Origin of the sequence: Oceanisphaera arctica (assembly GCF_002936955.1) — a bacterium.
GTDB classification, from domain to species: Bacteria; Pseudomonadota; Gammaproteobacteria; order Enterobacterales; family Aeromonadaceae; genus Oceanimonas; species Oceanimonas arctica.
Genome location: NZ_MPZM01000007.1, coordinates 1 through 57,671 on the forward strand (window position 1 = coordinate 1; position 57,671 = coordinate 57,671).

Annotated in this window: 54 protein-coding genes (1 of these 54 running past the window's edge); 7 read left to right on the plus strand and 47 right to left on the minus strand. The window is 57.8% G+C overall.

Annotated elements, in window-relative coordinates; genetic code table 11:
* Nucleotides 1–13: 13 nt before the first annotated feature.
* The 4 genes from UN63_RS04785 to UN63_RS04800 all read right to left on the minus strand — a co-directional run bounded on the left by UN63_RS04785 (nucleotide 14) and on the right by UN63_RS04800 (nucleotide 6,759).
* Nucleotides 14–757 (minus strand): ABC transporter substrate-binding protein, encoded by a 744-nt coding sequence (locus UN63_RS04785; RefSeq protein ID WP_104485646.1) that lies wholly within the window; start codon nucleotides 755–757, stop codon nucleotides 14–16.
* A 557-nt stretch (nucleotides 758–1,314) separates the two neighbouring features.
* Nucleotides 1,315–2,898, minus strand: a complete 1,584-nt coding sequence (gene gshA / locus UN63_RS04790) for a glutamate--cysteine ligase (protein ID WP_104485647.1) — start codon at nucleotides 2,896–2,898, stop codon at nucleotides 1,315–1,317.
* A gap of 73 nt (nucleotides 2,899–2,971) precedes the next feature.
* A complete protein-coding gene (locus UN63_RS04795) occupies nucleotides 2,972–5,779 on the minus strand; it encodes a M16 family metallopeptidase (RefSeq protein ID WP_104485648.1) in 2,808 nt (935 codons plus the stop codon).
* Between the two features lie 47 nt (nucleotides 5,780–5,826).
* The gene (locus tag UN63_RS04800) at nucleotides 5,827–6,759 is read right to left on the minus strand and encodes an NADP-dependent oxidoreductase (RefSeq protein WP_104485649.1); all 933 of its coding nucleotides are present in this window, start codon (nucleotides 6,757–6,759) and stop codon (nucleotides 5,827–5,829) included.
* Between the two features lie 163 nt (nucleotides 6,760–6,922).
* Between UN63_RS04800 and UN63_RS04805 the strand changes: the two genes are divergently transcribed.
* The gene (locus tag UN63_RS04805; RefSeq protein WP_104485760.1) at nucleotides 6,923–7,090 is read left to right on the plus strand and encodes a hypothetical protein; all 168 of its coding nucleotides are present in this window, start codon (nucleotides 6,923–6,925) and stop codon (nucleotides 7,088–7,090) included.
* 78 nt (nucleotides 7,091–7,168) lie between these two features.
* Here the strand turns inward: UN63_RS04805 and UN63_RS04810 are convergent, their stop codons facing one another.
* From UN63_RS04810 to UN63_RS04880, 14 genes are all read right to left on the minus strand, one after another.
* Nucleotides 7,169–7,906, minus strand: coding sequence for a ferredoxin--NADP reductase (locus UN63_RS04810; RefSeq protein WP_104485650.1), 738 nt, complete (start codon nucleotides 7,904–7,906; stop codon nucleotides 7,169–7,171).
* A 95-nt stretch (nucleotides 7,907–8,001) separates the two neighbouring features.
* Nucleotides 8,002–8,451: a 50S ribosomal protein L9 gene (gene rplI, locus UN63_RS04815; RefSeq protein ID WP_104485651.1), complete on the minus strand. Its 450-nt coding sequence runs from the start codon at nucleotides 8,449–8,451 to the stop codon at nucleotides 8,002–8,004.
* A 39-nt stretch (nucleotides 8,452–8,490) separates the two neighbouring features.
* On the minus strand, nucleotides 8,491–8,718 hold the full coding sequence (rpsR, locus tag UN63_RS04820) for a 30S ribosomal protein S18 (RefSeq protein WP_104485652.1): 228 nt from the start codon (nucleotides 8,716–8,718) through the stop codon (nucleotides 8,491–8,493).
* Between the two features lie 27 nt (nucleotides 8,719–8,745).
* Nucleotides 8,746–9,114 (minus strand): 30S ribosomal protein S6, encoded by a 369-nt coding sequence (rpsF, locus tag UN63_RS04825; RefSeq protein ID WP_104485653.1) that lies wholly within the window; start codon nucleotides 9,112–9,114, stop codon nucleotides 8,746–8,748.
* 316 nt (nucleotides 9,115–9,430) lie between these two features.
* A complete protein-coding gene (locus tag UN63_RS04835; protein WP_229793446.1) occupies nucleotides 9,431–10,282 on the minus strand; it encodes a DMT family transporter in 852 nt (283 codons plus the stop codon).
* 100 nt (nucleotides 10,283–10,382) lie between these two features.
* The gene (gene rlmB, locus UN63_RS04840; protein WP_104485656.1) at nucleotides 10,383–11,120 is read right to left on the minus strand and encodes a 23S rRNA (guanosine(2251)-2'-O)-methyltransferase RlmB; all 738 of its coding nucleotides are present in this window, start codon (nucleotides 11,118–11,120) and stop codon (nucleotides 10,383–10,385) included.
* Between the two features lie 116 nt (nucleotides 11,121–11,236).
* The gene (rnr, locus tag UN63_RS04845; protein ID WP_104485657.1) at nucleotides 11,237–13,585 is read right to left on the minus strand and encodes a ribonuclease R; all 2,349 of its coding nucleotides are present in this window, start codon (nucleotides 13,583–13,585) and stop codon (nucleotides 11,237–11,239) included.
* A 130-nt stretch (nucleotides 13,586–13,715) separates the two neighbouring features.
* Nucleotides 13,716–14,225, minus strand: coding sequence for an S-ribosylhomocysteine lyase (luxS, locus tag UN63_RS04850; RefSeq protein ID WP_104485658.1), 510 nt, complete (start codon nucleotides 14,223–14,225; stop codon nucleotides 13,716–13,718).
* A 137-nt stretch (nucleotides 14,226–14,362) separates the two neighbouring features.
* Nucleotides 14,363–14,701, minus strand: coding sequence for a nitrogen regulatory protein P-II (glnB, locus tag UN63_RS04855; protein ID WP_104485659.1), 339 nt, complete (start codon nucleotides 14,699–14,701; stop codon nucleotides 14,363–14,365).
* A gap of 10 nt (nucleotides 14,702–14,711) precedes the next feature.
* Nucleotides 14,712–16,331, minus strand: a complete 1,620-nt coding sequence (locus UN63_RS04860) for an NAD+ synthase (RefSeq protein WP_104485660.1) — start codon at nucleotides 16,329–16,331, stop codon at nucleotides 14,712–14,714.
* Between the two features lie 79 nt (nucleotides 16,332–16,410).
* Nucleotides 16,411–18,504, minus strand: a complete 2,094-nt coding sequence (locus UN63_RS04865; RefSeq protein ID WP_104485661.1) for a prepilin-type N-terminal cleavage/methylation domain-containing protein — start codon at nucleotides 18,502–18,504, stop codon at nucleotides 16,411–16,413.
* Between the two features lie 11 nt (nucleotides 18,505–18,515).
* The gene (locus UN63_RS04870) at nucleotides 18,516–19,670 is read right to left on the minus strand and encodes a PilX N-terminal domain-containing pilus assembly protein (protein ID WP_104485662.1); all 1,155 of its coding nucleotides are present in this window, start codon (nucleotides 19,668–19,670) and stop codon (nucleotides 18,516–18,518) included.
* 2 nt (nucleotides 19,671–19,672) lie between these two features.
* Nucleotides 19,673–20,338: a PilW family protein gene (locus UN63_RS04875; protein ID WP_104485663.1), complete on the minus strand. Its 666-nt coding sequence runs from the start codon at nucleotides 20,336–20,338 to the stop codon at nucleotides 19,673–19,675.
* Nucleotides 20,332–20,811: a GspH/FimT family pseudopilin gene (locus UN63_RS04880; RefSeq protein ID WP_104485664.1), complete on the minus strand. Its 480-nt coding sequence runs from the start codon at nucleotides 20,809–20,811 to the stop codon at nucleotides 20,332–20,334. Before UN63_RS04880 ends, UN63_RS04875 begins: the two co-directional genes overlap by 7 nt.
* Nucleotides 20,812–20,903: 92 nt before the next feature.
* Between UN63_RS04880 and UN63_RS04885 the strand changes: the two genes are divergently transcribed.
* Nucleotides 20,904–21,302, plus strand: a complete 399-nt coding sequence (locus tag UN63_RS04885) for a type IV pilin protein (protein WP_104485665.1) — start codon at nucleotides 20,904–20,906, stop codon at nucleotides 21,300–21,302.
* 154 nt (nucleotides 21,303–21,456) lie between these two features.
* Here UN63_RS04885 and UN63_RS17390 read toward each other — a convergent pair whose 3' ends face one another.
* The 7 genes from UN63_RS17390 to murJ form a co-directional block, all read right to left on the minus strand.
* The gene (locus UN63_RS17390) at nucleotides 21,457–21,582 is read right to left on the minus strand and encodes a hypothetical protein (protein WP_268244976.1); all 126 of its coding nucleotides are present in this window, start codon (nucleotides 21,580–21,582) and stop codon (nucleotides 21,457–21,459) included.
* A gap of 82 nt (nucleotides 21,583–21,664) precedes the next feature.
* On the minus strand, nucleotides 21,665–22,609 hold the full coding sequence (gene ispH, locus UN63_RS04890) for a 4-hydroxy-3-methylbut-2-enyl diphosphate reductase (protein ID WP_104485666.1): 945 nt from the start codon (nucleotides 22,607–22,609) through the stop codon (nucleotides 21,665–21,667).
* 10 nt (nucleotides 22,610–22,619) lie between these two features.
* A complete protein-coding gene (fkpB, locus tag UN63_RS04895; protein ID WP_104485667.1) occupies nucleotides 22,620–23,072 on the minus strand; it encodes an FKBP-type peptidyl-prolyl cis-trans isomerase in 453 nt (150 codons plus the stop codon).
* A complete protein-coding gene (gene lspA, locus UN63_RS04900; protein WP_373294532.1) occupies nucleotides 23,069–23,560 on the minus strand; it encodes a signal peptidase II in 492 nt (163 codons plus the stop codon). Before lspA ends, fkpB begins: the two co-directional genes overlap by 4 nt.
* A complete protein-coding gene (ileS, locus tag UN63_RS04905; RefSeq protein ID WP_104485669.1) occupies nucleotides 23,557–26,382 on the minus strand; it encodes an isoleucine--tRNA ligase in 2,826 nt (941 codons plus the stop codon). The genes lspA and ileS overlap by 4 nt, the downstream gene beginning before the upstream one ends.
* 5 nt (nucleotides 26,383–26,387) lie before the next feature.
* Entirely contained in the window at nucleotides 26,388–27,335 is a 948-nt protein-coding gene (gene ribF / locus UN63_RS04910; protein WP_104485670.1) for a bifunctional riboflavin kinase/FAD synthetase, read from the minus strand.
* Nucleotides 27,336–27,402: 67 nt separating this feature from the next.
* Nucleotides 27,403–28,959 (minus strand): murein biosynthesis integral membrane protein MurJ, encoded by a 1,557-nt coding sequence (gene murJ / locus UN63_RS04915; protein ID WP_104485671.1) that lies wholly within the window; start codon nucleotides 28,957–28,959, stop codon nucleotides 27,403–27,405.
* Between the two features lie 197 nt (nucleotides 28,960–29,156).
* Here murJ and rpsT point away from each other — a divergent pair, with 197 nt between their 5' ends.
* A complete protein-coding gene (gene rpsT, locus UN63_RS04920) occupies nucleotides 29,157–29,417 on the plus strand; it encodes a 30S ribosomal protein S20 (RefSeq protein ID WP_104485672.1) in 261 nt (86 codons plus the stop codon).
* An 81-nt stretch (nucleotides 29,418–29,498) separates the two neighbouring features.
* On the opposite strand, the gene UN63_RS04925 is transcribed toward rpsT, so the two are convergent.
* From UN63_RS04925 to rppH, 7 genes are all read right to left on the minus strand, one after another.
* Nucleotides 29,499–29,798: an ArsR/SmtB family transcription factor gene (locus tag UN63_RS04925; RefSeq protein WP_181068184.1), complete on the minus strand. Its 300-nt coding sequence runs from the start codon at nucleotides 29,796–29,798 to the stop codon at nucleotides 29,499–29,501.
* 44 nt (nucleotides 29,799–29,842) lie between these two features.
* Complete coding sequence (gene nhaR, locus UN63_RS04930; RefSeq protein WP_104485674.1) at nucleotides 29,843–30,787, minus strand: transcriptional activator NhaR; 945 nt, start codon at nucleotides 30,785–30,787, stop codon at nucleotides 29,843–29,845.
* Nucleotides 30,788–30,911: 124 nt separating this feature from the next.
* A complete protein-coding gene (gene nhaA / locus UN63_RS04935) occupies nucleotides 30,912–32,093 on the minus strand; it encodes a Na+/H+ antiporter NhaA (RefSeq protein ID WP_104485675.1) in 1,182 nt (393 codons plus the stop codon).
* Nucleotides 32,094–32,280: 187 nt separating this feature from the next.
* A complete protein-coding gene (thyA, locus tag UN63_RS04940; protein ID WP_104485676.1) occupies nucleotides 32,281–33,075 on the minus strand; it encodes a thymidylate synthase in 795 nt (264 codons plus the stop codon).
* Nucleotides 33,072–33,890, minus strand: coding sequence for a prolipoprotein diacylglyceryl transferase (lgt, locus tag UN63_RS04945; protein WP_104485677.1), 819 nt, complete (start codon nucleotides 33,888–33,890; stop codon nucleotides 33,072–33,074). The genes thyA and lgt overlap by 4 nt, the downstream gene beginning before the upstream one ends.
* 250 nt (nucleotides 33,891–34,140) lie before the next feature.
* Nucleotides 34,141–36,399 carry a phosphoenolpyruvate--protein phosphotransferase gene (gene ptsP, locus UN63_RS04950; protein ID WP_104485678.1) on the minus strand — a complete coding sequence of 753 codons (2,259 nt, stop codon included), beginning with the start codon at nucleotides 36,397–36,399 and terminating at the stop codon, nucleotides 34,141–34,143.
* 25 nt (nucleotides 36,400–36,424) lie between these two features.
* Nucleotides 36,425–36,937, minus strand: a complete 513-nt coding sequence (gene rppH, locus UN63_RS04955; RefSeq protein WP_104485679.1) for an RNA pyrophosphohydrolase — start codon at nucleotides 36,935–36,937, stop codon at nucleotides 36,425–36,427.
* A gap of 675 nt (nucleotides 36,938–37,612) precedes the next feature.
* Between rppH and mutH the strand changes: the two genes are divergently transcribed.
* A complete protein-coding gene (gene mutH, locus UN63_RS04960) occupies nucleotides 37,613–38,290 on the plus strand; it encodes a DNA mismatch repair endonuclease MutH (RefSeq protein WP_104485761.1) in 678 nt (225 codons plus the stop codon).
* 435 nt (nucleotides 38,291–38,725) lie between these two features.
* Here the strand turns inward: mutH and rplS are convergent, their stop codons facing one another.
* From rplS to ffh, 5 genes are all read right to left on the minus strand, one after another.
* Nucleotides 38,726–39,088: a 50S ribosomal protein L19 gene (rplS, locus tag UN63_RS04965; RefSeq protein ID WP_104485680.1), complete on the minus strand. Its 363-nt coding sequence runs from the start codon at nucleotides 39,086–39,088 to the stop codon at nucleotides 38,726–38,728.
* 32 nt (nucleotides 39,089–39,120) lie between these two features.
* A complete protein-coding gene (gene trmD / locus UN63_RS04970) occupies nucleotides 39,121–39,870 on the minus strand; it encodes a tRNA (guanosine(37)-N1)-methyltransferase TrmD (protein WP_104485681.1) in 750 nt (249 codons plus the stop codon).
* Nucleotides 39,871–39,897: 27 nt separating this feature from the next.
* Entirely contained in the window at nucleotides 39,898–40,419 is a 522-nt protein-coding gene (rimM, locus tag UN63_RS04975) for a ribosome maturation factor RimM (protein ID WP_104485682.1), read from the minus strand.
* Between the two features lie 23 nt (nucleotides 40,420–40,442).
* Nucleotides 40,443–40,694 (minus strand): 30S ribosomal protein S16, encoded by a 252-nt coding sequence (rpsP, locus tag UN63_RS04980; protein WP_104485683.1) that lies wholly within the window; start codon nucleotides 40,692–40,694, stop codon nucleotides 40,443–40,445.
* 219 nt (nucleotides 40,695–40,913) lie between these two features.
* A complete protein-coding gene (gene ffh, locus UN63_RS04985) occupies nucleotides 40,914–42,299 on the minus strand; it encodes a signal recognition particle protein (protein WP_104485684.1) in 1,386 nt (461 codons plus the stop codon).
* Nucleotides 42,300–42,443: 144 nt separating this feature from the next.
* Between ffh and UN63_RS04990 the strand changes: the two genes are divergently transcribed.
* Both UN63_RS04990 and UN63_RS04995 read left to right on the plus strand, forming a co-directional pair.
* Complete coding sequence (locus UN63_RS04990; RefSeq protein ID WP_181068179.1) at nucleotides 42,444–43,232, plus strand: cytochrome C assembly family protein; 789 nt, start codon at nucleotides 42,444–42,446, stop codon at nucleotides 43,230–43,232.
* Between the two features lie 65 nt (nucleotides 43,233–43,297).
* Nucleotides 43,298–44,566, plus strand: a complete 1,269-nt coding sequence (locus tag UN63_RS04995) for an HlyC/CorC family transporter (RefSeq protein WP_104485686.1) — start codon at nucleotides 43,298–43,300, stop codon at nucleotides 44,564–44,566.
* Nucleotides 44,567–44,582: 16 nt separating this feature from the next.
* Here the strand turns inward: UN63_RS04995 and UN63_RS05000 are convergent, their stop codons facing one another.
* The 4 genes from UN63_RS05000 to rlmD all read right to left on the minus strand — a co-directional run bounded on the left by UN63_RS05000 (nucleotide 44,583) and on the right by rlmD (nucleotide 49,517).
* Nucleotides 44,583–45,038: an Rrf2 family transcriptional regulator gene (locus UN63_RS05000; RefSeq protein WP_104485687.1), complete on the minus strand. Its 456-nt coding sequence runs from the start codon at nucleotides 45,036–45,038 to the stop codon at nucleotides 44,583–44,585.
* Nucleotides 45,039–45,165: 127 nt separating this feature from the next.
* Nucleotides 45,166–45,966, minus strand: a complete 801-nt coding sequence (mazG, locus tag UN63_RS05005; protein WP_104485688.1) for a nucleoside triphosphate pyrophosphohydrolase — start codon at nucleotides 45,964–45,966, stop codon at nucleotides 45,166–45,168.
* An 11-nt stretch (nucleotides 45,967–45,977) separates the two neighbouring features.
* On the minus strand, nucleotides 45,978–48,191 hold the full coding sequence (gene relA / locus UN63_RS05010; RefSeq protein ID WP_104485689.1) for a GTP diphosphokinase: 2,214 nt from the start codon (nucleotides 48,189–48,191) through the stop codon (nucleotides 45,978–45,980).
* Nucleotides 48,192–48,200: 9 nt separating this feature from the next.
* Entirely contained in the window at nucleotides 48,201–49,517 is a 1,317-nt protein-coding gene (gene rlmD, locus UN63_RS05015; protein ID WP_104485690.1) for a 23S rRNA (uracil(1939)-C(5))-methyltransferase RlmD, read from the minus strand.
* 81 nt (nucleotides 49,518–49,598) lie between these two features.
* Between rlmD and barA the strand changes: the two genes are divergently transcribed.
* Nucleotides 49,599–52,295, plus strand: coding sequence for a two-component sensor histidine kinase BarA (barA, locus tag UN63_RS05020; RefSeq protein WP_104485691.1), 2,697 nt, complete (start codon nucleotides 49,599–49,601; stop codon nucleotides 52,293–52,295).
* 139 nt (nucleotides 52,296–52,434) lie between these two features.
* On the opposite strand, the gene pdxJ is transcribed toward barA, so the two are convergent.
* The 6 genes in view from pdxJ to lepA are tightly spaced (at most 8 nt apart) and all read right to left on the minus strand, a layout consistent with a single transcriptional unit that may run on beyond the window.
* Entirely contained in the window at nucleotides 52,435–53,172 is a 738-nt protein-coding gene (gene pdxJ, locus UN63_RS05025) for a pyridoxine 5'-phosphate synthase (protein WP_104485692.1), read from the minus strand.
* Nucleotides 53,165–53,872 carry a DNA repair protein RecO gene (gene recO / locus UN63_RS05030; protein ID WP_104485693.1) on the minus strand — a complete coding sequence of 236 codons (708 nt, stop codon included), beginning with the start codon at nucleotides 53,870–53,872 and terminating at the stop codon, nucleotides 53,165–53,167. The genes pdxJ and recO overlap by 8 nt, the downstream gene beginning before the upstream one ends.
* 8 nt (nucleotides 53,873–53,880) lie before the next feature.
* Entirely contained in the window at nucleotides 53,881–54,786 is a 906-nt protein-coding gene (gene era / locus UN63_RS05035) for a GTPase Era (protein WP_104485694.1), read from the minus strand.
* Nucleotides 54,783–55,451 (minus strand): ribonuclease III, encoded by a 669-nt coding sequence (gene rnc, locus UN63_RS05040; RefSeq protein WP_104485695.1) that lies wholly within the window; start codon nucleotides 55,449–55,451, stop codon nucleotides 54,783–54,785. Before rnc ends, era begins: the two co-directional genes overlap by 4 nt.
* Nucleotides 55,451–56,365, minus strand: a complete 915-nt coding sequence (lepB, locus tag UN63_RS05045) for a signal peptidase I (RefSeq protein ID WP_104485696.1) — start codon at nucleotides 56,363–56,365, stop codon at nucleotides 55,451–55,453. Before lepB ends, rnc begins: the two co-directional genes overlap by 1 nt.
* 2 nt (nucleotides 56,366–56,367) lie before the next feature.
* A protein-coding gene (gene lepA, locus UN63_RS05050) for a translation elongation factor 4 (protein WP_104485697.1) crosses the window boundary here: on the minus strand, nucleotides 56,368–57,671 show its 3' portion. 493 nt of this gene lie beyond the right edge of the window; the window shows 1,304 of its 1,797 coding nt (coding positions 494–1,797); its start codon lies off the right edge, out of view; it ends in the stop codon at nucleotides 56,368–56,370.

The following is a 57,671-nucleotide window of genomic DNA, read 5'->3' on the forward strand; positions in this document are numbered from 1 at the left end:
TTTTTGTTGGCTTTCATATCGATTCCAGGTAGTGCAGCGAGCGCACTCCGTACCAGCACATGGGCTCGCCGTCGATCAATACCGCATCCAGCTTCAGCTCTGCTCTGGTCTGTTCCAGCTTGCCGGCGAAGGGATAGGGTTCGCTGGAGCACAGCAGCACCGGGTTCTGCTCGCGAATCCATTCTTCATCTAATGAGGGGTAGCGATCGTCGAAGGTGAGCACCTTGTCGGCAAAACCCAGGTGTTCGAATACGGAATAAATAAAGGTATCGCGGCCCACACTCATGAACGGCTTGCGCCAGATCAGGTAAAGCCACGTTCGCTGGTCATTCAACACCGAGGTCGACGAAGCAAAGTCACCGGATAACAGCGGTAATACCTCGGGCGAGCATTGTTTTTTTTCGGCCAGCACCGCCTGATAGCGCACACTCAGGTCCAGCAAGGCGTCTGAACACAGCTGTTGCGACAACAGCCTGAGCGCCTGTGGCATGTCGTGCACCGATTTCACATCGGTGGCGAAATAGGGAAAGGGGCAGGTTTGCGCCATTTCCAGGGTGTTTTCTTCTTTATCGAAAATCACCATATCCGGCGCCAGCGCCGCAACCTTGCTCCACTGCACATCCTTGGTACCGCCGACGACAGCTAACGAGGCCACCTTGTCGGCCGGATGCACGCAATATCGGGTACGCCCCACTACATTAACGCCACACTCGATCAGGGTTTCGGTCCAAGACGGAACCAGACACACCACTCTCATCACGTTTCCTTATTTTCAACCCAATTCCATTAAGTATCTGATCAGATTTTGAGGAGGAGTTCCAGAGGCAACAGAGCCGCCTCCCTCGACACGCTACGAGTACATCCATGTAAGCTCGGAAATGCCATCTGACCGCCAGGGAGGGCGGGAATGCCGGAATGGCAGGAGCATTTTCCGACCATGGCATTTCACGGTCGTGGGAGGCGTTCTCTGTTGCCTCTTTTGAACACCGAGTTACCCGCAGACAGTGCCAACAGGCGACTCTGTAGCATCAAAGAGGGCAAAGGGATCTGCTCCGCCGACCATCACATGACAGGGCCAACAAAGGCTCCTGCAATGCTGGCACTCCCGCCTTCCATGGCGGTCGGACGTCATGTGCTGAGCGTCACAGGGAAGTGCTTGAGCGGGTCGTCGGAGCGGGCCCTTTGTCCGACATTGATACAGAAATTAAATAGAGCATTTGTTTCATGTGATCGGTTCTAAACCCTATGAGGGGGAAGCATAAAAACTCACCCCTCACCCCTCACCCCTCACCCCTCACCCCTCACCCAGGTTACTTATTGACCAAAGTAATTCTGCAGGAATTCGTCGAAGCCGATGGTATCGGACTGCTCTATCTTGCGCTGACGCATCTCGGAACGGGCGCCTTCTTCGTCGAAGTAGCTGTCTTCCCAGTAGCGCGGGCGGCTTTGCTGCAACTGCTGATGGTAGCGCTTCGACAGGGCCAGACCGAAGGGCAGTATGTCCTGACCACTCTGTTGCAGCTCGTTGAGCACCCGGGCCGACAGGGTCAGGCTCGGGTCCTGAATCGCCGCCAGCTGTTGTGCATGAGCCTTGCCGTAACAGCCCCGGCCACAGCAGGCATCCAGCAGCGCCGCTACGTCTTTCAGCTCGCCGAAATAACGTTCGCCCAACGCCTTGAGCGTGAGGGTCTCGCCGCCGAACACTTCCAGCTCCAGGCCGGGTTTGCGCCCTTCCAGCACCACCTTGTTGAAGTTGCGCCGGTTGAGGGCAATCTCGTCTTCCGTCAGCGGGGCCGACGGCGTCAGCAGGCACCAGAGCAGGAAGGTATCGAGGAAGCGGATCTGGCCCGCATCTATGCCCACCGCCGAGAAAGGGTTCACATCGACCGAACGTACTTCGATATACTCGATGCCCCGGGTGGCCAGGGCTTCCGACGGCTTTTCGCCGCTTTCGGCGGTGCGCTTGGGCCGGATCGGTGCATAGAGTTCGTTTTCTATCTGCAGCACATTGTCGTTGAGCTGACGGTATTCCCCGTCCACCTTGACGCCGATTTTGGCAAATTCCGCCGCATGGGTGCCGATGGCCCGACGCAGCGAAGCGACGTATTCATCCAGGCTGCTCAGCGAGATATTGAGCCCGGCCTGGGCGTTGTTGGTATAGCCCAGATCCGACAGCCGCAGCGAGGTGGCATAAGGCAGATAGAGGGTACCCTTGCCGAGGCGCTCGAACGGCAGCTGATGATCGCGCCCGGCGAGGAAAGACCCGCACAGCGCCGGCGAGGCGCCGAACAGATAGGGAATCAGCCAGCCGAAGCGATAGACGTTGCGGATCAGCCCCAGATACTTGTCGGAGACAAAGTCCTGCAGAAAATCGTTGTTGCCTTCCTGCAGATGCCATTCACTCCAGAAGCTGTCGGGCATGGAGAAGTTGAAGTGCACCCCGGAAATTACCTGCATCCGGCTGCCGTAGCGATGGTGCAGCCCCTGTCGATAAAGGGTTTTCATGCGGCCCACATTGGAGCTGCCGTACTGAGCCAGCGGAATATGATCATCCCCCTTGAGCAGACAGGGCATGCTCAGCGGCCACAACTGCTCTTCGCCCAGGTGGCGCATCGTATAGCCGTGAATGTCACCCAGCTGCGCCAGCAGTATCTCCACCGAATCCGACACCGGGGTGATGAACTCCATCAGGGATTCGGAAAAATCGGTGGTGATGTTGGCGTGGGTCAGGGCCGAGCCCAGTACCTCGGGGTGGCCGGTCTGGGCCAGGTGACCGGCCGGCGTGATGCGCAGGCTTTCGCGCTCTATGCCACGACGAATACCCTTGATGGCGGGCAGACGCATCGGCGTTTGCCAGGCCTGGAGTCGTTCGGCCAGTGTTAATGTTGTTTTGGTCATTATTGGTTACTCTTTGGCACGGGATAACCATTCCCCTGAGGAGAAAAGTTATCCCGCGAGAGGCCTGGCCTCGTTACTCAATGGTAAAGTCGTGTACCGGAAGATGGAGCTGCGACAGCGATTTTTCAAGCTTTTCCTTGTCGCCGACCACCACTACCACCATGTCATCGGGATCCAGCCACTGCTCGGCGAGCTCGGTCAGCGCCTTGCTGTCGATATCGGCCACAATCTGCTGTTGTTCGTCGAGGTAATCCGGCGACAACTGCATCATCGCCAGCTGCAGCAGAAAACCCGCCTTGTTGCCCAGGGTTTCGTAAGACAGAGCGTCCTGCTGGGAATAGCTGCTGCGCAGATAGCTCAGCTCCTCCTGGCTCGGGCCCTGCTCCCGGAAACGACTGAACTCCGACAGAATGTTCTCGATGGCCGGTACCGTAGCGTCGCCACGCACATCGGTGGCCACTACAAACACGCCCGCATCACGGTTGCCGGTGAAGTAGGAATTGGCACCATAGGTGAAACCCTTGTCTTCACGCAGGTTTTGGTTGATGCGGCTGTTGAAGTTGCCGCCCAGGTTGAAGTTCATCAGGTTGGCATGAAAGAAGGGGCCGGTGGCATCCAGCGACAGGGCACGCCGACCGATGCGCAGCACCGACTGCACGGCGCCGGGTACATCCACCACATAAATGCCCGCCTCCGCCGGTTGCGGCTGAACATTAACCTCGGGCACGGTCGGCGCCTCACCCTGCCAGCGAGTCAAAAAGCCAAACGCTTCCCTGGCCTGCCCGGGCTCCAAATCGCCGGCCACCAGCACATGACCATTGGCCGGGTTGTAATAACGGTGATAGTAATCACGCACCTGCTGCAGCGTAATGGCGCTGATTTGCTCGGCCCGCCCCTCGTCCGGCAAGCCCATGCGGGTATTACCGTACATCAGCTGACGAAACGCATGCTGGGCCAGCCAGGCGGGCTGGTGCCGGTTTTGTGCCATGGACTCCAGCAATCGGGATTTGACCTGCTCGAAGTCCTGCTCACGCAGGCCCGGATGAAACAGCAGCTCTTCTACCAAGGCCAGGGTTTGCGGCAGGGTCTCGGTCATGCTGGTGATTTCAATCAGGTTGGTATAGAAACCGCTGCGCACGCTGATGCTGGCGCCGAGTCGCTCCAGCGCTTCGCTGAAGGCGCCGGCCTTGAGCCGCTCCGAGCCCTGATTCATCATCGCCGCCGTCAGGGTAGCCAGCCCTATGTCATCCGGGCTTTCGGCCCGCTGGCCGCCGGGCAGCGCCAGGATCACCGATACCGCCGGTATCTCGTCGTTGACCGTGCCCAACAGCTGAATATTGTCACCCAGGGTGTCTTGCCACAGCGGCGGTACCTTGATTTGCACCGGCTGTGCCGCGGTCGGCATCTGGCTGCGATCGAAGTTGTCTTCTACCTTGCGATCCGGCAATGACGCGAGCTGCTCATCGGAGGCCGGCAAGGTCCGCTCGGCCACCTCAAAGTTGGGCTCGGCAGCCTGCCAGTCGTCTTTACCGGTCGGTACCACGCTCAGGGCCGCCACCGGGCTACTTTGCAGATAACGGCGATACACCGCCGTCACCTGTTCTGGCGTGGTCTCGGCCAGCTGACGCCAGGCGTTGATCGCATAGAGTGGATCGTTTTTCAGCACCTGACCCAACGCCAGTTGCCGGGACTTGCCCTTGGTGCTGTCGAGCCCGAGGATCAGCTCGGCACGCAGTTCGGTCACCGCCTTTTCAACGTCACCGCCGGCAATGCCGCGTTCGGCAAGTTCAGCCACAATACGGTCGATATCCTGCTTGAGTGGCGTCAGGGAGCCGTCTTTAGACGGATTGCTGTAGGCCCAGACGCTCAGGGTACAGGCCAGCTCGGCACAGTAATGGCTGGCCCCGGCGCTGACGGCCTTGCCGGTTTCAACCAGCTGCTGATACAGCAGTGAGCTTTTACCGCCGCCCAGCACATTGGCCAGCACATCCAGCGCCGCCTCATCCTGGTGGCCCAGGTAAACGGTGGGGTAAGACAAATACAGCATCGGCATGCGAATGCGCGAGTCCACCAGGGTCTGGTAGCGATTCTGTTCGAGTCGGGCCGGTTGCGGCTCGGCCGAGGTCACCTCGGGCCCGGCAGGAATGGGCCCGAAATACTTCTCCACCCAGGCCAGGGTCTGCTCGGTCTCGAAGTCACCGGAGATCACCAGGGTGGCATTATTAGGGCCATACCAGCGTTTGAAAAACGTCTTGAGATTATCCACATTGACCCGGTCCAGGTCTTCCACATAGCCGATGGGTTGCCAGCTATAGGGATGATCCCGCGGATAGAGCAGTTCGCCCATGCGCTCGCCCACCAAGCCATAAGGCTGGTTGTCGATACGCTGGGCGCGTTCGTTCTTGACTGTGTCACGCTGAATTTCAAACTTGCGCTGACTCACCGCTTCCAGCAGAAACCCCATGCGATCCGCTTCCAGCCACAGCATCTTTTCCAGATGATTGGCGGGTACCGTCTCGAAGTAATTGGTTCTGTCCTGATTGGTGGTGCCGTTCATGGTGCCACCGGCCTCGTTGACCAGGCGAAAGTGTTCCTGATCGCCCACATGCTTGGAGCCCTGAAACATCATGTGCTCGAAGAAGTGGGCAAAGCCGGTCTGACCCGGCTCTTCCCGGGCCGAACCAACGTGGTAGGTCATCTCCACATGCACCAGTGGATCGGACTTGTCGGCATTAAGCAGCACCGTCAGACCATTATCGAGCCGATACATCCGATAGGGGATCACCAGACCGTCTTCGGCCTGCTCCACTTCCTGAACCAACACCGGAGCAGCCGGCGCCATCAAGGGGCACAACAGCAATAACAGGGACCAATACTTCATGGGGTTTCCTTATATCAAGTCGTTAGGGCCTGTTGACCCTAGGCCGGTTATCCCTGCAGAAGTATCTTGCCGCGGGTATGACCGGTTTCAATCTGGCGATGGGCCGCCGCACCCTCGGCCAGCGGATAAACATGGCTCACTTCTACCCTCAGGCGCCGCTCGGCCACCGCCTTGACCAAGAGTGCCAGTTGCTGGTTATCCTGATGCTTGAGCATACCGGTCGCCGTCAGGCCCAGCGGCTGGGCCGCGGCAATCACCTCATCGGCGGTAATGGTCGGCACAGTGACCACCCGGCCACCGGATTTAACATGAGACAGGAGTGAACATCCGGAAGTTCCGCCCACCAGGTCGAAGAATAAATCCACCGGCGCCATGGCCGTCAAAGCGGCTTCATCGCGGTAGTCGATCACCTCATCGGCACCAAGGTCATGCAGAAAGTCATGGTTGCCGGGCGAGCCCAACGCCACCACGGTAGCACCCAGCCCCTTGGCCAGCTGTACCGCCAGGTGACCCACGCCCCCGGCGGCGGCGGAAATCAGCACCCGTTCACCGGCCTTGAGGCCGCCGTGCTCGGTCAGCCCCTGCCAGGCGGTCGTGCCGGCCAGCGACAGGCCGGCAGCCATCTTGTCGGTCACACCGGCAGGCACCGGCAGCAAGGCATCGGCCGATACCACCAGCTGCTCGCTGTAGCCACCACCGGGCAGCAAACCAAACACCCGGTCACTCGGGGCATAATCACCGACATCCGCACCCACTTCCAGCACGGTACCCATGACTTCAAAACCCGGAGACCAGGGCAGTTTGTCCTTGATGGCCTGAGCACCCCAGCCGAGACCGGCCCGGGTTTTGGCATCCACCGGGTTCACCCCGGCATAGTGCATCTGCACCCGGATTTGATCGGCGGCCAGCGCCGGGCTGCTCGCCTCGGCCAGCACCAGCTGACTCGCATCACCAAAGGCCTTGATGACCAATTGCTTCATGTCTCACTCCTTGTCCATTATTGATAAGCGATGACTCAGCTCGCAACATAGCACGGCTTCAGCTGACCCTGAATGATAATTGGCTCAATGATGCCCTCGTTGATACAGTGCAATGATGAATGCGCATTTTTCCAGCCCGTCATCGTTCTATAAGGCCTTTGCCATGACTCGATTGTTCTTGTTACCCCTGCTTCCGGCCCTGTTCTGGTACCTGTTTTTACTCTACAGCCGCATTCCCATCAAACAGGGCGCCCGGGTGTTTTACTGGATTATCGGCCTAGGCTGGGGACTAGCGGCTTTTCTGAGCCTGATGATGGTACTGACCCGTTAAAACAACCTCGGGATTGGGGATTCGGGATTGGGGAATTAGCAACCCCAGTCCCTATTCCCCAGTCCCGAATCCCTTCTTTTACCAGTAGTTTTCCATCAGGATCTGACCGGGTTTGCGCCGCAGGTGTTTCGTAAGCCCCTTGTGTTTGAGCTCGGTGATGGTATCGCGCACCATTTGCGGGTTACCGCACAGCAGCACCCGGCTGTGTTCGGGGGTTAACGTCAGGCCCACTCTTTGTTCCAGGCTGCCATCGGCAATGGCATGGGTGATGCGGCCCGACTCGGCGTCGGCCACGGTTTCTCGGGAGACGAAGGGCACATAATGAAAACGGGGCTGGTCTTGCGTCAGCTCGGCTATCTGCTCCCGGTAGCCCAGCTCTTCGCCCAGGCGCACCCCGTGCACCAGCACGATATGGTCAAACTGCTGCCAGCAGCTGCCTTCCGCCAGCATGGAGACAAAAGGCCCCACGCCGGTGCCGGTAGCCATCAGCCACAAGTCACGGCCCGACGGCACTTCATCCAGGGTCAGAAAGCCGGCCGCCGTGCGCTGTACCAACAGTTCGTCTCCCACATCGAGCCCGGCCAGATAAGGCGTGAGCTGGCCTTCGGGAATAGTAACCAGATAGAATTCGCAGTCTTGCCCCGGCGGATTGACGTAGGAATAGGCCCGGGCCACTTTTTTATCTTCGCCATGCCAGGCCAGCTTGGTGAACTGTCCGGCCTTGAAAAGCTCGACATCGGCGTCCACCACCAGAGAAAACAAGGTATCCGACCATTGTTTGCGGGCCTTGACCCGGCCTGTTATCCAGTCTGCCATCTAGCGCTCTCCCTTAGACTTTCTCCCACTGTAGCCTTATTGCAGGCAATAAAAAACCCGCGACAAGCGCGGGCTTTTTTAACGAGCGGCCTGATTTAGGCAGCAACGACCTGAATAGTAACGGTCGCTTTAACGTCGGCGTGCAGCTGCACACCCACTTCAAACTCGCCTACATTACGCAGAACGCCTTCGTACAGGCGAACTTCGCTCTTGGCAACAGCAACACCGGCAGCGGTGATGGCGTCGGCCACGTCGCGGGCACCGATGGAGCCGAACAGCTTACCTTCGTCACCGGACTTGGATGCGATAACCACGTTTTCCAGACCAGACAGCTGGTCGGCACGGGCTTGCGCAGCAGCCAGTTGCTCGGCCAGTTTGGCTTCCAGTTCAGCGCGGCGAGCTTCGAAAGTCGCTACGTTGTCTTTGGAGGCCAGAACGGCTTTGCCCTGGGGCAGCAGGTAGTTACGAGCATAACCGGATTTAACGGTTACCTGGTCGCCCAGGCCGCCCAGTTTGGCGATTTTATCAAGCAGAATAACTTGCATTACCTTTCCTCTATAAATATTGGCGAGTTAGGCCGCTGCTTACTTGTGCAGATCGGTGTAAGGCAGCAGAGCCAGGTAACGAGCGCGTTTGATCGCACGAGCCAGCTGACGCTGAAACTTAGCGCAGGTGCCGGTGATGCGGCTCGGTACAATTTTACCGGATTCGGTAACGTAGTTTTTCAGGGTTACGATGTCTTTGTAATCGATCTCGGTTACACCATCAGCGGTGAAACGGCAGAACTTACGACGACGGAAAAAACGTGCCATGATTCTATTCCTCAGCTAAAACGTGGATTACTCTGCAGCTTCTGCACGAGCGTCGTCACGACGGGGTTGACGCTCTTCTCTGACCTTGGCCATTTCAGAAGGCTCAGTGACCGCATGCTTGGTGCGCATAATCATGTTACGCAGCACGGCATCGTTGAAGCGGAAGTTAGTTTCCAGCTCATCGATAACAGCCTGGTCAGCTTCTACGTTCATCAGAACATAGTGGGCTTTGTGCAGCTTGTTGATCGGGTAAGCCAGTTGGCGACGGCCCCAGTCTTCCATGCGGTGAACTTGACCGCCTGAAGTGGTGATGGCGCCAGTGTAGCGCTCGATCATGCCGGGAACCTGTTCACTCTGGTCAGGGTGAACCATAAATACGATTTCGTAATGACGCACGGATTGCTCCTTACGGGTTAATAGCCTCTGCGTGGGCTCAGTCACACCATCGGAGGCAAGGAACTTGTAGCTAAAAACGACTGATTTTAAGGTCGCGTAGTGTAAGGGATAACCAATCGGGCGGCAAGAAATTAAATGCTGGGGAATGGGAATGGGGAATGGGAATGGGGAATGGGAATGGGGAATGGGGAATGGGGAATGGGGAATGGGGAATGGGGAATGGGGAATGGGGAATGGGGAATGGGGAATGGGGAATGGGGAATGGGGAATGGGGAATGGGGAATGGGGAGATTTTACCAATCCCTATTCCCGGCTTTTACCGCAAGCGCCGTTGCAGGCCGATGGCGATGATCACCACGGCGGCGCCGAGGTAGACGTTGAGGTCCGGAAACTCCGCAAACAGCACCATGCCCATCAGGGTGACGAAGATAAGTCCCGAATATTCGCTGGCGGCAATCTTGCTGGCATCGGCCATGGCATAGGCCAGAATGCAGATACCCTGATAGATGATGCCGACAAGGCTGGCTCCAATCAGCAAGAGCCACACCTCTCCTGCCACCGGCTGCCAACCGGGCAAGGCCAGGGCAAAGCTCACCGGTATTGCCAGCGCCTGGGTCAGAAACAGCGTCGCCAGCACAGAGCGCCCCTGCGGCAGCTTGCGCACCAGCACGTTGCTGGCTGCCATGGAAAAGGCGGTCAGCAGCGCCAGCCAGCCGGCCCAGTGCCATTCTGCCGGGTTCAGCACAATCAAGATGCCGCCGAAGCCGAGCAGACTGACCCCGTAGGCGGCCAGCCGCACCTGCTCCTTGATGATCAGCGCCGCCAGCGGCAGCGTCATCAGCGGGGCGGCATAAAATACCGCGTTGGCGGTGGCCAGCGGCAGGTAAATCAGGCTGATGAAGACACAGGCCGAACCCATCAGCAGCAGGTGACCACGCAGCAGGTGGATTTTCCACTGGCCCCAGCCCTTCTTCTCTCGCGGCAGGCGCCACCAGAATGGCAACAGCAAAGCCGAGGTCATCAGGAAGCGCAGCGCCACATACTGATAGGGTGTCGCCTCGGTCTGGCCCAGCAATTTGACCAGCACATCGCCGAAGGAAATCAGCAGGTTGCCCAACACCAGCAGCAGTATCGCCAGCATCTGTCGGTCGGCCGCCATCCGAGCCATTATGCCCTGCATATTCACGCCTTGCTCCTCACGCTCAACGCCTCACCTCATCCCACCCATGTTGGGATTCGCTTCGCTCATCACCAACCTACTTCACGTATCACTGGCCGCGCTGACGCACCATTTCGAACAGGCAGACGCCGGTGGCGACCGAGACGTTCAGGCTGGACACGGATCCGCCCATGGGAATGCTGACCAGCTCGTCACAATGTTCACGCGTCAGGCGGCGCATGCCCTTGTCTTCGGCGCCCATCACCAGCGCCAGGGCGCCGCTGAACTTGGCCTGATACAGGCTGTGATCCGCCTCACCGGCGGTGCCGACTACCCAGATGCCCTTGTCTTGTAGCTGACGCAGGGTGCGTGACAGATTAGTCACCTGAAACAGCGGTACCACTTCGGCGGCGCCACAGGCCACCTTGCGGACCACAGGGCCCAGGCTGGCTGACTTGTCTTTGGGTACGATAACGCCATGCACACCGGCCGCGTCGGCAGTACGCAGGCAGGCACCCAGGTTGTGCGGGTCGGTCACGCCGTCCAGCACCAGCAGCAAGGGGCAGTCTTCTGCCGCGAGCAGCGCGTCCAGATCCGTCTCGTTCAGTACCGGCTGGGCCTTGACCTTGGCCACCACACCCTGATGCTGACCACCCTTGGCCTTGTTGTCCAGGGCCGAGCGACTCGCCGGCTGGGCCTTGACACCCACGGCCAGCAGACGGGCCTGCAGTGCGTTCAGGCGCTCATCTTCGCGGCCCTTGAGCAGCCACACTTCCAATACCTGTTCCGGATGGGTTTCCAGCAGGGCATCGAGGGCGTGAATGCCAAAAATCAGTTCATTACTCATTTAAATTCTCGGGATTAGGGGATTAGGGAATTGGGGAGTTGGGGAATTGGGGAATGGGGAATGGAGCGGGGTGAGTTCACCAGTCCCTGCTCCCTATTCCCTATTCCCTGGTTTAATTAACGACGCTTTCTGCCGCCCTTGGGCTTGTTACCGGCCTTGCCTTCGGCCGGCTTGGCCTCGGGCTTGGCACCGCTTTTCGGCTTGGCGCCACTCTTCGGCTTCGCACGCTGGCGCGACTTCAGGTTCTTGGCTCCCTTGCCGGTTTTGGCACCGGCCGGCAGTGGCTCTTCCACGGTTTCGAAGTCGATCTTGCGATCGTCCAGGTTCACCGCCATCACCTTGACCTTGATCTTGTCACCCAGACGGTAGCGGCGACGGAAGTTCTCGCCGATCAGGGTCTGACGCGCCGGATCAAACTGGTAGTAATCGTTCTGCAGGCTGGAGATATGCACCAGACCGTCGATATGGATCTCGTCCAGCCGCACGAAGAAGCCGAAGCCGGTCACGTTGGCGATGGTGCCGCCAAATTCGCTACCCACATGATCCAGCATGTATTCGCACTTGAGCCAGTCGGCCACGTCGCGGGTCGCGTCATCGGCACGGCGCTCGGTCGTGGAGCAATGATCGCCCATGGGGGCGACTTCATCATACTGGTAAGGCACGCCGCCGCTCTTGCTGCCGCCGTCACCCTGTATCTTGCTCAGCTGGGCCTTGATGGCCCTGTGCAACACCAGATCCGGATAACGACGGATGGGCGAAGTAAAGTGGGCATAAGACTTCAGCGCCAGGCCGAAGTGGCCCATGTTGTCGGCCTGATAAATCGCCTGCTTCATGGAGCGCAGCAGCATGGTCTGGATCAGGCCCGCATCGGGTCTGTCCTTGATTTGCTCGGCCAGCAGGGCGTAATCCGCCGGCTCCGGCTCCAGGCCGCCTTTCAGCTCCAGACCCAGCTCGGCGAGAAAACTGCGGAAACCGGTCAGTTTCTCTTCACCCGGCTTGTCGTGCACCCGGAACAGGGTATGAGCCTCCTGCTTTTCGATAAAGCGGGCGGCCGCCACGTTGGCCATGATCATGCATTCTTCGATGATCTTGTGGGCGTCGTTACGCACCACGGGCACTATGCTCTCGATCTTGCGCTGAGGGTTGAATATAAAGCGGGTTTCTTCGCTTTCGAATTCCACCGCGCCACGCTGATGGCGCGCTTCTTTCATCGCCAGATAGAGCTGACCCAGGTTTTCCAGATGCGGCACCAGCGGAGCATAACGCTCGCGCAGGACCTCGTCTCCTTCCAGCATGGCCGCTACCTTGTTGTAGGTAAGACGGGCATGAGAGTTCATCACCGCTTCGTAGAACTTGAAGCCGGACAACTTGCCGGAGGCAGAAATGGTCATCTCCGCCACCATGCACAGTCGATCAACCTGCGGGTTGAGCGAGCACAGACCGTTAGACAACACCTCGGGCAGCATGGGGATCACCTGCTCGGGGAAGTAGACCGAGTTGCCACGCAGATAGCCTTCGTTATCCAGCGCCGTACCCGGGCGCACATAGTAGGACACGTCGGCGATGGCAACCCACAGCCGCCAGCCACCGGAGGTATTGGGCTGACAGTAAACCGCGTCATCAAAGTCGCGGGCGTCTTCACCATCGATGGTCACCAGCGGCAGATCACGCAGATCCTTTCGGCCCAGCTTGGCCTCTTCCGGCACCTGTTCGGTCAGCTTGGCAATCTCGTGCTTCACTTCTTCCGGCCACACATGGGGAATGCCGTGGGTACGCAGGGCGATGTCGATTTCCATGCCCGGATCCATGGTTTCACCCAGCACCTCGACCACTTTACCCACACCGGTCATGCGCTTGGTCGGACGCTGACTGATGGCAATCACCACCACCTGGCCCATGCGCGCACCCTTGGTCTCGCCCTGCGGGATCAGAATGTCCTGCGCGATGCGGCTATCGTCCGGCACCACGTAGCTGACGCCGTTTTCCACAAAATAGCGGCCAACCACTTCCAGGTCGCGGGATTCCAGCAAACGCACCACCCGCGCCTCTCGCCGGCCTTTGGAGTCGAAACGCAACGGCTGCACCAGCGCATGGTCGCCGTGCATCAGGGCGTCCATCTCACGCTGAGAGAGGAAAAGGTCGTCGCCGCCATCTTCCGGACGCAAGAAGCCGAAGCCTTCCCGGTGACCGATAACACGGCCCTTGATCAGGTTCAGCTTATCGGGCAGGGCGTAACACTTGTTACGGGTGAACACCAGCTGGCCGTCCCGCTCCATGGCGCGCAGGCGGCGACGCAGGGCTTCGGCCTGCTCTTCGCCGTCCAGTGCCAGCTCGGCAAAGACGTCATCCCGGGAAACCGGGCCCTGCTTGGCTTTAATGAGCTCGAGAATAAACTCCCGGCTGGGAATGGGGTTTTCGTATTTTTCGGCTTCCCGCTTCAGGAAGGGATCTTGTTGTTCTGACATAAAGTGGTCCATTTGAGCACTGTAATAAGGGAAGTATATCTAAAGGATAAGAATAACAAGTGACAAAGCGCCCGGTTAAGCCAGTGCTGCTTAAACGGGCGCTTTTGTCACGAGGGGAAGCCGCTTGTCATTACAGCGATTTCAGCATCTCTTCCGGCAACGCCAGCGTCTGATTGCTGTTCACACCGATACCGCGCTCGATAATATTGCGCGCTATGGCCTTGGCCTCGTCCAGCGAGTGCATCACGAAGGTGCCGCACTGATATTCGTTCAGCTCGGGGATCTGTGACTGGTTTTCCACCTTGAGCACATCTTCCATCGCCGCCTGCCACGCCGCCGCCACGCGCTGCTCGTCCGGCGCGCCTACCAGGCTCATGTAAAAACCGGTACGACAGCCCATGGGCGACAGATCGATAATTTCGACGCCGCCACCATTGAGATGATTACGCATAAAGCCGGCGAACAGGTGCTCCAGAGTATGGATGCCCTTCTCGGACAGGATTTCCTGGTTCGGCAGGCAGAAGCGCAAATCAAATACGGTAATGGTGTCGTTATGAGGCGTGGCCATGGTTTTGGCTACCCGCACCGCCGGTGCTTCCATTCGGGTATGGTCGACGGTAAAACTGTCCAGCAGTGGCATATGTTATTCCTTGATACGATGTTAATAGGCAATTGTGACAAAAAAGCCGGCCGGTTGAAACTGGGGATTGGTGATTGGGGACTAGGGATTGGGGAAGAGCACACCACTCCCCATTCCCTGCTCCCTATTCCCAGCCCTTAAACCGCTTCTTCGTTCTGTTCACCGGTGCGAATGCGGATCACCTGGCCCACATCGAGCACGAAGATTTTACCATCACCAATCTTGCCGGTGCGGGCGGTGTTTTCGATGGCTTCGATACAGGACTCAACCAGATCGTCCTGCACCACCAGTTCCAGCTTTACCTTGGGCAAAAAATCCACCATATACTCGGCACCGCGATACAGCTCGGTGTGGCCTTTCTGACGACCAAATCCTTTTACTTCCGATACCGTCATTCCGGTAATACCGCGTTCGGCCAGGGCTTCACGCACGTCATCCAGTTTAAAGGGTTTGATGATGGCTTCGATTTTTTTCATTGGTGGCTCCTTACCAATTTATTTTGCCAAAACCCGAGGTAATGGGGTAACGCCGGTCTTTGCCGAAGTTGCGCGGGGTGATCCGCGGCCCCACCGCACTCTGACGGCGTTTGTATTCGTTGATATCCACAAGCTTGATCACCCGGCGTACATCGGATTCATCGAAACCGGCCGCCAGTAGATCATCCAGCGATTGGTCCTGCTCCACATAGGCTTCGAGCATGGCATCCAGCACATCATACGGCGGCAGGCTGTCCTGGTCGAGCTGATCCGGCGCCAATTCAGCCGAGGGCGGCCGGTCTATGACCCGCTGCGGTATTACATAGCCCAGGGTGTTGCGATAACGGGACAGCTCGAACACCAGGGTCTTGGGCACATCCTTGATCGGCGCAAAGCCCCCGACCATGTCGCCGTAAAGGGTGCAGTAGCCCACCGCCACTTCGCTCTTGTTGCCGGTGGTCAGCACCAGGCGGCGACGCTTGTTGGACAGCGCCATCAGCAGCACGCCACGAGAGCGGGCCTGCAGGTTTTCTTCGGTGGTGTCTTTTTCGGTACCTTCGAACATGGGTGCCAGCTGGCCCATGAAGGCGTCGAACATCGGCTCTATGGACACGATGTCGAACTCAATCCCCAGCAGATCGGCCTCTTCCTGCGCGTCTTCCACGCTGATCGAGGCGGTATAGCGAAACGGCATCATCACCGCCTGCACCTTGTCCTTCCCTAAGGCATCCACGGCGATGGCCAGGGTCAGCGCCGAGTCGATACCGCCAGACAGCCCCAGCACGGCGCCGTTGAAGCCGTTCTTGTTGATGTAATCCCGGGTGGCCAGCACCAGCGCCTGATACACCTCGGCCAGTGGCTCGAGCGGTGCATTAACGCTAGCCTTCACCGGCGCCTTGTGCTCGATGCGCACCATTGCCAGTTCAGACTCGAAGGCCGCCAGATTCTGGGTCAGCTCGCCCTCGGCGTTGAATACCTTGGAGCGACCGTCGAACACCAGCTCGTCCTGTCCGCCTACCTGATTGAGGTAGACCAGCGGCAAGGCGTTTTCGCGGCTGCGCTGGGCCAGCAGGCTCTTGCGGATCCAGGCCTTGCCCCTGTGATAGGGCGAGGCGTTGAGGCTGAGCAGCAGCTCGGCCCCCGCCGTCTTGGCCGCCGCCGCCGGGCCGGCTTCCCAGACGTCTTCGCAGATCAGCAGGCCCAGCTTGTGGCCCTTGAACTCGACCACGCAACTCTCGTCGCCGGCGCTGAAATAGCGTTTTTCGTCGAACACGCCGTAGTTCGGCAGCAGCTGCTTGAAGTAGCGGCCCTGCAGCGTGCCCCGATAAAAGAAAGAGGCCGCGTTATAAAGCTTGCCGTCTTGCCGCCAGGGGTGGCCGACCACCAGGGCGGTGTTGGCGCTGGCCGCCGCAAGTTGTTCGAGGGCCGCATCGACTCGCAGATAAAGATCGTCACGAAATAACAGGTCTTCCGGCGGATAGCCGGTAATGGCCAGCTCGGGGAACAGCACCAGCTCGGCGCCCTCTTGCTCGGCGTCGGTGGCGGCGGCCAGCATGGCTTGAGTATTGGCTTCGATGGCGCCGACGGTCAGATTTAACTGGGCCAGCGCCAGGGTAAGATGTGAGGACATGGGTTTGTCTGTCGTTAAAATGGCAATAGCTGCATAGTAATGAAAGACAGGGGCCTTGTCAGGCCCCTGTGCGTTTGGGTTAGTTGCAGGGAGGCGGCAGGGTGGTGCCCTCCGGCTTGTTGATCACCGCCAGCACACAGCCACCGTCAATGGATTTCTTCCCGCCTTGGGTGGTGTTGGTTTGCTTATTCCAGGGGCTGGCGGGGAGCAGTTCATAACCGGTAGGAGCCGTAGCCGTCAGCGTGATTTGAGGTCCATTGTCCGCGTAACAGCTATAGAAAAGCGACAGGTTGCCTTTATTGGCGCCTTGCCCTGAAGTCTGGGTAGAACCACAACTGGTGGAAGGCCCGTTAGACTGAGTAAAGCTCACCTGTACCTGGCTTAACTGGGTGTCGCTGCATGTCTGCTCGGTCACCGTGGTGCCAACCGTCTCATAGGTGATACACCTTACCTGCCCGGTTATACTGACCTTGCCGGAAATCGATTGTACCGAGACATTCAGCGAAGAACTTTTGCGCTCTGTTGTTTCAGTTTCAAACGTAGACAGCGGCTTGAAAGAGGTGATGCCGCTGTTGCTGCGCCGTATGGTGGCGGTAATGGTGGCCAAAGACCCTTCCTGGAGGGCATTGATCAAGCCCCGGCTGTAAGTCCCATAGTATTGCTGGCTGCTGTCCACTATGGTCTGCACCGGCTCATCGGTCACGCTAATGTTGGCAGGGGTGTTACTCGTCCAGTTCGCCAACAGGGTCAGGTTGACGTCATAAAAAGGCACATATTTCAGTAAGTTGGCGGGCGTGGCATCGGGGTTGCCACCCATGACGTCATTCTTCAGATACTGGCGGTATTCCGGGGACACTATATCCACATAGATGCCCCTAGCCATCAGCTGATCCGGGCCGGGCGCAACCAACAGCATATTGGTCGTCAAGGGCGCTATGCTGTTAGTAGCAAGGTAAGTTGCAAAAGAGATGGGGGTAGAATAAGTCTGGTTATAATTACCCTCGGCCTTTACCTGACCGCGAATGTAATCGGTGACAATTTTTTTTACATAATCTTGATAGGCCGTCTGTACTCCGCTATTGGCAAAGATGCTGGCATCGAAGATATTAAACGCCACCAGATTCCAGTCGTTGGCCATTTCATAGAAGCCGTTAATCCGCACCATGCGGCAGGCTTCGACATAAGAGTTACCTAATGTAGTGGCCGATGTAAATTCATAAACCTTCGAACTATTTAGCGTAGCGTTGTAATGCCCGTGAGGAGTCAGCTTAATCGCATCATACCAGTGGCTGAACTTGTTATCCGGGCCATCGAAGTGATTGGCACAGCAGGTGGTACACAAGGGATCCTGACTCTGCTGCGGCACGCCGGTCACCTTGTTCGCCGTCCCCCCCTTGACCCAATATGAAAGCCCGGACACGACCGACCGCTTCGCTGGCAGCTCGGCGACCTTGCTGCTGCCGAGCGTACAGTTGCAGGAAACTGTCGTCATGTCCTGCACCTGAGATTTCTTGTTGCTGCTGTCATATGCATTGGTATTAAACGCCACCCTGAGACTGTCCGAGCTCCCCTGCTGGATCAGCTTGGGCAAGGGACGGCTGGTTTCCTGGGTAATGCCATCCCCCAGGGTGATGGGGATGACGTTAGGCACTGCGCCCGGTGTATGGGCTACCTCGGGGCCACCCAGTCCCAGGCCCCATGGACTATTGGGTCCACCATTACTACTGCCAAAAGGGCCACTCTCGACAGAAAGGCTGGGCGAAACCACCGAGCTGAGGGTAAAGCTTTGTGGCACTCCGGTATCGTTCCAGTCGACGGTGACCGCTACCTCTTTCTTGCCCGAGGGAATCCCGGTCGGTGGCGGCGTGGCCCACTGGGTATTGGCGGCATCCCAGCCATAATCGTCTACCGTCCAGTCGAGATCGTAGGTCACCCCATCCAGCTCCGTCGATTCGGTGCCTCCGGCGATATTCTGATATCCCTGCTTGTCCCGGAAATATCTGAGCTCGTCCAGCTTGGATTCGGCCAGCCGCAGGGCCACCTCCCGGCTGCGGCCATCCCGGCTGTATTCCAGATAATTCTTGTTCAGCTGCAGCAGCGAGCCCGCCGTGACCGCCACCACGATAAAGGCGATCAATACCTCGATCAGGCCAAATCCTTGTTGCCGTTTCATCCTGCCTCCTGCTACCAGTCTTTCCAGCTACCGGGAATGATATCAATAGAAATAAAGGGATTGCTGCTGCCGGTGCCCAGGCTGCTGTTAACGCAACCGCTGAGATCACAAATAATCCCTTCATCGTAGATAAACTTAAAGGTACCACCGGTCAGCTTGACTCCATTGTGGTTTGCCAACAAGCTGCCATAAACCGTGGCACCACCAGCGGCACTGAGGGTGTAATCGGGCTCGCTATCGGGATCGGAATCATAAGAAAACAGCAGACCATGGAAGACGCTGCCCCCATTCATCACCACGTTGGCGTCCTTGACCAGCAGGATAACAGGGCTGGTGGGGGAACCTACCGTGCCAAAAGTGCAGGTCCCCGACGAGCCTTCTACAATAAAAAAGCCGGCACCGCCGGTCAGCAGGGGATCCGTGCAACTGCTGACAATGGCGGTCGCCTTGGCATGAATATGCTCCCAGGCGGCGGCGGAGTCCGGCTCACCGAACACATAGTCGAACATATCGCTGGGAAAACCAGGGTCATTGGCGACGATATCGGTGCCGATAACAGGAGTGGACCCCTGATTGTAGCTATAGGCATTCTTGGTGGTACAGCCGTTCTCTTTATATTCCTCCATGCCACAGGTCTTCGCGTTACCGCCGATGTCTACCGTGTCTTTGCTCCATACGGAAACCGGCACCCCCTTGCCGCTGCCATTGGGATTGGCCACTATGGTAATGTTGCCGCTCAAGGGGGCGGTACCGTTAATCATCATGGGCGCCGCCGGACCCGAGTTATCAGGGTTGAGGATACCGCGCTCGGCCACCTGCATACTGATACGGGCCTGACCGCCGCCGGGCAGGGTGGCCACCGACAGAATATCGGTCACACCAGAGGTCGTCGCGTTAGGAGTCATGGTGACGCTGTAGCTCGCCTGGGCCGCCGAACTGTTCACGGTTCCCGAGGCGCCCGACGCCGTCGAGTCAACTTTGATCCAGGCAATGGCCTCGGCCACCCCCTTTTCGGCGGCGGCATACGCCACCCGGTACTCGATTTCGTTGAGCGCGATGCGCTTTTCCGACACCAGCGCCTTGCCGATAAACACCGATACCGACACCAGAATCGACACCAGCATCAGCGTGATGGTAAGGGTGGTAAATCCGTTTTCCCTGTTCATGGCTAGTACCCGTCGTTGCGTAGTTTTATCTGCCGCTGCAGGCTCATGGCCAGTGCCGGCCTGGTGGCATGAGAGGCGGAAATGGCCAGATCGATGGCGCGCATGCCGGTCGCGCTACTGCCGGAGGCCAGCGCAAAGCTCAGGTTGTCGATCAGCACTTCTTTTTCCGATATCAGTTTGCTGCCACCACTACAGTCGCTGCTGCCAAGCGCGCTGCTGGTCGGCTCCGTATAGCTGGTACTGACCTTCAGCGCCTTGTTGGCCGCATCATAGCCGTATATCCGTACCACAGACCCCGCCCCGGAAGGCGGATTAGGATCCCAGTATTTGATTCGGATACAGCCGGGAGCAGTAGCCCCCGAAGCGGTATAGAGATCCGCCGTGGTTGAAAATTGATACTTGGTCGACTTGGCCGAAGAGGAAGGCGTACCCGGTGCCATGTCTGCTGCCGCACTGGGGTGATAGCCTGCCCGCTGAATATCCCGCACCATGATATCGGTGATACTTTGCACATCCTGGTTGACGCGCGACAGCATCAGGGTGGTATTGCCGGACACCATGACGGTGGTAAACAAAGAGATGGCGCCCGCCACCACCACCAGACCCGCCACCAGCGAGACCAGCATTTCCATTACCGAAAAGCCGCTGTTTTTATACCGCTTCAGCATGCCGGCACTCCTATCAGTTGCTCATCAGTGCAGGTGCGGATACGGCCATAGCTGGAGGTAATAATCTTCATATTCTGCGCTCCGTTAGAAGCGAGAATAGTACCGCTGTCCAGCGTGTTCCGTCTGGGAGTGAAAGTGAGCTCAGTATAAGGAAACGTCAGGGTAATGGCCGGATAATCAATTGATTTGGCTTCATCAATGATACTACCGGTACAATCCGTAGAGTTTTTGATTTGATAGTTCCAGCTGGCAGTACCCGACCCACTGAAACAGACGGTAATGTCTTTATTACGCTTGATCGCCTCGCTGCGAGCCAGCTGCAAGTCCGCATAGATGGCCATGCCGGCGCTGCGCACCGTATTTTGATCGCGCAAGGTCTGAAAGCTGGGTACGGCAATGGCCAGCAAGACTGCCATTACCACCATGCCCATCAGCAATTCGATCAGAGTCAGCCCCGTCTGACGCTTGTTCATTGGCTTCCTCCCTGAAGACAAAATCCCGCGACAAAGCTGCCGACAGTGGTTAAGCTTGGTCGATATCTGGCGTTTAGACAAGGAATATCTGGATGCAAAAGAGTACCGGTTTTACCCTGATAGAACTGATGATAGTGGTGGGCATCGTTGCCATACTGTCCATGGTCGCCTATCCCTCCTTCACCGGCTATCTGTTGAAAAGCAAACGAATAGAAGCGATACAGAGCCTGTACAGCATGCAATTGAAGCAGGAAGACTGGCGTATCTCTCATGCCACCTATGCCACTACCAGTCAGGCGAGCGGCACCTTTCTCCCCACTCATGCCGATTACACCTTTAAAGTCAGTGGAGCCAGCGCCAGTAATTATGAGCTGATTGCCACTGCCAAGACCGGTTCCAGCCAGCTGAAAGACAAGGAAGGCAGTGTATCCTGCAGCCCGCTGACGCTGAGCAGGAATAACAGCAAGACACCGACGGCCTGCTGGCAATAATACCAAACAGCTTAAATAACTGATCTATTCGGTTGCTCTGTAAAGGTCGGACAAAGGGTCCGCTCCGCCGACTTGTAGTGGCGTGTCGAGGGAGGCGGCTGTGTTGCCTCTGATCTGAGGCCTTAATATGACCAGAACATTACTGGGATTGGTATCAGAAGTCACCGGCAACGCCGTACAGCACACCCTCCCCAGCACTCCCCTTGTCTTGCACCCCGCTGTCATTCCGACACACCGGGGTAAAGGGGAGGGAGCAGAGCGGCGCCAGTACTTCCCGCATACAAGAAGGCCTCCGATATCGGAGGCCTTTCGGTCAATCACATACTATGTCATGTCAGAGCTATATCAGATCAGGCGCCGTGTCAGGACACCTGCTTTACCTTTAGCTCGGCCGGTACTTCAAAGACGATGTTTTCTTCCCGCCCCGGGTGTTCGGTGACGGTATTTCCGCCCAGCGACTGCAGGTGGCCGATCACCTCCTGCACCAGTACTTCCGGTGCCGAGGCGCCGGCGGTAACGCCGATGCGCTCCGCCCCTTCCAGCCAGGTTGGCACTATCATCTCGACACAGTCGATCAGATAGGCTTTGGTGCCTATTTTCTCGGCCAGCTCGCGCAACCGGTTGGAGTTGGAAGAATTTTTCGAGCCCACCACCAGCATCACGTCCACCTTGGCCGCCAGCTCGCGCACCGCATCCTGCCGGTTTTGCGTCGCGTAACAGATGTCGTCCTTACGCGGCCCCTCTATGGTGGGGAAGCGGGCGCGCAGGGCGTCGATCACATCCGAGGTTTCATCCACGCTCAGGGTGGTCTGGGTCACGAAGGTCAGGTTGTCGGGGTTATTTACCACAAGCTGCGCCACGTCTTCCGGGTTCTCCACCAGGTACATGCCGCCCTCGGCACTTTCGTACTGGCCCATGGTGCCTTCCACTTCCGGATGACCCGCATGACCGATAAGAATGGTCTCTATGCCCTTCTTGCTGGCGCGGTGAACCTCCATGTGTACCTTGGTCACCAGCGGACAGGTGGCGTCAAACACCTTGAGGCCGCGGCGTTTGGCTTCTTCCCGTACCGCCTTCGACACGCCGTGGGCGGAGAAGATGACGATATTATCGTCCGGCACCTGATCCAGCTCTTCCACAAACACAGCGCCCGCCTGCTTGAGCTTGTTGACCACATAGCGGTTGTGCACCACTTCGTGACGCACGTAGATGGGCGCCTCGAATTTTTCCAGCGCGCTCTGCACTATGCTGATGGCCCGGTCGACACCGGCACAAAAGCCACGTGGGTTGGCGAGTAAAATATCCATGTCAGGCTCCTTATTCTTCAACTGTCATTTGCTCGACGGCCAGAATTTCCACCTCGAAGGTGACCTGACAGCCGGCCAGGGGATGGTTGAAGTCGACGGTGACCGAGTCGCCGGCCACACCGCGTACTATGCCGGGAATTTCGGCGCCGTTGGGCTGGGTAAAGGAGAGGATGGCCCCTTCTTCCAGACTCATGTCGGCGGCGAAGCGGCTGCGCTCCATATAATGAATATTGTCCGGATTGACCGGCCCGAAGGCATCGTCCGGCCCCAGCTCAAAGCTGTGGCTGGAGCCTTCGGTCAGGCCCAGCAGACAGGCCTCGAAACTCGGCGTCAGGCTGCCGTCTCCCATCTTCAGCTTGGCGGGTTTGCCGTGCAGCTGGGTGCTGTCGGCCACTGAGCCGTCTTCCAGCTTGATGGTAAAGTGAAACAGTACTTCGCTCTGCGGGCCTATCTGTTTGCTCATTGGGGGCTGTCCTTCTTGAAACTGTCGATAATAATCATGCCGGCACCGACGAAGATAAAGCTGTCGGCCAGGTTGAACGCCGGCCAGTGCCAGTTGCCGACGTAAAAGTCGAGAAAGTCCACCACATGGCCCAACATCAACCGGTCGATCACGTTGCCGATGGCCCCGCCGATGATAAGGGCATAGGCCACCGGCAACCAGCGCGCGGCCTTGGGCAGCTTGTGCATCCAGACGCTGAGCAGCACGGTTACCGCAAAGGCCAGGCCGGCAAAAAACCAGCGCTGCCAGCCGCCCTGGTCGGCCAGAAAACTGAAGGCCGCCCCCGGATTATAGACATGCACCAAGTTAAAGAAGGAGGTGATTTCCACCCCCGGATAACCATAAGCCAGGTTAGATACGGTGAGCCATTTACTCAGCTGATCCACCGCTATGGCCACTATTGCCAACCACCACCAGCGCAGGCCGGTTTCTCGCAACGTCGCCATCAGGCAAACCGGCGAACTTCGCCGTCTCCGGCCACGTTGGTCACGCAGCGGCCACAGATGCCCTCGTGGCCCTCATGGCTGTTTACATCAGCCACATGGTGCCAGCAACGAGCGCACTTTTCTGCGCCGCTCTTGGCGACCTTGACCTTGAGTCCGGCGACCTCGGTCTCGGCGGCATCACCGGCTTCAGACAGCGGCTTCACCGTTACGCTGGAGGTCAGCATCACGAAACGCAGCTCGTCACCCAGTTGCTTGAGTTTGGCTGCCAACCCATCTTCCACATAAAGGGTGATTTCGGCTTCCAATGCGGCGCCAATCACCTTGTCTTTACGAGCGGCTTCCAGCGCCTTGTTCACTGCCTGACGCATCTTGAGCAGCTCGGCCCAGTAGCCATCGTTCAACTGCTCATCGCCGGCCAGCCCGAACAGCCCTTCATAGAACTCTTCGGTAAACACAAATTGTGCTCGTTCGCCGGGCAGCAGATTCCAGATCTCGTCGGCGGTAAAGCTCATGATCGGCGCCATCCAGCGGACCAGTGCTTCCACGATATGGTAAAGCGCCGTCTGGCAGGAACGACGGGCCAGGCTGTCGGCCCTGGCGGTGTACTGGCGGTCCTTGATCACGTCCAGATAGAAGGATCCCATTTCCACCGAGCAGAACTGCATCAGCTTCTGGGTGACCAGATGGAAGTTGTACTCGTCGTATGCGGTGGTGATTTCCTGCTGAATGGCCTGAGCACGGCCCACGGCCCAGCGGTCAATCAGTACCATGTCGTCTGCGGCGACCATGTCGGTGGCCGGGTTGAAGCCGCTCAGGTTGGCCAGCAGGAAGCGGGCGGTGTTGCGAATGCGGCGATAGGCATCGGCGCTGCGCTTGAGGATCTCGTCGGACACCGTCATCTCACCGGAATAATCGGTGCTGGTGACCCAGAGGCGCAGAATGTCGGCACCCAGCTTGTTCATCACCTGCTGCGGGCTGACCACGTTGCCGATGGACTTGGACATCTTGCGGCCATTGCCGTCTACGGTAAAGCCGTGGGTCAGCACCTGCCGGTACGGGGCGTGGCCCTTCATGGCGGTGGAGATCATCAGGGATGACATGAACCAGCCGCGATGCTGATCCGAGCCTTCCAGATACATGTCGGCCGGGTGGCCCTCAAACTCGGAACGCACGTCGACCACGGAAGAATGGGTCGAGCCGGAGTCGAACCACACATCCAGGGTATCCAGCACTTTTTCGTACTGGTCGGCTTCGTCACCCAACAGCTCGGCGGGGTCCAGATCCCACCAGGCCTGAATGCCGGCTTCTTCTACCCGCTTGGCCACGGCTTCCATCAGCTCGGTGGCGCGGGGGTGCAGGGCCTGGGTTTCCTTGTGCACGAACAGGGCGATGGGCACGCCCCAGGTGCGCTGGCGTGAGATACACCAGTCGGGGCGGTTTTCGACCATGGCTTCGATGCGGTTCTGGCCCCACTCGGGCACCCACTGCACCTTCTTGATTTCTGCCAGCGCCTTGGCGCGCAGACCGGCCTGATCCATGCTGACAAACCACTGGGGGGTAGCACGGAAGATAATCGGCGTCTTGTGGCGCCAGCAATGCGGGTAGGAGTGCATGATGGCCTGATGGTGCAACAGGGCGCCACGCTCTTTCAGCACTTCCACCACCGCATCGTTGGCCTTGAATACATGCTGGCCGGCAAACAGCTCGGTGTCGGGCAGGTAAACACCGTTGCCACCGACCGGGTTGGCGATTTCCAGACCGTATTGCTGGCCCACCACGAAATCTTCCTGACCGTGGCCAGGGGCGGTATGCACGGCGCCGGTTCCGGATTCGGTGGTGACGTGCTCGCCCAGAATGGCGGGTACATCGAAGTCGTAGAAAGGATGACGGAAGCGCTTCAGCTCAAGGTCGGCACCCTGGCAATAGCCCAGGTTGTGATAATGGCTGATGCCGGCTCTGTCCATCACGTCTGTAACCAGATCGGCGGCCAGGATCAGACGCTCGGGGTTGTCCCCTTCCACCTGTACCAGGGCGTAGCTCAGCTCTGCATGCAGCGCGACCGCGCGGTTGGCGGGCAGGGTCCAGGGGGTGGTGGTCCAGATGGCGACCGACAGCGGGCCCTTGCCGGTATGGCCGTCGGCACAGTCGAAGCTGGCCGCCACGGCTGCTTCGTCTACCGCCTTGAAGCGCACGTCGATGGCCGGCGAGCGCTTGTCTTCGTATTCCACTTCGGCTTCTGCCAGCGCTGAGCCACAATCGGTACACCAGTGCACCGGCTTGGAGCCCTTGTGCAGGTGGCCGTTATCGATGATCTTGCCGAGGGCACGGATGATGTTGGCTTCGGTATCGAAGTTCATGGTGAGGTAGGGATTTTCCCAGTCACCCAGCACGCCGAGACGGATAAAGTCGGTTTTCTGCGCTTCAATCTGCTCTTTGGCGTAGGCCCGGCAGGCTTCGCGGAATTCGGCGGCAGACACCTTGACGCCGGGCTTGCCGACCTTGCCTTCCACTTTCAGTTCGATGGGCAGACCGTGGCAGTCCCAGCCCGGAATGTAGGGAGAGTCGTAACCCAGCAGTCCCTTGGACTTGACGATAACGTCTTTCAGGATCTTGTTGACCGAGTGACCAATGTGAATGCTGCCGTTGGCGTAGGGAGGGCCGTCGTGCAGAATAAACGGCTTCTTGCCGGCCTTGGCCTGACGCACGGCGCCGTACAAGTCCTGCTCAATCCAGCGCTTCAGCATCTCCGGCTCGCGTTGAGCCAGGTTACCGCGCATGGGGAACTCCGTTTCGGGCAAATTCAGGGTATTTTTATAGTCGGTCATGAATCCTACATTCCGTTCGGTTCTGATGCCGCCAGCCCGAACCATTGTCGGGCCTGGGCGGCATCGCGTTGAATTTGCTCCTTCAGCAGCGCAAAGGAAGCGAATTTTTGCTCGTTCCGCAATTTATGGCGGAGCTCTACTTCCACCTGTTTGCCGTACAGATCGCCGGAAAAATCAAACAGATGTACTTCTAACAGGGCGCGGGTGCCGCTGACGGTGGGCTTGTCACCGATATTGGCGACCCCGGGGTAACGGTGACCATTCAGCCACAGCTCTACCACATACACGCCGGACACCGGTATTACCTGTCGTTTGAGGGCCACATTGGCGGTAGGAAAGCCGATAGTGCGGCCCAGCTTGGCACCGTGCTCTACTCGTCCGCACAGGCCGAAGGGGCGCCCCAGCATGGTGGCCGCATCATCCAGCCGGTCGGTCGCCAGTGCCTCGCGGATCAGGGTACTGCTGACTCGCTGGCTGTTCATGCGCCAGCTCTGGGTGCTGACCACCTCGAAATCGAAGGCCTGGCCGGCCCGGGTCAGCAGTTCGAAGTCTCCGCCCCGGTTCTGGCCGAAGCGAAAATCGTCGCCCACCACCAGAAAACGCACCCCCAGCTTGTCCACCAGCAGGCCGCGGATAAACTCATCCGGAGACTGGGCGGCAAAGCCGGCATTGAAGCGCACGCACAAGAGGCGGTCTATACCGAGACTCGCCAGCTGCTGGTATTTTTCCCGCAGCCGGGTCAGTCGGGGTGGCGCCTCGCCACCGGTAAACAGCTCCTGAGGCTGTGGCTCGAATACCATGACACAGGCCGGCACCTTGAGCCGACGGGCCTGCTCGGTCAGACGGCGCAATACGGCCTGGTGCCCCAGATGCACTCCATCAAAGTTACCGATGGTCAGCACACAGCCGCGATGCCATGGTTTGATGTTGTGTATGCCGCGAATAAGCTCCATATACTCCGATGCCGGCCTCTGTAAATCGGCGGATTATACCCCAGCCGGCCTTCAGGATCAGCCTTTGCTATGCGCTTTTAAGGTGCTTTATCCGTACGCCACTCAACAGCAGCAAGGCACCGTAACACAAGGCACCGGCACCGATATAGCTCAGCAGGTGCAAACTGCTGCTCAGAAGATCCCACTCGGCCCACTGCGCCAGCGGCGGTGACAGCCACCACAACAGCGCCGCCATACCACTGCTGGCCAGGGCCACCTTGAGAGAGAAGCCCAGGGTCTGGTGACTGGGATGATAGATTTTCCGCTGGCTCAGGCCCCAGGCCAGCAAGCCGGCGTTGAGGATGCCCGACATCGCCGTGGCCAGCGCCAGCCCCACATAACCGAGCGGAAAAATCAGAATGGCGTTAAACACCATGTTGGCCACCATGGCGATAATGCCGAAGCGCACCGGGGTTTTAGTGTCCTGCCGGGCATAGTAGCCCGGCGCCAGCACCTTGATCAGCATGAAGGCCTGCAGCCCCACGCCGTAGGCCACCAGGCTCTTGCCGGCTGCCGTTACCTCGGTGATGCCAAACTCGCCGCGCATGAACAGCACCCGCAGCATGGGCTCGCTGAGCACGATCAATCCCAGCATGGCGGGAAAGCCCATCAGGAGCACCATGCGCACGCCCCAGTCCATGGTGGCGGCAAAGCCGTCTTTTGACTCATCCACATGGCGGCTCGACAGTGCCGGCAGTATCACGGTGGCGATGGCGATACCAAACAGGCCGAGCGGGAACTCCAGCAGTCGGTCGGAATAATACAGGTAGCTGATGGAGCCGGTGGCCAGAAAGGACGCCAGCATGGTGTCGAACAGCAAGTTCACCTGGCTGACAGAGACCCCGAACAGGGCAGGTATCATCAGGGTGCGGATCTTCACCACTCCGGGGTGGTGCCAGGCCCAGCGCGGCCGCACCAGCATATGCAGCTTCGCCAGAAAGGGAAACTGAAACAGAAACTGAATCAAACCGCCGGCAAAGACGCCGATGGCCAGCCCCAGCTCGGGCTGTGCCATGTTCGGTGACAACCAGAAGGCGGCGGCAATCAGCGCCAGGTTGAGAAAGACCGGGGTGAAGGAGGACACCGCAAACTTGCCGAAGGTATTGAGTATGGCCCCGGCCATGGCGGTGAAGCTGATAAACCACAGATAGGGAAAGGTCACCTTGAGCAGCAGAGAGGCCAGCTCGAATTTGTAGGCTTCGGGCCCGTCGTTAACCCACTCCATGAACCAGCCCATGCCGAACAGCGCCGTCACCACCCCGGAGCCCACCATGCCCACAAAAGTGACCAGGGTAACTATCATCCCCAGGGTGCCCGATACCGCCGCCAGCAGATCCTGGGTGTCCTTGAAGCTTCGGGTTTGCTTGTATTCGGTCATTACCGGCACAAAGGCCTGGTTGAAGGCTCCTTCGGCAAAGAGCCGACGCAGAAAGTTGGGAATGCGATTAGCAAAAAAGAACACGTCGGCCGATGCTCCGGCCCCTAATAAGTTGGCGATCACCACATCGCGCACCAGTCCCAGCACCCGGGATACCAGGGTCATGGCGGACACAATCAGGCCTGATCGCAAAAGCGCCTTGCTCAAAATGAAAACCTCTCGGTAAGAAAATTGCTGAATGCAGGGGAATGCTGCTAGAATCCGGCCGACAGTTTAACCCCCTGCCCTGTATCTGACCACAGGGCGGTGTTTATTTGCTCAAATCAATTGACAATCTGCGGTGAAAAAGGCATATTCCTCGGCCTTTTATTAACACTCGCTAAGACAGTTTCAGGAGTTTTACCTTGGCTAATATCAAGTCTGCTAAGAAACGCGCGATTCAAGCAGAGAAACGCCGTAAGCACAACGCCAGCCGCCGTTCCATGGTTCGCACCTACGTGAAAAAAGTAGTTGCAGCCATCGCCAGCGGTGACAAAGCGAACGCACAGAAAGCTTTCGACGTAGCTCAGCCCCTGCTGGATCGTATGGCCACCAAAGGTCTGATCCACAAGAACAAAGCTGCTCGTCACAAGAGCCGCCTGAACGCCAAGATCAAGGCTCTGTAATTCAGAGACTTAATCCGCAGCGTCAAAAAAACCGGCTTAATGCCGGTTTTTTATTGCCTGGATTTTAGGGTTAGGCGCTGTTCACGCTTCCCGGCAATACAACTTGTGCAACAGGGCGATCACTTCCCGCACTTCCTCGCTTTTCAGCGAGTAATACACCGTCTGTGCCTCTTTGCGGGTGCGCACCAGATCATCATTACGCAACAGCGCCAGATGTTGTGACAGCGCCGACTGGCTGAGCCCCAGATGCTGGTTCATTTCTCCGACCGACAGCTCCTTGTCGAGTAAATGACACAAAATAAATAGTCTTCGTTCGTTGGCTAACGCCTTCAGCAGCCTGACCGCCTGGGTCGCGCTGGCTTCCATTGCTTCCATGTTCAATGCCATCATGATGTCCACGTTCTAGGGTCTGTTGACCCTGATGTTCAACTAAATTCGCCGTCGAAGGTGACGGGCGGTGTCACCGCAGAAAAATCGTCCAGTCCGGAAAACAGAGAGGTGAAGTCACTTTCACATAGTCGCTTTACCGCTGGGTGCTGGATCATCCGTTCGGCAAAAATAACGTAATACTCTTCTTTCAGCTCTTCGACCCGACCGATCTCGATCACCGGCTGATATTGTAGAATGGCGTCCCGGTAGATGGCCGGAGCCACGAAAATACCCTGATTGAAGAAGCCGAAGGCCTTCATCATCGCCGCATCGTCGAATTCACCGAGGATCTGTGGCTTGAGGCCTTGTACCTCCAGCCAGTGCCGCAGTTGCCGACCCATGGCGGTACGCCGCCCCGGGATCAACAGCCGCCGCTCTTCCAGACATTCGGGAAAGGGCCTGGTCGGTAAGGGCTCCCGGCAGTAAAAGCCGATATCACACTCACCCAGCTTCTTGGACAGCAGCCCTGCATGCTGGGCCGAGTCTACCGGACAGTCCGACAGAATCATGTCCAGCTTGTGCTGGCTGAGCTGCTCGAGCAGCATTTCGTGGGTCGACTCGTAGCAGCGCAGGTGAATGGAGCCGTCATTGGGGATCACCGACAGCAAGACCCGGCTCGCCAGTCGTTTGGACAATGCATCGGCGATGCCGACGTCGAAAATCAGATGATCTTCCTTGCGATAATGCACAATATCCAGCATCTCGTAAGACAGGCTGAACATGCGATCCGCATACTTGAACACCAGCTGCCCCAGCTCGCTGGCCTCCAGCTGGCGCCCCTTGCGCTTGAACAGCTTGCCACCGAGGCGCTGTTCCAGCTGGCGGATCTGCCCGGTAACGGTCTGGGGGGTCAGAAACAGCGCTTCGGCCGCCTTGGTGACCGAGCCTTTCTTCTGGGTCATCCAGAAATAATACAGGTGGTTGTAGTTAAGGTGTGACAAAGGCCATCTCCAATGCGTATTGGCTCCATCATAATGAAAGCGGCCGGGTTTGAATACCCGGCCGCCCTGTTGAAGACCACGGATTGACTTCACACAATCGCAGTGGTGATGCTCACATCGTTAACTACATCTGCAGCGCCGTCCTGGTGTGATGCCGGGGCAGAATGTAATTCAGCATGCCATAGCCGATAATCGCCGCCAGCGTCGATCCCATCAGGATACCGAGCCGGGACAGGTTGGCCAGATCTTCATGACCGGTAAAGGCCAGTGATGAAATGAAGATGGACATGGTAAAACCGATGCCGCAGAGCACGGACACGGCAAATATCTGCTTCAGGCACACCCCGGTTGGCAGTTGAGCAATGCCCAGTCGTACCGCCCCCCAGCTGACCAGAAAGATCCCCATGGGTTTACCAATCAACAAGCCGGCCATGATGCCCAGTGGCAATGCCGATGACAAATCATCCAGCGAGAGCCCCTGCAGCGAGACGCCTGCGTTCACGAAAGAGAACAACGGCAGTATCAGAAAGGCACACCAGGGATGCAGGAAGTTTTCCAGCTGGCGGGCCGGTGAAAACTTGCGGCCATACAGCGGGATCAAAAAGCCCAGTATTACCCCGGCCAGAGTCGCGTGTACGCCCGACTTGAGCACGGCAGCCCAGACTATCCAGCCCAGGATCAAATAAGGCACCAGACTGTGGACCTGAGCCCGGTTCAGCCAGAACAGGCCGCCAATACCGATCACCGCCACCGACATCGCAGGCACAGATAGTCCGTGGTTGTAGAACAGGGCGATGATGATGATGGCCCCCAGATCGTCGATGATCGCCAGCGCCAGCAGAAATACCTTGAGGCTGAGCGGCACCCGCTTGCCGAGCAAGGCCATGACCCCCAGAGCGAAAGCAATATCGGTAGCGGTAGGAATGGCCCAGCCATTCATACTGGCGCCTTCGCCGACGTTGAACACTAAAAACCACAGGGCGGGAAACAACATGCCACCAATGGCCGCCAGGGCCGGAAACATGGCTTTTTCCCGGGTAGACAGGGCACCGGATACCAGTTCGCGTTTCACTTCCAGGCCGATGACCAGAAAGAAAACCGCCATCATGCCGTCATTGACCCAATGGGACAGCGTCTTGTCCAGATCCAGGGTGCTTATCCGCAGCTGTATCCGGGTGCTGAGCAGTTCCTGATAAAGATCCACCAGGCCGGTGTTGGCCATCACCATGGCGACGATCGCCGCCACTATCAGTAAAATACCGCCGGCAGATTCCATTGCCAGAAAACGTTTCAATACATCCGTCATACAATTGAGGCTCCCTCTCATCAACAAGATGCTCGAGTGTAATCAGCCCCCCCGCCGACGAGTAATCGATTGTATCTGCTTAACACCTCGGAAAAATCGAGCATTAAACGACGAATGAGCTTATATAGCCGACTCCGAAATAAAATTTAACACCATGGCAAAATAAGTTTTACAGTTTAAATTCTTTTTAAACCGCGACCGGAGCCTTGATATGCGGATGCGCCTGGTAGTTTTCCAGCACAAAATCCTCGAAGGCATAATCAAACAGGGAGTCGGGTTTGCGCGCCAGCCGCAGGGTCGGCAGGGGCAGCGGCTCTCTACTCAATTGTAGCCGAGCCTGATCCAGGTGGTTGCGATAGAGGTGTACATCGCCTCCGGTCCAGACAAAGTCGCCCACGTCGAGTCCCGCCTGCTGGGCCAGCATGTGGGTCAGCAGCGCGTAGCTGGCGATATTGAAGGGCAGGCCGAGAAAGACATCACAGCTGCGCTGATAGAGCTGGCAAGACAACTTGCCGTCGACCACGTAAAACTGGAACAGGGCGTGACAGGGCGCCAGCGCCATTTGATCCAGCTCGCCCACGTTCCAGGCCGAGACGATGATGCGACGGCTGTCCGGATTGGTCTTGATGGTCTCCAGCGCCTGGCTTATCTGATCGATAGTGCGACCGTCAGCCCCTTGCCAGCTGCGCCATTGATGTCCATATACCGGGCCCAGATCGCCGTTATCGTCGGCCCACTCGTCCCAGATCCGTACCCCGTGCTGCTTTAGATAGCCGATGTTGGTGTCACCGTTCAGAAACCACAGCAGCTCATGAATAATCGATTTCAGATGACACTTCTTGGTGGTGATCAGCGGAAAGCCCTCGGCCAGATCGAAGCGCGTCTGATGGCCGAATACCGACAGGGTGCCGGTACCGGTTCTGTCTTCTTTTACGGCACCCTTGTCCAGGATATGTTGCATCAGCTCCAGATAGGCTTTCATGCTGTTTTTTCTCCATTACCAAACCATTGGGGGCGACGACAGGCCGCCCATAACATCAGTGCGCCAGCCAGCATCATCGGCATCGATAACAGCTGCCCCATGCTGAACAAGTCGAGGTAGAGCCCAAGCTGAGCATCCGGCTCCCGTACAAATTCCACCATGAAGCGGAACAGGCCGTAACACAGCAAAAAGAGGCCGGAAACCACGCCACGAGGCGGACGCGCTCGCCAGGCCAGATTCAGGATGATCAGCAAGACCACCCCTTCGAGGGCAAACTGGTACAGCTGGGAAGGGTGACGCGGCAGCATGCCCGCCGCGGGAAAAATAATGCCCCAGGGCACATCCGTGACCCGGCCCCAGAGTTCGCCGTTAACGAAGTTGCCGATGCGACCGGCGCCCAGACCAAAGGGGATCAGCGGCGCGATAAAATCGGATACTGCAAAGAAGGTTTTGTGTTGCTTGCGGGCAAACAGCCAGAGCGCGGTGATTACCCCGACCAGGCCGCCGTGAAACGACATGCCGCCGGTCCAGATTTTGACGAGGTAAAGCGGGTCGGCGAGAAAGGTGTCGAACTGGTAGAAAAACACGTAACCGAGGCGGCCACCGAGGATCACCCCGAGAAAGCCATAGAACAACACATCGGAGACCTGATCCCGGGTCCAGTCCGCTCCCGGTCGTGCCGCACGGCGATTGGCCATCAGCCAGGCGAAGAGAAAGCCCAGCAGATACATCAAACCATACCAGTGCACCGCCAGGGGACCGATTTGTATGGCGATGGGATCGAAACCGGGAAACACCCAGTGGCTTTGAGACATGCACTTACCCCGTCAGCAATAAAAGCGGGTATTGTGCTATCGAAACGACGGTACTGCAATTTTAAGAGCGGTAAAGATTTGCAAGGACTGGGTCAGTGAAGAGTTAAAAGCCGGGTCTTTTGTTTGTAGGGTCGATTTCAATCGACCTCAGGCGTGGCATTGCACCTAAAGCGGTCGAATGAATTCGACCCTACGAAAAAATTGTCTCGAAAAGGAGTGCATTACCAGCCCCTTATCTCTCATCTTTGAATCACCGTCCGCCGCGCAGCAGTCCGCCCAGTCCCCGCTCTTCCAGATAACGGCCGAACAGCCCCTTGAACATACTGGTGTTCTGGTAACTCAGGGCTTCCTGCAGCAATTTTTGCAGTTCATCACAACGAGACTGCCGCACTATGTATTTGATGCGCATGAGGTTGCTGTTGTTCATGCTGAAGCGGCGATAGCCCATGGCCAGCAGCACCAGCACACCGATGGGATCACCGGCCAGCTCGCCGCAGATGGACACGGGTTTGGCGTAGCGACGGGCCGCATCGATGATCTGCTGCAAGGCGCGCAAGACTGCCGGATGCAGGGTATCGTAAATCCCGGCCACCCGGCCGTTGTTTCTGTCCACCGCCAGCAGGTACTGGGTCAGATCGTTGGTACCCACCGACCAGAAGTCCACCAGCGGCGCCAGATCCGGCAACAGGTAGAGCAGCGAGGGCACCTCTATCATCACTCCCAGGCTGGGGTAACGGATGATGCCCTGCTGATCGGCGGTTTCGGCCGACACCTCACGCCAGGCGCGATCCAGCATTCTGCGCGCTACCCGCACCTCATCCAGGCTGGTTACCATGGGCAGCATGATGGACAGGTTGTCCAGCCCCTGACTGGCCCGCAGCATCGCCTTCAGCTGCACCAGAAAAATTTCGGGATGATCCAGGGTCAGACGAATGCCGCGCCAGCCGAGAAAGGGGTTTTCTTCCACTATGGGGAAATAAGGCAACTGCTTGTCGCCGCCCACATCCAGGGTGCGCATGCACACCGGTTTACCCACATAGCTAGCCATGACCCGACGATAGCTGGTGACCTGCTCCTGTTCGGAAGGAAAGCGGTCACGCATCATGAAGGGAATTTCGGTGCGGAACAGCCCTACCCCATCGGCGGTGTCGTTCATGGCAATATCGGTATCCGCACTCAGGCCTGCGTTCAGCAGCAACGACACTGTGACGCCGTCCAGAGTAACGGAACTTTCGTTGCGCACCGTAGCGAAGAGCTCGTCCATCTGCTCTTCCTGGACGATAAGCCGACGATACTCGCGCAGCACAGAGGGCACCGGCTCCACCAGCAAGTCACCGTTGTAGCCATCGACGATCAGGGTGCGGTCTTCCAGCAGCTCGAAGGAATGATCGATACCCATGACCGCCGGAATGCCCATGGCTCGGGCCAGAATGGCGGCGTGGGAGTTGATCGAGCCTTTGGCGGAAACGATGCCCTTGAGCTTGCTCCGGGGTATTTCTGCAATCAGGGTGGCGCTGATTTCATCCGCCACCAGAATGATCGGCTCGGCCAGGGTCAAGAGGCCTTCATCTTCATGGATCAGCCGGGTCAGCAATCGCTGACCCAGATCACGAATATCCGCCGCCCGCTCGCGCAGGTAGGGATCCGACATCACGGAAAACTGGGCTATCTGTTTTTCACAGACGCGCTTCACCGCACTGCCGGCGATCCAGCCTCGTTCTATCTGTTCCCGGATCAGGCCGATAAACACCGGATCCTTGAGGATATACTGATACACCTCAAACACTGCCACCGACTCGCTGGCCTGCGACTCCTTGAAGCGCAGCGCCATGCCGTTCAGCTCGTCTTCCACCTGCACCAGCACCTTGTCGAGCCGCTCATGCTGCACGGCGGCGTTATCCGCCTTGCGCTCCTTCACCTTGCTCAGCTCGACCCGGGGCCGCCACACCCAGGCACGACCGATGGCCACGCCGGGCGAGCCCGCCAGACCGCGCAGTATGCCATGCCAGTTGGGCGATCGCAGGTTGCCCTTGGCCTCGGCATGGGCAATGACGGTCGCAAGCTGGGAGGCCAGGGTGACCAGAAACGACTCTTCCCCTTCTTCGAACAGCCGTACCTGTTTTTGCTGCACCACCAGCACGCCCAGGGTTTTACGCTGGTGAATGATGGGGGCGCCGAGGAAGGACTTGAAGGCATCTTCACGGGCTTCGGGCAGGTATTTGAATTTGGGGTGCAACTGGGCATCGGCCAGGTTGATCAGCTCTTCCTTTTCACCGATAAGACCGACGATACCCTCACCCAGCGGGATCCTTGCCCGTCCCACCGCCTTGGCGGCCAGGCCATCGGTGGCTGCCAACAGATAGTTCTGCTCATGCTCCTGGCGTAAATAAATGGAGCAGCAGTCCACCCGCATGGCACTACGGGTCTGCCGGACCAGTTCACCCATGGCTTGATTAAGGTCAGAGCTGGCCGTTACCTGCTGAACGATTTCCCGCAATTCCTTTAACACTGCCGCCTACTCCTGTGCCGATGGGTTACCTGTTTCGTTTACGAGCGTCTCGGCGGCCTTGCTCTGCCATGACAATGGGGGCAAATTCCCTCAGTACCCGTCGATATACTTCCCGCTTGAAAGAGACCACCTGACGCACCGGGTACCAGTAGCTGACCCAGCGCCAGTCATCGAACTCCGGATGCCCATGGCAACCAAATTCGATGTGCGATTCGTGATCCGATTCCAACCGCAACAGAAACCACTTCTGTTTTTGACCAATGCAGACGGGATTGCTGTCCCATCGCACCAGACGCTTGGGTAACTTGTACTTCAGCCAGTGGCGGGTGACCGCCAGCAAGGTGACATTTTCGGGTCTGAGCCCGATTTCTTCGTACAGTTCCCGATACATGGACTGCTCCGGCGTTTCGCCGTCGTCCACCCCGCCTTGGGGGAACTGCCAGGAATGTTGCCCGTAGCGTCTGGCCCATAACACCTGGCCTTTGCGATTGCAGATCACTATGCCTACATTGGGACGAAAACCGTCGCCATCTATCACGCAATCACCAGACTAAAAAAATAACATAAGGACGATTGTTCCATATTCCCCTATTCCCGGCAAATGATGCTGTCAACGCCAGCTCGATAGTCAATGTTGAATAACTTGTCTTTTTGTCAATAGTTATGAACAGAAAAAGGATCGTCAGGGGATCGCTTTCCCCCAATTTATGTGGATAAGCTTGTGATAAAGGCTGTATAGCTTGAGATGCCTTATTTCACGATGCTTGAACAACAGGGTGATCAAAACACAAGACAAGACAAAAAACATCAATAAATCATAAGATTAACATCAAAAAAAAGGATCGAGCTGGATCTTTTCACAGCCCGTATAAAAATGCCTGCTGTGTTAGTAAGTCTCACCGCTCAAAGATCAACCAATGTCGACTTATCCACAAAACCAAAGTAAACAAAGCGTTAACAGTAAGAAAAAAAAGCTGATTTTTGCCGTTTTGGCCACCGTAAAATCACGGTCCGGCCGTTGTGTGCAGTTATCCAGAGTTTCTGTGGATAAGGCTGTGCAACAGCATGTTTATACTCAGGTAAAACCGGTATATCATGCAGCCGCCGAAAAGCGCAATAACAAGCTGCTGATAAGTCATTTTAAATCATGTGGTTATAATAATTACTGGCTCGGTAGTCAGTATTTCTCCCACCTTTGGAGGCCGGTCACATTTTGAACAATCCAATTTCCCGTCCTGCCTCGATCCCGGCCCTGCTGCTGCGCGCCGAACAACTGGCCGGCCTGTCGCTGAGAGAGCTGGCCCAATCGTTTGATATCCCGGTTCCTACCGATCTGAGGCGAGACAAGGGCTGGGTGGGCCAGCTGCTCGAACTGGCACTGGGAGCCAGTGCGGGATCGAAGCCGGAGCAGGACTTTCCCGAGCTGGGTGTCGAGCTGAAAAGCATCCCCATCGACGGTCGTGGCAAGCCACTGGAAACCACCTTTGTCAGCGTCGCGCCGCTGACGGACATCGGCGGCCTGCGCTGGGAAGATTCCAACGTGCGCAACAAGTTATCCCGGGTATTATGGATACCGGTGCTAGGAGAACGCAGCCTGGCACCCGGCGACAGGATCATCGGTCAGCCACTGCTGTGGAGCCCGAGCGAGCAGGAAGAACAGTTGTTACGCCAGGACTGGGAAGAAATAATGGAGTTGATAAGCCTGGGGGAGGTGCAAAACATCAGCGCCCGTCATGGCCAGGTGCTGCAGCTCAGGCCCAAGGCCGCCAACGGCCGGGCGCTGACCGAGGCGGTAGGTCGCCAGGGCCAGCCCATCATGACACTGCCGCGCGGCTTCTATCTGAAAACCGGCTTTACCGCGGCCCTGCTGGCCCGACATTTCATGCTGTAATACCTATCACATTAAACAAATGATCTATTTAATTTCTGCCTCAATGTCGGACAAAGGATCTGCTCCACCGACCCGCTTCAAGCACATCCATGTGACGCTCAGCACATGACATCCCTGTCATGTGATGGTCGGCGGAGCAGATCCCTTTGTCCTCCTTGACGCATCGGAGTCGCCTGTTGGCGCTATCTGCGGGCCACTCGGAGTTCCAGAAGAGGCAACAGAGATCGCCTCCCACGACCGTGACATGCCAGGGATGGCATGTCCGAGCTTACAGGGATGTACTCGTAGCGTGTCGAGGGAGGAGGCTCTGCTGCCTCTGGAACTCCACCCCAAAATCTGAGCAGGTATTTAATGGGACTGGTATAAGCGGCTAGCGCCAGAGGCACAAAAACAAAAAGGCCCGCATTTGCGGGCCTTTTGACACAACCGGTCGGCTTACTTGCTGCCGCGGGGAGTAAGACGCTCTTTGATACGAGCAGACTTACCAGCACGGTCACGCAGATAGTAAAGCTTGGCACGACGCACGGCGCCACGACGCTTCACTTCCACGCTGCCGATCAGCGGGCTGTGAGTCTGGAAGGCACGCTCAACGCCTTCACCGTTGGAAATTTTACGCACGGTGAATGCAGAGTGCAGGCCGCGGTTACGCTTGGCGATAACAACGCCTTCATAAGCCTGCAGACGCTCTTTGCCGCCTTCGGCAACGCGTACCATTACACGCACGGTGTCGCCCGGGCCAAACTCGGGGATATCGGTGCGCAATTGTTCGTCTTCAAGCTGCTTAATGATGTTGCTCATGATATTTCCTTACCTAGGGTAAACTGAAAACTCTACTGTTCCGGCTCGCGATAATCGCGAACAAATTGGGCAAGAAGCTGCTCTTGCTCGTCAGTCAGAGCTAGGTTATTCAAGAGTTCCGGCCTTCTTAACCAGGTCCGGCCCAATGACTGCTGCATTCTCCAGCTGGCCACATCAGCGTGGTTGCCACTCAACAACACTTTGGGAACGGCCATTCCCGCCAGTTGCTCAGGGCGTGTGTAGTGTGGATGATCCAGAAGCCCTTCGCTGAAGGAGTCCTGCTCCGCACTCGCCATGTCGCCGAGAACGCCGGGCACCAAACGGGCCACCGCATCCACCAGTACCATGGCCGGCAATTCGCCGCCACTGAGCACGTAATCTCCGACCGACCACTCTTCGTCGACATCGGCCTGAATAACGCGCTCATCCACTCCTTCATACCGACCGGCCACCAGAATCAACTTCTCGTGTTTTGCCAGTTCGGTAACGCCTTGCTGATCCAGCTTGCGGCCCTGAGGAGACAGGTAAATCACCCTGGCCCCTTCGCCTGCCGCCTGTCGCGCCGCCGCTATGGCATCGCGCAGTGGCTGAACCATCATCAGCATCCCGGGTCCGCCCCCGTAGGGTCTGTCATCGACAGTGCGGTGTTTGTCCCGGGTGAAATCCCGCGGATTCCAGCATTCAAATGTCAGCAGGCCATCTTTAACGGCCCGCCCGGTCACACCAAAGTCGGATACTGCCCGGAACATCTCCGGGAAGAGGCTAACGACCCCTATCCACATGATTCTCTCCGCGCGATTCGACTCGGGTTAAAAATCCGGATCCCAATCAATTTCGATGATGCTGTCCTGAGTATTCACGGACTTTATTACCTGGTCTTCTACAAACGGAATTAACCGCTCTCGTTGACCAAATGCATCGTTGGCATTGGCTTTTACTACCAGCACGTCGTTAGAGCCGGTTTCCATCAGCTGAGTCACCAGGCCAAAATCATAGCCTTTGGTGTTCTTCACCCGACAACCGATCAGATCACGCCAATAGAATTCGTCATCCGGCAGGGCAGAAAACGATTCTGCACTTACCGCGATGTCGGCACCGGTCAGCATCTGTGCCTGTTCGCGCTGATCGATATCAATCAGTTTGCAAATCAGACCTTTACCATGACGCTTCCATCCAGTGACCTGAATTTCACGCCAGCTGCTGCCGTTCTTTATCAGCCAGGGCCGATAATCGAAAATGCCTTCTGGTTGGTCGGTAAAGGAGTTGACCTTCAACCAACCTTTAATGCCGTAAACGGCGCCCAGTTGGCCTACTACTACAGGTTCGCTCACTTTAATTCCCTACCTGTAAAGACTTAGGCCGCTGCTTTGGCTGCGTCTTTGATCAATTTGGCTACGCGCTCGGATACAGTTGCACCCTGGCCAACCCAGTGATTAACACGCTCGAGGTCCAGACGCAGTTTTTCTGCCTGACCTGCAGCGATCGGGTTGAAGAAACCCACTTTCTCGATGAAACGACCATCACGAGCATAGCGGCTGTCTGCAACTACTACCTGGTAAAACGGACGCTTCTTAGCGCCACCACGTTGTAAACGAATGGTTACCATATCGTCCTCTATATACTGAAACAAACAAGGCCCGCAGACAATGCGAACCCTGGCTTAAAATAAGCTGCGCAATTGTACTCTGATGCGGTGAGAATGCAACCAAATTGGAAGCCGTCAGCCACCGCCATCTCGGGCTTGCCGGCCGCCTGTCACCGTGCCCCGGCCGTTAACGCATGTCGCTTGCCCGGCGGCCACCGCAGTCAGAGCCAATGAACCTACTCAGAAGGGGCCGCGCCGACCACCACCGCCCATGCCACCCGGGCCCATCATGCCCTGCATCTGGCTCATCATCTTGCGCATGCCACCCTTGCCGGACATCTTTTTCATCATCTTCTGCATCTGGGTGAACTGCTTGAGCAGCTTGTTCACTTCCTGCACCTCGGTGCCGGAACCCAGGGCGATACGACGCTTGCGCGAGCCCTTGATCAGGTCCGGGTGACGGCGTTCTTTCGGGGTCATGGAGCCGATAATGGCTTCCATGCGAACCGTCAGCTTGTCGTTGACCTGATCCTTGACGTTGTCCGGCAGCTGGCTCATGCCTGGCAGCTTGTCCATCAAACTCATCATGCCGCCCATGTTGCGCATCTGCGCCAACTGATCGCGGAAGTCTTCCAGATCGAAGCCCTTGCCCTTCTTCAGCTTCTGCGCCATTTCGGAGGCTTTGTCTTTGTCGACCGATCGTTCCATCTGATCGATCAGCGACAGCATGTCCCCCATACCCAGAATGCGCGAGGCAATCCGGTCCGGGTGGAAAGGCTCCAGGGCATCGATTTTTTCGCCCATACCGATAAATTTAATCGGCTTGCCGGTAATGTGGCGTACCGACAGCGCGGCACCGCCCCGGGCATCACCGTCGGCCTTGGTCAGGATCACCCCGGTCAGCGGCAGCGCCTCGCTGAACGCCTTGGCGGTATTGGCCGCATCCTGACCGGTCATGGCATCGACCACGAACAGGGTTTCAATGGGGTTGATGGCCTCATGCAGCTGCTGAATTTCGGCCATCATCTCTTCGTCGACGTGCAGGCGACCGGCGGTATCCACCAGCACCACATCGAAGAATTTCTTGCGGCCGTAGTCCACCGCGTTACGGCCTATGTCCACCGGCTTCTGTTCGATGTTACTGGGGAAGCACTCAACGTCCAGGTCCGCCGCCAGGGTTTCGAGCTGCTTGATCGCCGCCGGGCGATAGACGTCGGCACTGACCACCAGCACTTTTTTCTTGTGCCGCTCTTTGAGGAACTTGGCCAGCTTGCCGACCGAGGTGGTTTTACCCGCCCCCTGCAGGCCCGCCATCAGGATCACCGCCGGCGGCGCCACCGACAGATCGAGTTCTTCGTTGGCTTCGCCCATCACCGCTACCAGCTCGGCGTTGACGATCTTGATGAAGGCCTGGCCCGGGCTCAGGGATTTGGAGACTTCCTGGCCAACCGCGCGCTCTTTGACCCGATTGACGAATTCGCGTACCACCGGCAGGGCCACGTCGGCTTCCAGCAGCGCCATGCGCACTTCCCGCAGGGTCTCTTTGATGTTTTCTTCGGTCAAACGGCCGCGACCACTGATGTTTTTCAGCGTACGCGACAGTCTTTCAGTGAGATTTTCAAACATGATGTGGTCCGCAGTTGGCGAAAATTACCACCAGTATACCCAAGTTATCGGCCGAACTTAAGCCAGGCTGGGTAGCGATGTGCTTTGTCTTAAGGGTATACTGGCCACTCTTCTATATTCACCGGTTAATGGCTTAAATTCATTATGGAATTGCTTGCTGTTTTGGCGATGGCATTTTATCTGTTGGCGGCCTTCGCCTGTGTGCATAATCTGCTCAACCCCCAGAACACAGGGCGCAGCTACGGCCTGCTTGCGGCACTGTGCGCCCTGCTGCTGCATGGCCTCTGGCTGTTCAACACCGTGGTACAGGTGCCGGGACAAAACCTGAGCATGCTCAATGTGGCGTCCATCGTCAGCTTGATAATTTCAGCCTTGATGACGGTACTGGTGACGCGCTTCAAGGTGTGGCTTTTGATGCCGCTGGTATACGGCTTTGCCGGCCTGCTGCTGGCGGCAGACGTGCTGTTACCCGGTTATTACAGCATGCATCTCGAAACCCGACCCGCAGTGTTGCTGCATATCGGCCTGGGGCTGATGTCTTATTCGCTGCTGGTGATTGCCAGCCTGCTGGCCATTCTGCTCGGTTTTCTCAATCATCGGTTGAAAACACACAAGCTCACCAACCTGCCGGCGATGCCGCCGTTGATGACCATAGAACGTTATCTGTTCCGGCTGATTTTTGTCGGTGTTGTGGTACTGACCCTGTCTATTTCTACCGGACTCTTCTTTCTGCAGGAAATGTTCAGCCCCGGCAAAGCCCATAAAGCCATCCTCACCATTCTGGCCTGGTGTGTCTATGTGGGCCTGCTCTGGGGACATCATCGTCTGGGCTGGCGCGGCCGCAAGGTTATCTGGTCCAGCGTGGCCGGCAGCATACTGCTGACCCTCGCCTATTTCGGCAGCCGCTTCGTGCGCGAGGTACTACTGGGCTAAGCGACTTGACAGCACCCGGTCAAACCCTTAGTAATTGATCAGTTTCATGACACAGGACGGTCTGCTTGGACGACATATCCACGGGTACCCTTACGGGGATCCTGATAGCTTTACTCTTTATCTCCGCTTTTTTTTCGAGTTCCGAAACCGGCATGATGTCGCTGAACCGCTATCGGTTGCGTCATCTGGCTCAAAGTCGCCACAAGTCAGCCCTCCGGGTTGAAAAGCTGCTTTCCCGTCCCGATCGGCTTATCGGCCTGATCCTGATCGGCAATAATCTGGTCAATATTCTCGCCTCGGCCATCGCCACCGTGATAGCCATCCGCCTGTACGGTGACTATGGCGTGGTCATCGCCACCGTGGCCCTGACCGTGGTGGTACTGATTTTTGCCGAGGTCACGCCCAAGACACTGGCGGCGCTCTATCCGGAGCGGGTGGCCTTTCCCGCCTCTTTTCTGCTCAAGCCGCTAATGGTGATACTGTATCCGGCTGTGTGGACCATCAATGCCATTTCCAACGGCCTGCTGGCACTGTTTCGCATCAACCCGCAGGGCGGAGGAGACACCTCCATCAGTTCGGAAGAGCTGCGCACCATCGTCAACGAGGCCGGCGCCCTGATCCCGCGCCGACACCAGGATATGCTGGTGTCCATCCTCGATCTGGAAAAGGTGACGGTAGACGACATCATGGTGCCGCGTAACGAGATTTACGGTATCGACGTGACCCAGGACTGGAAAACCATCAGCCGCCGCCTGATGCAGAGCCCCCATACCAAGGTGTTGCTGTACCGGGACAATATCGACGATGCGTTGGGCTTTATCCACGCCCGCGACGCCCTGCGCCTGTTGGCCAAGGATGAATTCAGCAAGTCGAATCTGATGCGAGCGGTACGCGAGCTGTACTATATTCCCGAGGCCACACCACTGAACGTGCAGCTGGTGAAGTTTCAGCGCAACAAGGAACGCATCGGGTTGATCGTCGATGAATATGGCGATATTCAGGGGTTGGTGACGCTGGACGATATTCTGGAAGAAATAGTGGGTGACTTCACCACCACCATCAGCCCGACCCTGAGCGACGAAATCAAGCCTCAGGATGACGGCTCCTACCTGATTGAAGGCTCGGCCAGCATTCGGGACATCAACAAGGAGCTGGGCTGGGAACTGCCGAGCGACGGCCCTCGTTCGCTCAATGGTCTGATCCTCGAGTATCTGGAAGACATCCCCGAGGCCAATATCTGCCTGCGCCTGTCGGGTTATCCGATTGAAATTCTGGAAGTGGAAAACAACATGGTGAAGCTGGTGCGGGTGCTGCCGCACTATTACCAAGGTTAATACCAAAGTTAAGCCGTCAGGATGATGGCTTGCCGGCCTGCACTTCCAGCTGGTTGAAAATGACCATCAGCTCTTCCCGATTGCCGGTCAGATCCGCCAGAGTATATCCTTCCAGGACCTGCAGAAAGGCTTCCATCGCCAGCTTGAGCGCATCCCTCAGCCGGCAGACCGGCACCAGATAACAGGCCGGGCTGCCGCAGTCGATACCGTTCAGGTTGTTTTCCAGCGCGCGAATGACCTGCCCGACATTGATATCACCCGACGATTTGGCCAGTCGAATACCGCCATTCTTGCCGCGTATCGCATGAATATAACCTTCCCGCGCCAGCTGATTAACCACCTTGACCAGGTGATTGCGCGATATATCGTACAAGCTGGACACCTGGGCCACACTGGTCAGCTGCCCCTCGGGCAGGGTAGCCAGATACATCAGAGTTCTCAGGCCGAAATCGGTATAGGTGGTCAGCTTCATGCTGCGGATATCCTGAACGCGGAAGAATATATATACATGATACACATTAGCGGCTAAAGACGACATTAAATGTCGGTGATCCTCCTGCACTGTGTATCGGCACGGGCGAGCAAAGATTAAGACCGGATTATTCGCCGGCCTTGATCTGCCGCCAGTAGCCGTCCAGCTCGTCCAGACTGCAATTCCGGCTGTCTTTGCCGTCGGCCTGCAGCGCCTGTTCCACCCCACGAAAGCGCCGTTCGAACTTGTCGTTGGCCCGGCGCAGCACCACTTCCGGATCCTGCTTGAGATGGCGCACCAGGTTGACGCAGGCGAACAGCAGATCGCCCAACTCATCGGCCACCCGATCCGGGTCCTGCTCGGGCTGGTTAAGCTCGGCCATCACCTCGTCCAGTTCTTCGTGGATCTTGTCCACCACCGGTGGTAGTTCGCGCCAGTCGAAGCCGACCGCCGAGCAGCGTTTCTGAATCTTGTTGGCCCGGCTCAGGGCCGGCAGGTTACGGGGAATATCGTCCAGCGCACTGGTGGCCGTGGCGTCCTTGGTACGGCGCTCTTCGGCCTTGGTTTTTTCCCAGTTGCTCTTGATCTGTTCTTCGGTGTCGAGTTCGGCATTGCCGAATACATGGGGGTGACGGCGCACCAGCTTGTGGCTGATGGCCTGCACCACGTCACCGAAGTTGAACAACGACTGCTCTTCCCCCAGCCGGGAGTAAAACACCACCTGAAACAGGAGATCGCCCAGCTCGCCCGGCAGCTCGTTCAGTGCGCCTCGTTCTATGGTGTCGGCCACTTCATAGGCTTCTTCCAGGGTATGCGGCACTATGCTGGCGAAGTCCTGCTTCAGATCCCAGGGACAACCGTTTTCCGGATCCCTGAGTGCCGCCATGATGGCCAGCAAGTCGCCGAGTGAGTAGTTATAGCGCTCCATCCGTGCTCCCGTTACAGCCGTTTGGCTTCCAGTATGTCCGGCAACTGGCCTATCTTGGCCAGGGTCCGGCTCAGGGTGTCGATATTGTATATTTCCAGCTCCATGTCGATGGTCGCCGTCTGCTGCTTGCGATTGGAGCGGCTGCTGACTTCCATCACATTGATTTTTTCGTTGGCCAGAATGGTGGTGATATCCCGCAGCAGGCCGGACCTGTCGTTCGCCACCACCCGCAGGGTAAGGTGATAACCGCCGGAACTGTTCTCGCCCCACACAGCATCCACCATTCGTTCCGGATGCTGAACCGCCAGCTCCTTCAACTGCTCGCAATCGGAGCGATGAATGGAAATCCCCCGCCCCTGAGTGATATAGCCGACGATCTCATCGCCCGGTATCGGCTGGCAGCAACGGGCTGTGCTGGTCAGCAGATTACCCACGCCCTGCACCACTATGTGCCCCTGGCCCTTGGCGTCAGAATGTTTTCTCGCCGCCTTCAACTCCAGCTGGCGCAGCACCGCTTCGTCCTGCTCTTCACTGGTCGGCTTCTTGTGCAGCCCCTGCAGGTAGTTGAGCAACTGGTTGATCCGCAAGTCACCACCACCGATACCGGCGAGCAAGTCGTCGAGATGGGTGACGTTGAAGCGTTCCAGCGCCGCCTTGTTGATCTGGGAGAAGGTCAGCCCCAGACGTTCCAGCTCTTTGTCCAGCACTTCACGTCCGGCCAGGATGTTCTTGTCCCTGTCCTGTTTCTTGAACCAGGTGCCGACTTTGGAGCGGGCCCGGCTGGTACGCAGAAAGCCCTGATTGGGATTCATCCAGTCCCGGCTTGGGTTGGGCTGTTTCTGGGTGATGATCTCCACCTGATCGCCGGTTTGCAGCTGATAGGTGAAAGGCACTATGCGGCCGTCGATCTTGGCGCCGATGCAGCGGTGTCCGACCTGACTGTGAACGTAATAGGCAAAGTCGAGCGGCGTGGCGCCCAGCGGCATGTCGACCACTTCGCCCCTGGGGGTAAACACATAGACTCGGTCTTCAAACACCTGGCTGCGCAGCTCGTCTACCAGGGAGCCGCTTTCTGCCATGTCTTCCTGCCAGGCCAGCAGCTTTCTGAGCCAGGCAATCTTGTCTTCGAAGCCGCTCGGTTTGGTGGCACCGGCACCTTCCTTGTATTTCCAGTGAGCGGCCACGCCCAGCTCCGCATCCTGGTGCATCTGATCGGTACGGATCTGTATTTCGACCGTCTTGCCTTCGGGGCCAATCACCACGGTATGAATGGACTGATAGCCGTTGGGCTTGGGGTTGGCGACGTAATCGTCAAACTCGCGGGGGATATGCCGCCACTGGGTGTGCACCACGCCCAGGGCACCGTAACAGTCCTGCAGGTGCCGGGTCACCACCCGTATCGCCCGCACGTCGAACAGCTCGTCGAAGTCCAGGTTCTTCTTCTGCATCTTGCGCCAGATGCTGTAGATATGTTTGGGCCGGCCATACACCTCGGCCTCGATACCGGATTCTTGCAGCGCCGCCCTGAGGCCGGCCACGAAGTCATCGATATAGGCTTCCCGTGCCAGCCGCTTTTCGTGCAGCAGCCGGGCAATGCGCTTGTAGGTATCCGGGTGCAGGTAGCGGAACGACAGATCCTCCAGCTCCCATTTGAGCTGGCCGATGCCCAGCCGGTTGGCGAGTGGCGCATAGATATTGGCGATTTCCTTGGCTACCAGCACCCGGGTTTCTTCGTCGGCGTTCTTGACCTCGCGCAGGCAGGTGATGCGCTCGGCCAGCTTGATCACCACGGCCCGCACGTCTTCAACCATGGCCAGCAGCATGCGACGCACCCGGTCGACCTGTACTTCCGAGCTCTTGTCGCTGTGCACATGCTGCAACGAACGAATAGCCTCCATATCGGCCACCCCTCGCAGCAGACGGGCAATGGTGTCACCAAAATCGTCCCGTACCCGCTCCAGGTTCAGATGGCCGCTTTCGAGGAAGGGATACAGCAAGGCCGCCTTCAGGGTGTCCAGATCCATGCTCAGGGTAAGCAGGATACCGACCATCTCCACCCCTTCGGCCTGCAGGCGATGTTGTGCCTCGGGCGGGACACCCAGCCCCAGACAATACTCATACACCGCTTTCAGCTGCTCCCGCTCATGGGAATCGAGCGGCAGGCCCGATGCCCACGCGGTCAGGCTGAAGCTTGTTTGAAGGTGAGTATCGCGCACTGCAACCATAAGTACCCCTTAATTGAGTTCGAACAAGGCCATCGCTTCGCAATGCACCGTATGGGGGAACATATCAATCAGGCAGAGACGGCTGAGTCGGTAGCCCGCCGCCAACAGTGCCTGGCTGTCCCTGGCCAGGGTCACCGGATTACAGGAAACATAAAGCAGCCGCTCGGGCGACAACTGCTGCAGATAAGGCATCACCTGCTCGGCACCGGCGCGGCCCGGATCCAGCAGTACCCGTTCAAACCCTTGGCGAGCCCAGGGCTCCCGGGTGAAGTCGGCGGCCAGATCGGCGCGATAAAACTGCGCCAGCGGCAAGGCGTTATCTTCCGCATTGCCCCGGGCCTGCTCGACCATTTCCATCACCCCTTCCACCCCGACTACCGGATGCCCGGCCGCCGCCAGCGGTAACGAGAAATTACCGACACCACAGAACAGATCCAGTATCGGCTGGCTAGGCTCGGCCGCCAGCCAGCGCTGCGCTTGCCGTACCATTCGCTCGTTAAGCCCGGCGTTAATCTGGATAAAGTCGCCGGGGGTAAATGCCAGTTTGATATTATCTATCTGATAATAAAGTGAAAAAGGAACATGTAAAGGTCGGCGTGCGCTATCGTCCTGCAAAAACAGGGCAAGATGTCGCGTCTGGGCAAAAGCCAGCAACAGATCCAGATCCCCCGCCGACAATGACCCCGTGTGGCGCAGTAACAAGGCCACCCCCTCGGCCGCATCATAGAGCTCGATATGCCCGAGTTGTTTCACCGCCTTCAGTCGATTCAGCAGCTGCCGCAAGGGCGCTATCAACTCAGAAAGGACGGGCCGCAGCACTCCGCAATGCTCTATTTCCACCAGCTCGTGAGACTGACCGCGGCGAAAGCCGAGCGCCACGCCCTTGCCCTGACGACGAATCGCCAGGCGCGCCACACGCCGGTAGCCCTGGTGCCCTGCATCATTCAGCCATTCCGGCTCGGGCAGCTCATCGATGCCATGACGGGCAAACAGCTGGGCCAGGGTGCGGGCCTTGAGCGCACGCTGGCCGGTGACCGGCATGTGCTGCAGCGAGCAACCGCCACAATCGGCGCTGTAGGGACAAAAGGGCTTTTGCCGCTCGGCCGAAGGCTCGAGCACCTTGAGCAGGCTGGCGCTCTGGTACTTGTTGTTCTGCACCAGCAAGCGTACCCGCACCCGCTCTCCCTTGAGCGCACCTGGCACAAACAGCGGCTTGTCCTGATACCTGGCCAGCCCCACCCCATGAGCGTTCAGCTCGACAATGGTCACCTCCAGCGGCGGCTGTGCCTGAGCTTTGGGCTTGTTTTCCTTGAAGAACTGAACCATAAAACGTGGAGCCCTCGTACCGGCTATGTCATCATAAGCGTCTGTTGATTTGATGCGCGCATTGTCCCACATTAGCCCACTATGACCAAATACGGCCTGCGAGCCCGGATACTGGCTTACACCATAATCCCCACCCTGCTTATCGGTATACTTCTGGCCGGTTATTTTTCCGTGAGCCGCTATCAGCAGCTGGAAGAAGTACTCATCCGTCAGGGGGTCAACGTGATAGAGCCACTGGCCCTGGCCAGTGAGCTGGCGCTGACCAGCCGCAACCGGGAGGCGCTCAATCGCCTGCTCAGCACCATTCATCGCAATAACAGCCCACTGGTCAAGTCCATCGCCCTGTTCGATGCGGAAGGTCGGCTGCTGGTCACCTCAAACTACCATCGCGACTTCAACGCCATGCGCCTGGCCGATCAGGTGCCCCTGCCCCGGGTAACCCTGGTGGAAAATAACGAAGACGGCATTATTCTGCGCACGCCCGTGCTTACCGATCATATTCGTGCGGATACCGTATGGGAAGATGCGTCCGCCATCCCCATCGGCTATATCGCCATGCAGCTGACCAACGACTCGGCCATGCTGCTGCACTATAAAGACAGCTTCTTCGCCGGCCTGATGGTACTGCTCGGCGTCAGCCTCAGCGGCCTGTTCGGCGTTCGGCTGATCAGGGGCGTGTCCCAGCCGATCACCGACATGGTCAGCGCCGTCTACAAGATCCGTGAAGGCCGACTCGACACCCGGGTTAACGGGGAATTCACCGGCGAAATGGAGATGCTCAAGAACGGCATCAACGCCATGGCCAAGTCGCTGTCCGAATACCACGACGAAATGCAGCAGAACATCGATCAGGCCACCTCGGATCTGCGCGAGACTCTGGAGCAGATCGAAATCCAGAATATCGAGCTGGACATGGCCAAGAAGCGGGCTCAGGAAGCGGCCCGGGTCAAAACCGAGTTTCTGGCCAACATGTCTCACGAGCTGCGCACCCCGCTCAACGGGGTCATCGGTTTTGCCCGTCAGCTGCAGAAAACCCGACTGACCTCCAATCAGCTCGACTACCTCAAGACCATCGAAAAATCGGCTCAGAACCTGCTTGGCATCATCAACGACATTCTCGACTTCTCCAAGCTGGAAGCTGGCAAGCTGAAGATGGAACAGCTGCCGTTCTCACTACGCGATACCCTGCAGGAAGTCATGACGCTGCTGGCCCCCAGCGCCCATGACAAGGGGCTGGAGCTGTCGCAGCGGGTGGATGCCGCCGTGCATGACGCCGTGATCGGCGATCCGCTGCGACTGCAACAGGTACTGACCAACCTGGTGGGCAACGCGGTCAAGTTTACCGAGCAGGGCAACGTGGACGTGCGGGTCGACGCCCGCCCCGCCAGCCAGCCGGACAGGACTGCCCTGCGCATCCATGTGCAGGACACCGGCATCGGCATTTCCGACAGCCAGCGTCGTCAGCTGTTCCAGGCCTTCAATCAGGCCGACTCCAGTATTTCCCGCCGCTATGGCGGTACTGGGCTGGGCCTGGTCATCACCCAGAAACTGGTGCACCAGATGTCCGGCGAGATCGAGCTCTATTCCGAGCTGGGCTCGGGCTCTGTGTTCAGCTTCACCCTGGAGCTGAGCCGGGCCTCACTGCCGCTGGCCGAGCCCCTGCCTCTGGCCGAGTTGTGTGACAAGACGGTGCTCTATCTGGAAGAAGACAACTTCAGCCGCCGCGCCACCACGGCTCTGCTGCGAGAATGGGGGGTGCAGGTGCTGCACGAGCCCTATCCGGGGGTCGCCATCGATTGCGCCCTGCTGGGCTTTGGCCCCAGTACCCTGCCCAGCCAGATGGAACAGGGTATCCGCCGACAAATAGAACATGACAACAAGGTGGTGGTGCTGCTCAGCTCCACCGACCCGACCCTGGCCGACGCCCTGCTCGTCATGGGTGCCGAACTCTGCCTGAGCAAACCGGTACACTACCAGAAGCTTGCTCAGGCACTGATGGGACAGGAAGTGGCCGAGCCCGAGGCCATGTTGCAGATTACCCTGGCGCCACCCTCTCAAAAGCAGCCGCTGCGGGTGCTGGCGGTAGACGACAATCCGGCCAACCTGAAACTGATCAGCGCCATGCTGAGCGAACAGGTCAGCCAGGTGGAAAGCTGCTCCAACGGCCAGGAGGCGCTCAACCTGGCCACAGTCAATCGCTACGACATCATCTTCATGGACATTCAGATGCCGCTGATGGACGGCATTCAGGCCACCCGCGAAATTCGCTCCCAGGATGGTCCCAACGCCAGCACCCCCATAGTGGCGGTCACCGCCCATGCCATCGCAGGCGAGCGGGATAGGCTGATGCTGCAGGGCATGGACGATTACCTGGCCAAGCCGATAGACGAGACCATACTGGCCCGCATTATCGAACGCTTCGCCCACCGTCCCCCGCCGCCGGGACAAATCGATTGGTCGCTGGCAGTAAAACAGGCCGGCGGCAAGGAGCCACTGGCCAAAGAAATGCTCACCCTGCTATTGCAGAGCTTCGATGAATTTGCCCCGCTGCTGGGGGCCGCCCTGTCCGGTGAGCTGGATGAACAACGCCTCTACCCGGCATTACACAAGCTGCATGGCGGCACCGCTTATTGCGGCGTACCCCAGTTGCAGTCATTGGTGGCACAGTTGGAAACAGCGCTGCTGGCCAAGCAGGGCGTCGACGAGCTGGAACCCGAGCTGCTGGAGCTGGAAGAGCGCATGGGACAAGTAAGGGAAGAAGCGAAGACGTATTTGTAACTGCCGGGATTAGGGATTAGGGATTAGGGATTAGGGATTAGGGATTAGGGATTAGGGATTAGGGATTAGGGATTAGAAGATTCGGGCCTACGGACGGCGACGTTCAAATCCCCATTCCCTAGTCCCGAATCCCGGTTTTTTAGACGCCCTGGCGGGCTTCGCGCATCAGCCGCTTCATGTCACGAATGGCCTTTTCCAGACCGTCGAAGGCGGCTCGGGCTATGATGGCATGGCCGATGTTCAGCTCCAGCATCTCGGGGATGGCGGCGATGGGCTTGACGTTGTGGTAATGCAGGCCGTGGCCGCCGTTCACCTTCAGGCCCCGATCGTGGGCGTAAGAGGCGGCGGCGGAGATGCGCTTCAGCTCGGCACACTGTTCGGCTTCACTGGGCGCATCGGCATAATGACCGGTGTGGATCTCGATATAGGGTGCGCCTGTGGCGACCACCGCATCGATCTGCGCCCGGTCGGCATCGATAAACAGCGACACCTTGATGCCGGCTTCGGTCAATCGAGCCACGGCGGCACCCACCTTGTCGAGCTGACCGGCCACATCAAGCCCGCCCTCTGTGGTCACTTCTTCCCGCTTTTCCGGTACCAGACAAACGAAGGCCGGCTTGATGCGACAGGCAATATCCAGCATCTCGTCGGTGACCGCCATTTCCAGGTTCATCCGGGTTTGAATGGTCTGGCTCAGGATGTCCACGTCCCTGTCGACGATATGACGTCGATCTTCGCGCAGGTGCACGGTAATGCCGTCGGCACCCGCCTGTTCGGCCAGGGCTGCCGCCTGCACCGGATCCGGATAACTGGTGCCCCTGGCATTACGCAAGGTGGCAATGTGATCGATATTCACGCCTAAATACAATTCACTCACTGCGACTTCCTCTCTTTCCTTTGATAAACAGGGCTCGACTGCGCAAGACCCGGCCGCCGAGATAAGGCCCCAACGCCTGCCGGCTGAAGCGCTTGGCAGACGCCAGCACCCCCAGCCGACTCAAATCGAGCTCGGCCAGGGCATAAAGATGATCGCCCGGGTAAGCGCCAGGCTCGGCCTGCTCCAGGGCGATAAAGCCGGACTCCGGCTGATACCGATACCAGGCTTCGGGACGAATGGCCTCGCCACTCAGGGCGTCCTGGGTAAAATCGACGCCATAACCCAGTATGTTTAACATATAAAACTCGAAATGGCGCAGACAGGGTTCAATACCTTCGCCATTGGCCAGTTTTGTCAGCGTATTGTGATAGGCGTCAAACACCTCGTCGAAGGGGGTGTGCGCTTCCAGCAGGTAGTAGATTAGTTCGTTAAGGTAGAGGCCGCTGTACAGGGCCGTGCCCGTCAGGCGGATGGCCGGGGCCGTGGCTTCTGCATGGTGCAGGTTTTTCAGCTCGCCCTTGCCGGCAAAGCCGAGCCTTAACGGCACAAAGGGCTGTAACAGCCCTTTCAGTGGTGATCTCGGCTGGCGACTGCCTTTGGCCACCAGACTCTGCCGGCCCTGTTCCCGGGTGAATACCTCCACCAGTTGACTGGTTTCCCGGTAGGGCCGGCTATGAATGACGAAGGCGGCGTGCGCCATGCTCAGTCTCAGTCGTCACCGTACCCCAGACTACGCAGGGCCCGCTCGTCATCGGCCCAGCCGGATTTGACCTTGACCCACAACTCCAGAAAGACCTTTTGCTCCAGTAGTCGTTCCAGATCCAGCCGCGCTTCGGTACCGATCACCTTGAGCTTTTCGCCCTTGTTGCCGATCACCATACGCTTCTGGCCGCTGCGCTCGACCAGGATCAGGCCGTTGATGTGCACTATGCCCTGCTCGTTAACCTTGTAGTCTTCGATTTCTACCGTGACCGAATAAGGCAGCTCTTCGCCCATGAAGCGCATCAGCTTCTCGCGGATGATCTCTGCCGCCATAAAGCGGGAGGATCTGTCAGTGATGTAGTCTTCCGGAAAATAATGCAGGGAAGGCTTCAACCGAGAGCGAGCCAACTTGGCGATGGTGTCCACATTGGTGCCCTTTTCCGCAGAAATCGGCACTATGTCGGCGAAGTCCATCTTCTGCGACAGCCATTGCATGTGAGGCAGCAGCTCGTCTTTGGTCTCGACGTTGTCGATTTTGTTGATAGCCAGCACTACAGGGCAGTCCATACGGCGCAGCTTGTTCACCACCATCTCGTCGTCGGCGGTCCACTTGGTGCCTTCCACCATGAACACTACCATCTCTACATCGCCCAGCGAGCTGCTTGCGGCCCGGTTCATCAGGCGGTTGATGGCGCGCTTTTCTTCGATATGCAAGCCAGGAGTATCCACATAGATGGCCTGATAGGCGCCTTCGGTGTCGATACCCATGATGCGATGCCGCGTGGTCTGCGGCTTGCGCGAGGTGATGCTGACCTTCTGGCCCAGCAGCTGGTTCAGCAGGGTCGATTTGCCCACATTGGGCCGGCCAACGATGGCGACAAAGCCGCAATAAGTTTGTTCTTGGTCTGTCATAGCAGCACATCCAGGGCATGTTCGGCGGCCGATTGCTCGGCCTTACGCCGGCTGGTACCAAGACCAACCACCGGCTCAGGTACACCATCAATCTGACAATGCACGGTAAATTTCTGATTATGGGCTTCGCCGATCACGTCCACCACTGTGTAGGTCGGCAAGGGCTTGCGTTTACCCTGCAGCAATTCCTGCAGTCGGGTCTTGGGATCTTTCTGATCGATGCCCGGCTGAATATCATTGAGCCTGTCGTCATACCAGGACAGCAGCATGGTACGCATCTGCTCGATATCCGTATCCAGATAAACGGCGCCGATCAAGGCTTCCACCGCATCGGCCAGGATAGACTCCCGCCGATAGCCGCCGCTTTTCAGCTCACCCGGGCCCAGGATCAGGTACTCGCCCAGCTCGAATTCCCGCGCCAGCTCGGCCAGGGTCTTTTCTCGCACCAGGGTAGCGCGCATACGCGACATGTCACCTTCGTTCACCTTGGGAAAGCGGTGAAACAGGGCATCGGCGATCACCATGCTCAGCAGGGAGTCACCCAGAAACTCCAGCCGCTCGTTATGACGAGCGCCGGCGCTTCTGTGGGTCAGGGCCCGTATCAACATGTTTTCATCGTTGAAGGTATGGCCCAGTTTTTTTTGCAGAATATTCAGTTTTTTCATTAACGAATCGCGCCTATACGGCTGAAACGCACATCGCTCGGCACCCAGGAGGGTAACCAGCTGTCGGCGTTACGTTCAAACTCAAAGCTAATCCAGATAGCCACCGCCTTGCCCACCAGGTTTTCTTCGGGCACAAAACCCCAGAACCGGCTGTCGGTACTGTTGTCTCTGTTGTCACCCATGGTGAAGTAATGCCCGGCAGGCACCACCCATTCATTCCGCGCCGTGCCCGGCTGACGGTGATACATGGACACCCGGTCGGGTAACAACGGATTGCGCAGTATGTCGTGGGACTCATCGGTCAGACGCTCGCGGTAATGCTCGAGCGGAATGCCCATCTGGGTAAACTCTCCACTTTGTTCATATTCCAGTGCCACCGGCGTAAAGTCGGGGCAGTTGTCACCGTCACAGGCCGGCTTGATATAAAGCTGCTTGTCCTGATAGACGATGCGATCCCCGGGCAGGCCGATCACCCGCTTGATGTAATCGATGCGGGTATCTTCCGGATACTTGAACACCACCACATCGCCCCGTTCCGGCTTGCCGGTCGGGATCAGGGTAGTGTTGCCGACCGGCTCTTTCAGGCCGTAGGCAAACTTTTCCACCAGGATGAAATCACCCACCAGCAGAGTCGGCATCATGGAGCCGGACGGGATCTGGAACGGCTCATAGATAAAAGAGCGCAATACCAGCACGACGGCAATCACCGGGAAGATAGACCGGGCCTGCTCGATCCAGCCCGGTACCCGGGCCGCCCGATTCAGAACCGCTGCATCCACTTTATTACCATGGGCCAGCTGAGCCTCGGAAATTTTACGTGCCCGTTGCGGCGCCCATATCCATTTGTCACAGGCCCAGATAATGCCGGTGACCAGAGTCACCAGCACCAGAATCAGGGCAAAGTTACTTGCCATGGTTACTTGTCCTTACCGACATGGAGGATGGCCAGGAAGGCATCCTGAGGAATATCGACCCGCCCCAGGGATTTCATGCGCTTCTTGCCTTCTTTCTGTTTGGACAGCAGCTTTTTCTTGCGGCTGACGTCGCCGCCGTAACACTTGGCGGTCACGTCTTTGCGCAGAGCCTTGACCGTGCTACGCGAGATAATCTGGCTGCCGATAGACGCCTGAATGGCGATATCAAACATCTGACGCGGGATCAGCTCGCGCATTTTTTCCACCAGCTGACGGCCCCGGTACAAGGCGTTTTCCTTGTGGGTGATAATGGCCAGCGCATCGATCCGGTCACCGTTGATCAGAATATCCAGTCGCACCATGTCGGCCGCTTCAAAGCGTTTGAAGCCGTAATCCAGAGAAGCATAGCCCCGGCTGCAGGACTTGAGACGGTCGAAGAAGTCGAGCACCACTTCCGCCATCGGAATATCGTAGCTCAGGGCCACCTGGTTGCCGTGATAGACCATGTTGGTCTGTACGCCCCGCTTCTCGATACAGAGGGTGATCACGTTACCCAGATATTCCTGTGGTACCAGAATATTACATTCGGCAATGGGCTCGCGCAGCTCTTCGATGTTGTTGGTGGCCGGCAGGTTGGACGGGCTGTCGATGTGAATGGTTTCACCGTTGGTCTGGACGATCTCGTAGACCACGGTCGGCGCCGTGGTGATCAGATCCAGATTATATTCCCGCTCCAGTCGCTCCTGAACGATTTCCATGTGCAGCATACCGAGGAAACCACAACGGAAGCCAAAGCCCAGCGCGTTGGAAGTCTCCGGCTCATAGAAGAGGGAGGCGTCATTCAGCGACAGCTTGTCCAATGCATCACGGAAAGATTCATAGTCATCGCTGGAAATCGGGAACAGTCCCGCATACACCTGCGGCTTGACCTTCTTGAAGCCGGGCAGCGCCTTTTCGGCACCGTGTTTGGCGTGGGTCAGGGTATCTCCCACCGGCGCACCGTGGATTTCCTTGATGCCACACACCACCCAGCCTACTTCACCGCAGTTCAGGCCGCCTGTGTCTTTCTGCTTGGGGGTAAAGATGCCGATACGGTCCACGCCCCACACCTGTCCGGTACTCATCACCTTGATCTTGTCGTTTTTCTTCAGGCTGCCGTGCTTGACTCGTACCAGCGACACCACACCCAGGTAGGAGTCGAACCAGGAGTCGATGATCAGCGCCTGCAGCGGCCCTTCCGGGTTACCCTCGGGCGGCGGGATCTGACGTACTATGGTTTCCAGCACCGCATCCACACCCAGACCGG

Bases quoted from the DNA above. Each gene is read 5' to 3' on its own strand.
- UN63_RS04785 (WP_104485646.1), bottom strand. From the start codon at position 757: ATGAGAGTGGTGTGTCTGGTTCCGTCTTGGACCGAAACCCTGATCGAG.
- gshA (WP_104485647.1), bottom strand. From the start codon at position 2,898: ATGACCAAAACAACATTAACACTGGCCGAACGACTCCAGGCCTGGCAA.
- UN63_RS04795 (WP_104485648.1), bottom strand. From the start codon at position 5,779: ATGAAGTATTGGTCCCTGTTATTGCTGTTGTGCCCCTTGATGGCGCCG.
- UN63_RS04800 (WP_104485649.1), bottom strand. From the start codon at position 6,759: ATGAAGCAATTGGTCATCAAGGCCTTTGGTGATGCGAGTCAGCTGGTG.
- UN63_RS04805 (WP_104485760.1), top strand. From the start codon at position 6,923: ATGACTCGATTGTTCTTGTTACCCCTGCTTCCGGCCCTGTTCTGGTAC.
- UN63_RS04810 (WP_104485650.1), bottom strand. From the start codon at position 7,906: ATGGCAGACTGGATAACAGGCCGGGTCAAGGCCCGCAAACAATGGTCG.
- rplI (WP_104485651.1), bottom strand. From the start codon at position 8,451: ATGCAAGTTATTCTGCTTGATAAAATCGCCAAACTGGGCGGCCTGGGC.
- rpsR (WP_104485652.1), bottom strand. From the start codon at position 8,718: ATGGCACGTTTTTTCCGTCGTCGTAAGTTCTGCCGTTTCACCGCTGAT.
- UN63_RS04835 (WP_229793446.1), bottom strand. From the start codon at position 10,282: ATGGCTCGGATGGCGGCCGACCGACAGATGCTGGCGATACTGCTGCTG.
- rlmB (WP_104485656.1), bottom strand. From the start codon at position 11,120: ATGAGTAATGAACTGATTTTTGGCATTCACGCCCTCGATGCCCTGCTG.
- rnr (WP_104485657.1), bottom strand. From the start codon at position 13,585: ATGTCAGAACAACAAGATCCCTTCCTGAAGCGGGAAGCCGAAAAATAC.
- luxS (WP_104485658.1), bottom strand. From the start codon at position 14,225: ATGCCACTGCTGGACAGTTTTACCGTCGACCATACCCGAATGGAAGCA.
- glnB (WP_104485659.1), bottom strand. From the start codon at position 14,701: ATGAAAAAAATCGAAGCCATCATCAAACCCTTTAAACTGGATGACGTG.
- UN63_RS04860 (WP_104485660.1), bottom strand. From the start codon at position 16,331: ATGTCCTCACATCTTACCCTGGCGCTGGCCCAGTTAAATCTGACCGTC.
- UN63_RS04865 (WP_104485661.1), bottom strand. From the start codon at position 18,504: ATGAAACGGCAACAAGGATTTGGCCTGATCGAGGTATTGATCGCCTTT.
- UN63_RS04870 (WP_104485662.1), bottom strand. From the start codon at position 19,670: ATGAACAGGGAAAACGGATTTACCACCCTTACCATCACGCTGATGCTG.
- UN63_RS04875 (WP_104485663.1), bottom strand. From the start codon at position 20,338: ATGCTGAAGCGGTATAAAAACAGCGGCTTTTCGGTAATGGAAATGCTG.
- UN63_RS04880 (WP_104485664.1), bottom strand. From the start codon at position 20,811: ATGAACAAGCGTCAGACGGGGCTGACTCTGATCGAATTGCTGATGGGC.
- UN63_RS04885 (WP_104485665.1), top strand. From the start codon at position 20,904: ATGCAAAAGAGTACCGGTTTTACCCTGATAGAACTGATGATAGTGGTG.
- UN63_RS17390 (WP_268244976.1), bottom strand. From the start codon at position 21,582: ATGCGGGAAGTACTGGCGCCGCTCTGCTCCCTCCCCTTTACCCCGGTG.
- ispH (WP_104485666.1), bottom strand. From the start codon at position 22,609: ATGGATATTTTACTCGCCAACCCACGTGGCTTTTGTGCCGGTGTCGAC.
- fkpB (WP_104485667.1), bottom strand. From the start codon at position 23,072: ATGAGCAAACAGATAGGCCCGCAGAGCGAAGTACTGTTTCACTTTACC.
- ileS (WP_104485669.1), bottom strand. From the start codon at position 26,382: ATGACCGACTATAAAAATACCCTGAATTTGCCCGAAACGGAGTTCCCC.
- ribF (WP_104485670.1), bottom strand. From the start codon at position 27,335: ATGGAGCTTATTCGCGGCATACACAACATCAAACCATGGCATCGCGGC.
- nhaA (WP_104485675.1), bottom strand. From the start codon at position 32,093: ATGACGGATGTATTGAAACGTTTTCTGGCAATGGAATCTGCCGGCGGT.
- thyA (WP_104485676.1), bottom strand. From the start codon at position 33,075: ATGAAAGCCTATCTGGAGCTGATGCAACATATCCTGGACAAGGGTGCC.
- lgt (WP_104485677.1), bottom strand. From the start codon at position 33,890: ATGTCTCAAAGCCACTGGGTGTTTCCCGGTTTCGATCCCATCGCCATA.
- rplS (WP_104485680.1), bottom strand. From the start codon at position 39,088: ATGAGCAACATCATTAAGCAGCTTGAAGACGAACAATTGCGCACCGAT.
- trmD (WP_104485681.1), bottom strand. From the start codon at position 39,870: ATGTGGATAGGGGTCGTTAGCCTCTTCCCGGAGATGTTCCGGGCAGTA.
- rpsP (WP_104485683.1), bottom strand. From the start codon at position 40,694: ATGGTAACCATTCGTTTACAACGTGGTGGCGCTAAGAAGCGTCCGTTT.
- ffh (WP_104485684.1), bottom strand. From the start codon at position 42,299: ATGTTTGAAAATCTCACTGAAAGACTGTCGCGTACGCTGAAAAACATC.
- UN63_RS04990 (WP_181068179.1), top strand. From the start codon at position 42,444: ATGGAATTGCTTGCTGTTTTGGCGATGGCATTTTATCTGTTGGCGGCC.
- UN63_RS05000 (WP_104485687.1), bottom strand. From the start codon at position 45,038: ATGAAGCTGACCACCTATACCGATTTCGGCCTGAGAACTCTGATGTAT.
- mazG (WP_104485688.1), bottom strand. From the start codon at position 45,966: ATGGAGCGCTATAACTACTCACTCGGCGACTTGCTGGCCATCATGGCG.
- relA (WP_104485689.1), bottom strand. From the start codon at position 48,191: ATGGTTGCAGTGCGCGATACTCACCTTCAAACAAGCTTCAGCCTGACC.
- rlmD (WP_104485690.1), bottom strand. From the start codon at position 49,517: ATGGTTCAGTTCTTCAAGGAAAACAAGCCCAAAGCTCAGGCACAGCCG.
- barA (WP_104485691.1), top strand. From the start codon at position 49,599: ATGACCAAATACGGCCTGCGAGCCCGGATACTGGCTTACACCATAATC.
- recO (WP_104485693.1), bottom strand. From the start codon at position 53,872: ATGGCGCACGCCGCCTTCGTCATTCATAGCCGGCCCTACCGGGAAACC.
- era (WP_104485694.1), bottom strand. From the start codon at position 54,786: ATGACAGACCAAGAACAAACTTATTGCGGCTTTGTCGCCATCGTTGGC.
- rnc (WP_104485695.1), bottom strand. From the start codon at position 55,451: ATGAAAAAACTGAATATTCTGCAAAAAAAACTGGGCCATACCTTCAAC.
- lepB (WP_104485696.1), bottom strand. From the start codon at position 56,365: ATGGCAAGTAACTTTGCCCTGATTCTGGTGCTGGTGACTCTGGTCACC.